Origin of the sequence: Neosynechococcus sphagnicola sy1 (assembly GCF_000775285.1) — a bacterium.
Lineage (GTDB): Bacteria > Cyanobacteriota > Cyanobacteriia > Neosynechococcales > Neosynechococcaceae > Neosynechococcus > Neosynechococcus sphagnicola.
This window is the reverse complement of the sequence record NZ_JJML01000025.1, coordinates 1-57671: the sequence shown is the minus strand read 5'-3', so window position 1 is coordinate 57671 and position 57671 is coordinate 1. Positions and strand designations below refer to the sequence as shown.

Here is a 57671-nt window from a genome sequence, read left to right as displayed (position 1 = left end):
CGCTGAAGTTTCTGTTGCAGGCCAATTACACCATTGATCTGATCGCCTCCAAATCCAGTTTCATGGTCTGGCAAGCGGAACAACAGACACGCCTGCCGACGGAACCCCGGCAGCAAGAACTTTTCTGGCGGCAACAGGCAGGGGTAGAGTTGGCTGGACAATTGACCTGTCATCCCTGGGGGGATGTGGGGGCAACCATTGCCAGTGGCTCCTTCCGCACCCTGGGAATGATGGTGATCCCCTGTAGCATGAGCACCGTTGCTAAGTTGGCGGCGGGCTTGAGTTCTGACCTGTTGGAGCGCGCCGCCGATGTGCAATTAAAGGAGGGGCGACGACTGGTGTTGGTGCCCCGAGAAACGCCCCTGAGTTTGATTCATCTGCGGAACTTAACCACCCTCGCAGAGGCAGGGGCGCGGATTGTCCCGGCCATTCCTGCTTGGTATCACCATCCTCAAACCATTGAAGATCTCGTGGATTTCGTCATTGCTCGGGCCCTGGATCAACTGGATATTGACTGTGTCCCCCTGGCGCGCTGGCAAGGCCACAGCACCGAGTAGGGAAAACGGAGCTATCCCAGATAGCGGCGGAGAATAGCGGCGGTTGCCTCCCCTGTTTTCGCCCAACTAAATTCTGCTGCCCGTTGGAGACCCGCCCCTCGTAAGTGTTGGTGCAGTTGGGTATCTGTAGCTACCATTTCCATGGCCTGGGCGATCGCCCCCACCTCGTAGGGATTCACCAGTAAAGCCGCATCCCTGGTCACTTCTGGCAGCGACGACAGATTGGAGGTAATCACAGGGGTACCGCAGGCCATGGCCTCTAGGGCGGGTAGACCAAACCCTTCCCAAAGGCTGGGAAACACCAAGGCGATCGCTTGGTTGATCAGAACGGGCAAATTTTCGTAGGCAACATACCCTAAAAACTTCACCCGTGCTGCTAACCCCAGGTTGACAATTTGTTGATTCAGACGGGGGAGATAGCGGGGATCGGGGGGACCCGCGACCCAAAGTTGAGCATCCGAGTGGGGGATCGCTGACAAGGCGGCAATCACCCGCTGCAAATTCTTGTAGGGAACCGTACGTCCCAAATAGAGAAAATAATTCTGGGTTGGCAGGTCTAAAAATCGGAAATGTTGGGGGTCGTGGGCGAGGGGAATTGGGGTGATTTGGCGGGCAGGAATGCCATAGAAATCTACCAGATCACGGGCGCTGGCTTCAGAATTACAGACAATGTGTAGCGACTGCCGCAAGACTTGGGGGATGTAATACCGGAAGTAGGGTGTCAGGGGCGAGAAGCGGCGCGGGAACCTTAGGGGAATCAGGTCATGGAACATCACTACCGTGCGGCAACTAACGGACAAAGGAGCCTCGGTAATGGGAGAAAACAGCAGTCGTGCTGCCAAGTTTCGATACAGTTTGGGGAGCTGAAATTGTGTCCAGAGCAACCGATTAAAATGGCCTCGCGTTCCTTTATCAGCGGTTAAGTTGCCAGCAACGGGATAACAAGCATAGTCGGGGAACGAACGAGAGGTTAATAGGATGGGATCGAGGGATTTAAAATACGGTAAAAGATTGCTCGCATAGGTTGACAATCCCGTCGGTTGGGGAATCAGAAACGATAAATTAATTAATAAAGAGTTTGCCAAGATCGCCATACCCGTTGCCAATAGAGACCGATGCCATGCAACTTCCCCAGTGCTACATCTGGCTGCAAGGGGGCGATCGCTAACCCATAGATTAAGACCCGTCCCAGCCGCAGGATCAAGATCCACCAGGTACTATACTGCTCCAGCATCAGCAAATAGCTATAGGTACTATATTTGAATTTGTGATAGCGATCACGATTGGTAATGGAAGAGGGTTGATGGATGACACCAATCTTGGGGGCGATCGCCACAATATGACCCTGGTTGGCATAGCGTTGGCAGAAATCAAAGTCTTCATAATAAAGAAAATACTCCGGTGAAAATTGGGGACACTCCGGAAAATTCTGGAGCTGAACCAACAAACTACAACCTGAAACCCAAGCCGTGGTCACATATTCTTGTTCCTGAAGATGGGTGCAGGGGGGTTGTCTGGCTGAGAATCGTTCCTGTGCGGGGGGTGAACTGCCCCCCAGCGAACCAGAGGCGGCCATCGGGCTGATAAATAACGGTGCCGAGAATGGAAATCTCGGGGTGGTGGTGAAACAACTGCTGTGCCTGATCCAGAGATCCTATGTGCAAGCCAGCATCGGGATTAATCAGCCAAACGATCGCCGTGGGATCTCGCTGGTACACCCAACGTAAGCCGAGGTTGCAAGCTCGTCCAAACCCGAGATTAGCCCCTGCCTCAATCACCTTCACCGGGGGACGCTGGAACTGCTGCACCGAGGGATCATCCGGAGAATTATTGACAATGATCACTGGGGTATCGGGCTGACCCTGAACGGCAATGGAATCCAGTAACTGGGCAATCAGCGACGTGGACTCATAGTTGACCGTCAGGAAATAGATCACCCCTCACACCAAGTCAACCTGTGAGTCATCCCCAATCATAAAGCGCAGGGCTTTGGGACGACGAGGTGCTTGACCCAGGTGAGCACGCTGCCCAATCACACTGTCTACAATCCGCTGATGCACCCCAATCACCTTCGCCCCTTGGAGAATGACGCTATGTTCCAGATCGGCATCAATTAAGGTCACCCCATCGGCAATGCTGCTATAAGGCCCAATGAAGCAATTTTCTAAATAGCAATCTTTGCCAATGATCACAGGGCCGCGAATGGTGCAGTTGATCACCTGGGTTCCTGGGTCAATCTGTACCCGACCAATCACCTGGCTGCGCTCATCCACCGTTCCCTGGAGGTTAGAGGTGAGACAGGTATCCAGAATAATGCGATTGGCTTCCAGGAGATCGTCTTTTTTGCCCGTATCCAACCACCAACCCTGGAGTTGGGAAGCTTCCACATGCTTTTTCTGGTCAATTAAGTTTTGAATCGCATCGGTAATTTCCAGTTCTCCCCGAGCCGAGGGCTGGATTTGAGCGATCGCCCGATGAATGCTGTTGGCAAAAAAGTAAATCCCCACGAGAGCCAAATTCGAGGGGGGATTTCTGGGTTTCTCAATTAACTGCAAGACCCGGCCATTGGCATCGACCTTGGCAACCCCAAAAGCGCTGGGATTGGACACCGGACGTAACAAAATCAGGGCATCCAGCTGTTGGGATTGGAAGGCTTCTAGAAACTGAATCAGATCACTCTGAATCAGGTTATCCCCTAGGTACATGACAAAGGGGGAGTCTTGGAGAAACGGCTGAGCTACTTTGACAGCATGGGCCAAGCCAGCAGCTTCTTCTTGGAGAATATAGGTGATCTTGGCACCAAAGCGACTGCCGTCCCCGGTTTTGCTTTTGACTTCTTCGCCGGTTTCCGGACTAATGACAATGCCAATGTCCCGAATGCCCGTGGCGACAATGCTGATAATTCCGTACCAGAGAATCGGCTGATTGGCGACCGGAACCAGTTGCTTGGCACCGGTGTAGGTCAATGGTCGCAGGCGCGTCCCTTTACCACCAGAGAGAATCAGGGCTTTCATAGATACTCAGAACTGCTCAGGATCAGGTTTTAAGACGGTGCCTTTAGATCTTGCAACATCTGCCGCAGTCCCAGCCGCCAATGGGGGGGATAGGTTCCCAACACTGCAGATATTTTGGCACAGGAGAGGACGGAGTAAGCGGGTCGGCGGGCAGGGGTGGGATACTCTGCAGTTGTGATCGGGATCACTCGTTGCAGTTTCAGGGGAAACCCCAAGACCGCCGCTTCTTCAAAAATAGCCACTGCAAAGTCATACCAACTGGCAACACCGCTGTTCGTGAACTGGTAAGTGCCAGCGAGATCACGGCTGAAGTGGGGAATCAATTGGGCGATCGCCGTTGCTAGGTGATAGCTCCAGGTTGGCGATCCCACCTGATCGGCCACCACCCGAATTTCCTCACGCTCGGCTCCCAGACGCAACATAGTTTTGACAAAATTGCCCTTGCCACGGGCTCCATAGACCCAAGCGGTTCTGAGAATGCAATAGTGATCGCAGTGGTTGCGAACCGCCACCTCGCCCCTCAACTTGGAACCGCCATAGACCCCCAAGGGATGAGTGGCATCGGTTTCTTGGTAGGGATGACTTTGGCTGCCATCAAAGACGTAGTCGGTGGAAACATGGATCAACCCGATGCCTAGTTGTCGAGCGGCGATCGCCAACACCCCCGGAGCAATGGCATTGATTAACTCTGCCCGTTCAGCATCGGATTCTGCTTTGTCAACGGCGGTATAGGCCGCTGCATTGACAATCAAATCGGGTGCAAGTCCTTGCACCACTGCTGGTAGGCGGTCAGGCTGCTCTAAATCAACTAACTCACGGCCTGCGGCCACCACCTCTCCCAAACTAGGCAGGAGTCGCTGCAATTCTTCCCCAAGTTGTCCGGTTGCCCCCGTAATTAAAATTCGCATCATTTACTGATAGACCGCCGCTGCTTGCAAGCATACCCCAGCTTCATCCTTCCCTGAGAGCGTTGGTGGGGCGCTCAACGGCCAAGCGATCGCCAAATCGGGGTCATTCCACAACAAACTGCGCTCATACTGCGGTGCATAGTACTCAGTTGCTTTGTAGAGTACCTCTGCCGCTGTTGAAATCACCAGGAAACCATGGGCAAAACCCGGAGGAATCCAGAGTTGGCGCTTATTTTCAGCACTGAGCAAAACACCTATCCATTTGCCAAAGGTAGGCGCACTTTGACGCAAGTCAACTGCAACATCAAAAACCTCGCCAACGACCACCCGCACCAGTTTTCCCTGGGGTTGCTGAATTTGGTAGTGTAATCCCCGCAAAACATGTTGAGCAGACCGAGAATGGTTATCCTGAACGAAGGTCACAGCTTGGGCTGTTTGCTCTTGAAAGACCCGCTGGTTATAGCTTTCGTAGAAAAAGCCCCGGTCATCGCCAAATACCCGTGGCTCAATGATCAAGACTTCCGGAATTTCTGTTGGCAGAATATTCATGCAGGGTTATCCAGTGTGGACTTTGCAACTTGTTAATCTTACTTCAGAAACCACCTGATCTGACTGGAAAGCAAGGTTCAGTATACACTTCAAGAAAATTTAGGCTTTGTCCGGAGAAGCAGATTTGGCAGCTGAATCTACCACGGAACCGAAAAGGTTGATCACATTGGTATGCTCTGTACATTGACAAGAGCAATCAGGTATTGGTACAACCAAGGAAAGATATTCAGCCCATGCTGTCTTAAAATTCTCTGCAAGAGGCAGTATTCAAATTCTCAGTAGAGTAGTATACTCTGAGATTTTCATAAGGTTCGCGCCCATTGAGATTGGTGGATAGGTTAGTACATTCAGTCACATAAAGTAAGGATGGTTGTCAGGTGTCAGAATTTCTAATTACAGAATCAGGGACAACAAATGCCTTTGGCATTAGGCTGTCCACTGGTAGCGATGGGGCGGTAATTGTTACGTTTGGGGCAGGTCAGCCAATCACCGTGGTTGGCACCTCCGGCGATGACTCCATTCGGGGTGGGGTCGATACTGGGGAAGACAACCCTGATTCCTCCAACACTCCCTACGTCTTTTACGGCGGTCAGGGTAAGGATTCTTTGCGCGGTGCCAATGGCGATGACTCAATGGTGGGCGGCGTTGGTTCCGATACCCTGCTTGGTAACAACGGCAACGACTCCCTCGTCGGAGGTAACAGTCCTTTTGAAACCAATAACGGTGGTTGGGCCGATAACGACAGTTTGGTTGGCGGTGCGGGCGATGATAGTCTCTTTGCTGGTGTGGGTAATGACACCGTTTATGGGGACGATGTTGAAGGAACCCTCACGGGCAATGACCTGATCTCCGGTGGCATTGGTAATGACACCATTTTTGCTGGGGCAGGCAACGACACCCTATTGGGTGGCGACAGCGGCCTTGACTTTGTCCGCGCTGGCAGCGGCAATGACTCCGTAGAAGGGGGAACCGGCAACGACTCTCTGCGCGGTGACTCGGGAGATGACACCTTACTGGGTGGCACTGGCAACGACTCTATCCGTGGCGACGATGGCAACGACTCCATTCTCGGGGGTGCTGGCAACGATACCCTGCGCGGTGGGTCTGGCAACGACACCCTCTACGGTGATGACGGCAATGACTCGCTCTCTGGCGAAGATAATAACGACCTTCTCAATGGTGGCCTTGGTATTGACACCCTGACGGGTGGTAGTGGGAGAGATACCTTTGTCTTTGACGATCTGCCGACCTCTGCCTCCACCCTAGATAAGGTCACTGACTTTGCCAGAGGCGATGACTTCCTCGCCCTCAGTCAGAGTGGTCTGAGTCTGTCTCGTCTCAGCACCGGAACCGTAGCAGCGTCTGACTATATCCAGGTGAATGGCCTTGATCCAGAGGTTCCAGGCTTAAGTCAAGCCCTGATCTACGACAGATCCACGGGTCTGCTCTATTACAACTCTGATGCAAGTGGAAATACTGCCCTGACGCCCCTGTTTGAAATCACCAACAAGGGTAATGTTGATGCCGCCAACTTTGAAATCTTCTAGATTTCACTGTCATCAGTTGTAGTTATCTGTTGGTATTCCTAACCCTCCTGTGAAGGAGGGTTCTTTAGTCTTTTCCTGTGGTAGCTGTGCAATTAGACGAATTGGTTGGGGGGCAGGGATCAGGCTCGTTGAGTCTGCCAGAGCTACACTACAACCTGGGCTGTGTGCAATTGGAACAAGACGATCTGGGAGCTGCCGTTGATAGTTTTCAGCAGGCGATCGCCCTCTACCCTGCCTATGCAGATGCCCATTACAGTTTGGGGTTAGTCCTGGATCGACTGGGCCAAGCCGAACGAGCAATTACCCATTATCAACAGGCGATCGCCCTCCAACCTAAGAATGCCAATGCCTTCAATAATCTAGGCGGGGTGTTGCTGAAGCAGAGCCACATTCTAGAAGCTATAGAAAGCTTCCAACAAGCGATTGCCCTCCAACCCAACTGTGCCAGCTTCTATTGCAATCTGGGTCATGCCCTGCGCCATCAGGAGATGGGAGAGGCAATCTTGGCCTATGACCGGGCGCTGCAACTAGACCCCCAGTTGGTGGTCGCCCACTATAGCTTGGGCAAAACCCTGCAATATTTAGGGAACCACGCGCAAGCTGCCATTAGCTTCCAGAAGGCTATCCATCTGAACCCAGATTTCACCACCGCCTATACTGACTGCGGATTTTCATTGCAAGCCCAAAATCAGTTGGACGAGGCGATGATCTGCTTCCAGCGGGCGCTCGCAGCGGATGCTCATTTTGTAGCCGGCTTTTGCCAGTGGGCAACCCAGCTAGAGGGAAGTGATCCCCTCACCCAAGCCCGGAAAGCCTGTGCTCGATTTCTGATCGCCCTCCAGCAAAAGCCCACGGCTCCGGATGTCCGCATGGCTCTGGCTCAAACCTACAGCCAGTTTGCCAGTATTTTTACTGAATATGGTGGTTATAAGCAATACAAGCAAGCAGAAGCCTATTACCACCGCGCCCTGCAAATCCAACCCCATGATGTCGAGCTGTACCTGCATCTGGGGGCTTGCTTACTCAAGCAGGGTCGTTTTCAGGCTGCCACCGGGATCTATCACCTCGCCCTGACCCTTCAACCCCAAAATCCCCAAACCTACTTCCAATTGGGTTATGCCCTGGAAGTCCAGCAGCAGTTACCCCAAGCCGTCGAATATTACCGAGCCGTCATTGAGGGCCAATTCCAGACAGCCATTGAGGTGAATTATCCCACTGGTACCGGAACTCCAGTGCAACTCCGGGGTATTTATCTCCATACCCTGGCCTGGATCAAGGCATTTTCCCTCGATCCCCAGCACTATCTGGAGGTCAGCGGTGCGGTGAATCTGGAGGGAAGGGAACCCATTCAAGCGGCGGCGGATGCCCGTCAGGGCAAGGTGGGCTGTGATGGACTCAACTGTGATCCCTGCCTGCAGCGAATCTTTGCAGACTTTCAAGTCTGGCATCTGGGCCAAAATCTCTACTCCCCAACTGCTAGCCAGCCACCGACTCCAGAGCCTCTGCCGCTCTTTGTGGCGCGGATTCCCCAAGGACGTACCTGGATTGACCCCCCACGAAAACGCCTGGATGGTGTGTAATGCCATCGCCACCATCAGCCCTGATGACTATCTCTTAGCCGATCTCTCCCGAGATTACCCTGGGCAATTACCGGGATGTCAGGGGCAAACCCCAGGGCACCATCGTTTGTATAGCCTTGACTCCCTCCCGCCCTTAGAGCAGCTATCCGGCTCGGTGGTGGTGTTAGCCGGGTTGTCTGGCAATGTCTACTTTCACTGGATGGTGGATATTCTGCCGCGCTTAGAGATTCTACGTCGCAGCGGGGTTGATCTCGATCAGGTGGACTGGTTTTTGGTTAACAGCGATCGCCAACCCTTTCAACAAGCAACCCTGAAGCACCTGGGTATCCCTGACCATAAGATGATTGAGAGCGATCGCCATCCCCACCTGCAAGCTCAAGAGCTGATTGTGCCTTCTTTCCCTGGCTACTTAGGCTGGTTGCAACCCTGGGCGTTAGAGTTTCTGCGGCGAGAGTTTCTCCCCCTAGGGGATGGGCTATCCCAGGACTACCCTGAACGGATTTATATCAGTCGCACCCAAGCCAGCTATCGGCGGATTTTAAACGAAGCAGCAGTAACGGAACTCTTGAGTCACCATGGGTTTGTCTCGGTTCAGTTGGAGCTGCTACCCCTCGCCCAACAAATTGCCCTTTTTGCCAATGCCAGCCTGATTGTAACGGCCCACGGGAGCGGCCTGACAAACACCATCTTTTGTCGTTCTGGCGCAACCGTGGTTGAACTCGTGTCTCCCCATTATGTGAGGCATTATTATTGGGTTATTAGCAAGTACCTTGGACTTCAGCACTACTATCTCCCTGGAGAGCGCTTTGGCTGCACACCCATTCGTCAAATTATGTATCCCAACCCCCTGATCGAAGATATTTGGGTCAACCTGGAGGCACTCAAAAATATGCTGAAAGTTGTGGGTGTTGCCGATCAGCAGCAGCGGAAGGAACGCCAGAGATGACATCGATTGCCGATCCAGAGGTGACCGTTCAGCTTCTCACCGAGCAGGCAGAGCAGGCCATTGCCTCAGGGAATATTGCCGATGCCGTTGCCAAGTGTGAGCAGGCTTTAGCCATCAATGCCCACCATGCCCCGGCCTGTAAGATCATGGGCGTTGCCCTGCATCTGGCGGGTCAAGTCGATGAGGCCATTACCTGGTATATCCGAGCCTTACAGTATCAGCCCAGCTTGGTTGAAGTTTATTTCAACTTGGGGAGTCTCTACACCCAACAGCAGCAGCTGACCCAAGCCATCTCCTACTATGAAACGGCTCTGAAGCTCAAGCCAGATTTTGCGGAAGCTTATGGGAGTTTAGCCCAGATTTTCTCGAAACTCCAGCGACAACCTGAGGCAAATCGCTATTGGTACCAAGCCCTGACTCGACAACCTAACCCAGCGCCGATTGCAGACTATCTACGGCTGGGCAGTGCCCTGGGAGAGCAGGGAGATCTAGACCTAGCCGTGGATTGTTATCACCGGGTGCTTCAGCAGGTTCCTGACCATGAAGCGGCCCATGCTGGTTTGGGTGAAACCCTAGTGCGTCAAGGGCTGTGGGAATCAGCGATCATCTGCTATCAGCAGCAACTGAGACTTCGTCCTGACTCTGCCCTGGCCTACTTTCACCTCGGTGATATTTATCTGCAGCTCGAACAGTTTGACGCCGCCATCACCGCCCTGCAACGCAGCCTGGAACTCAACCCTGACCTTATCTGGGCTTATCACCATCTCGGCCAGGTTTATCTAAAGCGGCAACAATGGGAAACCGCGATCACCTTCTGTCGGAGCGTTCTGGAAAAATATCCCCAGGCTCCTTGGGCTTACACTCATCTCGGACGAGCCTTGGCAGCGCAGGGTGAGTCTGCGGCAGCGATCGCCTGTAATCAGCAAGCCAGTCAATTACGAGGATGGCCCACCTGTAGCAGCCATAATTACCAGTTCAGTCAAGACTGGTTCACCCACAATATTGTTGTGTGGGAAGCCCACCTGAGTGCTTTTGCCAACTTAGCCAATCTCAACTTTCTAGAAATTGGTAGTTTTGAGGGCATGTCAGCCTGCTGGTTTCTGGATCGCATCCTCACCCATCCGTCGTCCACGATCACCTGCATTGACCTTGAGTTTAAGGAATTCTTTGACCTCAACATTGCCAGAACGGATCAGGCTCACAAGGTGCGCAAACTCTCTGGCAAGTCCCAGGAATGGCTCCCCACCTTAGAGAAAAATTTCTTTCATCTGGCCTATATTGACGGCTGTCACTTGGCCCAATCAGTCTATCAGGATGCATTAATCTCGTGGGGGCTGCTGAAATTGGGGGGCATGATGATTTTTGATGATTATGAGTGGGTGGAAGACCGCAACAACCCTGAGCGTAATCCCAAGCTCGGAGTTGATCGGTTCCTGGGGCAATTTGTCGGTCAGTATCAAATCTTGCACAAAGCCTATCAGTTAATTCTGAAAAAAAACAGGCTAATCCTGTCAACATCTGTGGCCTAGATCGGTCATGGGGAGTCTGCTCTTGCCAGAGTCTCATCCATCAAGTGGGAGTGTGTCACCTTTTGGAGATAAGAATTCAGGGCTCTTCCGCTTAGAGTATGCCTAGCTAATAGTGAAATGCCAACGAATTAAGCATCGTAAACGAAAATTGGCAAAATTTCTAAACCCATAGCCTGAACACTTGATGAGCTTCAATCGATTGTTTATCCCTTCCACTGCACCACTCGTTGTTCGAGATTCAAAATAATAGGCAATCGACCGATTTGTGATGTGGCGTTCACTGACCGTGGAACGGTAGTTCACCTCAAAGACTATGGGTTTGTCCGAGTATTCAAGATAGTCGCCCTAGAGGGTGACATTGACTACTGGGCAACCGATGATGTGCAGTTGAGTCCCTTAAAACGTCAACATTGGGCAGAGTTTGAGTGGTTGATGGAGGCATATCACCGCGGTCACAAGCAGTGCTGTGGGGTTGAAAAAGCCCAGGTGCGTTCTGCTCGCGCTCAACACAATCACATTCGGTTGGCTATTCGAGCGTTTCTGCGCCGGTCAATCCATTGGTTTAACACAGGCATCAGTTGCTATGAGTCCAAACTCAGCATTGTTCGGGGGCTGTGCGCTCCCACTTAGCTGCTCCTTTGTTCTCTCTTTTACCAACTGCGTAAGTCATGAAATCTCTTCATTGTTTCTCGCTAAAACATGTTCGTAGAGTCCTAGATACTGCTTTACAACGACTTCGGGTGACCAGAGTCTGACTGCTCGATCACGGGATTGAGTTGATAGGCGAGCATAGCGATCAGGATCATTAAGCACCCATGCAATTCCATTAGCTAGATCGTGAGAATCAAAAGGATTTGCAAGATAACCAGTTTGTTGATGCACAACAACATCTGTCAAACCAGTACAGTTAAATGCCACTACTGGACACCCGCAAGACTGTGCCTCAGTGCCAGACTGAGGTAGATTTTCCTGCCGTGAGGGGACTACCGTTACATCAGCTGCGCTGTAAAGCATGGATAGGCTGATTTCATCGTACATATGCCCCATCCAATAAAGAGGCAGACCTAATTGTGGTGGATTGAGCGGTTCAGATTGCCCAAAAATGACAGCAGCTACATCTGGTATCAAGGTGGCGAGTTCAGTGAGAGCTTGTTGCAAGAGATCAAAGCCTTTGCGTGGATCCCGTCCTCCTCCTATAGCCCCAAAAAGTACTATAGGAATTTCTTGAGGTAATCCGAGCACCTTCCGAGCTAAAAATCTAGGCCAGGGTTGAAAACGCAGGATATCAAGGGTATTGGGAATGACCAATACTGGCCAATCTTGCATCAATGCACTTTTTTTAGGCGCAGTCAGCCAGCCACTGACTGGGAGTAACGAGGTGGATTGGACTTTGCCAGGCACGGCGCTTGCGAATCCATGTCCAGCGGTCTAGGTCAATGCCTTTGTGATTTGGAGATCGATTCTGAGAATGATAGCCCAGTCGCCAGCGAGCATTTGGACTATCGTCGTTGTAATGTTCAGCCCCGCAGAAAGGCCACATATCATGCATCGTCCAAATCAGGGGTTTTGTCAGTCGGCCAATGTCTTCAACGGATAGAAATTCTCCGCAGATCCAGTGGAGGTTTATTACATCTGCATCATCAGCATTGAACTTTTTAACTAGACCGGAGGATAACCAGGCAGGAGAATGCAAAACCGGGTTGGGGGATTTCTGAAGGCGCATCAGTTGTATCCCAACCTGAGATCTTAATAAACTAGCTAACTTTTGTTGCTTATTTTCAGAACCGTAAATTGTATGTAGATCACTGTGCTTAGTGGCTACGTGCATGCGGCTGGGAATTCCAGTTTTAAGTAACGATTCGTGCAAGCGAAAGGCGGCACGTGCTGCACCACCATTAATATCTCCGTGGGAGAGTAGCAACGGTTTCATTTTGTGGCTTCAATATACATTGATCCTTCACCCTTTCTTGGAATATTCTCATTATCTATATCTAAAGGAATTAGTGGAAATCCTAAGATATGAGTAGTATTAAAATTCAAACGTTCTATATTCTTAAATCCAGCATTTTCAAGCTGACAAGATAGCGTATAGAAATCCCACATCCATGCATGTTTTTCCCCTATTGATGCAAAACTAATATTTTGCTCACGGAAGGCTGATGGCATTAGAAGTGAAACAACTCTAATCCATACTGAACTTAGCTTTCTTTCTATACTCATCACTAAATCAATCGGATCTTTTAACTTCTTAAGAATTTTGCTAGATAGAGAATTATTTGTATCGAAAGTGTCTAATTTTAGATTTTCTCCAGTACGAAACCTTACATATTCAATCATAGGAGCATGTTTCTCAGGGTTGCTCTTCAGGTATCCATAATACGAATCTAGGAAACCTCCTGCTTGAGTTCGAACGCATTGATCAATCAGTTCAAGTATGAGAAAATCTGCTTGATCATGATTCTTTATTTCTCGCTGACTTATATATTCCTTACAAAGCTTTTCTAAATCAGGTAAAACCAGCCTTATTGTACCTCTTGGCTTCAAGATGCGCCGACATTCATTCAGGAATTTAGGCAATTTATGTCGTGGGATATGTTCTATGAAGTGTGAGGAATAAATAACATCAATTGAATCATCTTCAAAGGGTAGTTTACTTAGCAAATTAGCCTTTTTTAACTCTCGAATTGATAGGTGAATAATCTAAATTTACCCATCCATCATCCTCAACAAATGAACCGCCACAAGCAATGTTTACAAACTTATAATTTCTGCGTATCTTGGTCATAGATATAGTTGGATAGTTGAGAAATTTAGAGGAAGCTACAATCGGGATATTTATAATCTGGATGATGAATAAAACAGATCTCGATACTTAATATATTTTAAACTTTGATTCCAATTCGCCCAGTCCCATCGATCCGATTTAGCAGAATATTCTGTTTAGTTGATTCGAAATACTCATCAACTGCTTTTCGACATCCACGCCAATGCCCATAATCATCAATGATTAATACTCCTCCTTGTGCCAGTCTTGGATAAAGATGAGTTAACTCATGCAGAGTTGACTCATACCAATCTGTATCTAGTCTAAGAAGGGAGATCCGTTCGGGAATATTTCTTGGAATGCTGTCTTCTACTTTACCTTTGACAAGTTTAACTAATCTTTCTGGATATAAAGTTTGCCTGAGGGCTTGACTCACCTCTTCTAATGTGGCGATACACCAGACTGAGTCAGAATGCTTCTTATTTGATTGTTCCAGAAGAGATTTTGCATGGTAACCATTAATATCAACATCTTTAGAAGTTGGTGTAGACATACCTTCAAAGGTATCATACAGAAACAACTCCCTTGTACAGTCATTTAGTGTCTTAAGCGTATAAGCAACTGCCATCATTGATCCGCCTCGCCATACTCCACATTCAACAATGCTCCCAGAAATATTTTTTTGGTGTATGTAGCGTACAGCTTGTATTAGTGCATAAATCCTTTCAGGAGATGTCATTGTGTGACTTTTTACGTTTTGAATTATGTCTATTGAATCTCTATCAAAATCAGGATAACTTAATGAAAGATCAAGATTATATCGAGTAATATTAAACCCGATTTTCCTGGCAATATTCTTAATTAGGCTTTTCAGATCTCTCACCAATGCAACTCCTTAGGATTTTGTTCAGGAAACTCGTTTAATACAGACATTTGATCTGATTTAATTTTCTGTTCTAAGAGGATGTTTTAAAAGGGTCGTCTTGAGCCTCAAATACGACTCAGTGGTGCAATCTAAAATCCATAAACCCTGATTCTGTCGTAGCGGTCTCTAGGTGGTCTGAGTGGTTGGATACACCCAGGAAGACTTTTAAAACATCCTCTAATAAGAAGTTATTCATTGCTCTCTCGTCGTGTTATATTTTTAGCATAAATGAACTTAGTATTTTTGTCTAAATTAGGATTTCTATAGTGTGATAGACTCCTTTGACTCGCTCAATGGCACGAAATTCCATGCCATGCAAACAAGTATAATTGTCGATGAATTGGCGATCGCAATCAACGCAGATGTGATGTTGTTTACCTTTGCGATGACTGTTCTTGCGAATATGCCTAGACTAGCACTCAGGACATTGCATTCAAAGTTATGACCAAGTGTGTGTTTGTTACTGGAGGCACCGGATTTATTGGGGCAAATTTGGTGCGATTGCTGGTTGAGAAAGGCTATCAAGTGAAAGCCTTGGCGAGGGCAACCAGACCCCCTTGAGCATTTGCAGTCACTGCCGCTTGAAATTGTTCACGGGGACTTAAATGATCCCGATCTGTGGCAGCCGATGCAGGGCTGTGAGTTACTCTTTCATGTGGCAGCCCACTATTCCCTCTGGCAGGCCGATCGAGAACGCCTCTACCACAGTAATGTCTTGGGCACCCGGAACATTCTGGCAGCGGCGCGGCGGGCGGGCATTGAACGCACTGTCTACACCAGTTCTGTGGCGGCGATCGGCGTCGGCCCCGCTGCAACCCCAGTGGATGAGACTTACCAGAGTCCGATGGAAAAACTCGTGGGCTACTACAAACAATCTAAAGTTTTTAGCGGAACAGGAGGCGCAACAAGCAGCTCTCACCGGGCAGGAAGTGGTAATTGTCAACCCGAGTACCCCCATTGGTGCCTGGGATATTAAACCCACCCCAACGGGCGAGATTATTCTGCGGTTTCTGCGGCGGCAAATGCCGGCCTATCTGAACACGGGGTTAAATTTCATTGATGTTCGCGATGTAGCAGCGGGGCATCTCCTGGCCGCCGAGCACGGCAAGTCCGGTGATCGCTACATTTTGGGGCATCAAAACCTCACCCTGAAGACTCTGTTAGATCAACTGGCGACCCTAACCGGATTGCCAGCCCCACAACAAACGGTCCCCTACTGGCTACCCCTGAGTGTGGCTTGGGTGGATGAGCAGATCTTAGCTCGCCTAGGCAAAACTCCGACTGTCCCCGTCGATGGGGTGCGGATGGCGCGGCAATTCATGTACTATGATGCCTCCAAAGCCGTGCAGCAGTTAGGCCTGCCCCAAACCCCAATTCAGCAGTCTCTTGAGATGGCGGTGGACTGGTTTGTGGAGCAAGGGTATGTCAATTTCGCAGCTGGGAGCAACCCTCGTTAAGATATCGTTAGGATCAGTCAAAATTGGAGCATGGAATTTCATTAGGATCTTGAACTTCTAACTATCACTGCGTCTACTGCCAGTTCCCAACGGGTAGTGCTACATTGGTCGTCGTTTATTTGGTGAGGAGTAGATTTGTGGCCGTTCTCTTACAGCAAGCAATTGAAATTGGTAAGTACTTGGTAACCCAACGGCTCAAAGGACGTAAGCGATTTCCGCTGACCTTAATGTTAGAGCCCCTGTTTCGTTGCAATCTGGCCTGCCCTGGCTGTGGGAAGATTCAACACCCCACCGATATTCTCAAGCGCAATCTGACCCCGGAAGAATGCTTTACCGCTGTAGAAGAGTGCGGTGCCCCCGTCGTGGCAATTCCGGGAGGAGAACCCCTGCTCCACCCTCAGATTGACGAGATTGTTCGCGGATTGGTGGAGCGGAAGAAATTTGTTTACCTCTGCACCAATGGCATTTTGCTGGAAAAAAGTCTGGACAAGTTTCAGCCTTCCTCCTACCTCACCTTTAGTGTGCACCTAGACGGTCTCCGAGAACACCATGACCACTGTGTTGACCGCAAGGGGGTGTTTGATACCGCCGTCAAGGCCATCAAGGCGGCAAAGGCGAAGGGCTTTCGGGTGACCACCAACACCACCGTGTTTGAGGGCACTGATCCCCAAGCAATGCAGGCCTTCTTTGACTTCATCAGCACCCTGGGCACCGATGGCATGATGGTTTCCCCCGGTTACAGCTATGAGTGGGCACCGGATCAAGACCACTTCTTGCAACGCGAACAAACCCGTGCCCTCTTCCGAGAAATTCTGGCTCCCTTCAAGTCCGGACAGAAAAACTGGAATTTCAATCACAATCCCCTGTTCCTTGACTTTCTCACTGGGGAAAAAGACTACGAATGTACACCCTGGGGAATGCCTAGCTACAGCGTTTTAGGGTGGCAAAAGCCTTGCTACTTGCTAAATGAAGGGCACTATGCCACCTTCCAGGAATTGCTCGATAACACGGATTGGGATCAGTATGGTCGCGCCAGCGGCAATCCCAAGTGTGCAGATTGCATGGTGCATTGTGGCTACGAACCCACCGCTGCCATGGATGCCATGGAACCCGTCAACATTGCCCGGTCGCTGGGCAGTGTGTTTGGCTTTGCCCGTTAGTCTCACCACCACATGTGATGCCTGAAGCAACTTGGGATCTGGGTCGAGTTTTTCAAGACGCTCTGCTATTTCGGAGCCGTCCCCCTGTTGAGCAACTGGGACTGGTTTCAACCAGGATGGGGCAATCGACCCAGGACTCAGTTCCCTGGCCTGGAACCCCTTGATCCGGGGGTGTTTTTAGTTGTTGGAGCCACCAGTGAGGTGGGTCAGCGGATCCTGCGCCAACTCTTGGATCGGGGCATGAAGGTGCGATCGCTGGTGCAGGATGCAGCCCAGGCCAGGGATCTTTTAGGAGCCGATACGGAGATCATTGCCGTTGATCTGCGTCGTCCTGAGACCCTCACTGCCCAAGTCACAGCCCACCTCCGAGCTGTGATCTGTTGCCTAGACACCCTAGATATTGAAGATATCTCCAATTTGTTACAAGCCTGTGTGCCGACGTTGCAATCCACCCCACTCCAACCGATTTTTCAGTTTTCCTCACCCGTGGCGGTGGATCTGCAAGCCCTCTGGGGTGCCGTGGATGACGTGGTGATGGGAGGGGTGAGCGAAAGTAGCTTCCGGGTTGAACAGGGTCTGGCTTGGTTTACAGGTACGGTGTCTACGGCCAACTCCGGTGGGTTTGCCTCCGTCCGCACCCGCAACCTGGAACCCCCGCTGAGTCTAGAGAATTATGATGGTCTGAAGTTACGGGTGCGAGGCAATGGCGATCGCTACAAATTTCTTGTTCGTACCGAAAGTGGCTGGGACAGCATTGCCTACAGTTACTCCTTTGATACGGTGACCGATACCTGGATTGATGTCTGGATGCCCTTCCGCGAGTTTGTCCCCGTCTTTCGAGCCAAAACCGTGCCCACCGCAGCCCCCCTGGACACCCGTTGCATTCGTGCCTTACAACTGATTCTCAGCAAGTTTGAGTACGATGGGGCGCTGAATCCCAAATTTACGCCAGGGGAGTTTCAACTCTGTATTGAGTCGATTGCAGCTTATCCAAAACCGCCAACTGACCCGTCATCCATTCTGCGATCGCCCCAAGTGATCCTGGTGAGTGAGACTGTGACCACAGGGTCGGCACCCTCCCCTGCCATGGTCGCCTGGCAACCCCAACACCAAGAATTCCTGCACCACCATGGAATTTGCTTTACTCTCATCGAACCCACTGGGGAAATTGCTCCAACGCCAGCGCCAACTGTCATCCCCCAGGGTTGCAAAGGTCTGGATGATCTTGCCCATCGCTGTGTAGCAGCCCTATTGCCATCTGAGTAGTTTTTCCCAGTCCTGATCCCCAGAACCCTTGAGGCGTGTCAGCAGTCTACTGCATGCGATCAAGAGTACGGTACTGAATTGCTTCTGCTAAATGGCTGACCTGCAACGACGGAGCTCCCGCCAAATCAGCGATGGTACGAGCCACTTTCAAGATCCGGTCGGTGGCTCGGGCGGACAATCCCAGTTTGCGAATTGCCCCTTCTAAAATCAGGCGGCAGCTATCATCCACTGGGCACCACTGCTTTAAGTGCCGGCTCTGCATCTGGGCATTGCAGTGGAGGGTTGGTTCGTGCTGAAACCGGACTTGGGCACGATCGCGAGCCCGCAGCACCCGTTCCCTGACCACTGCCGAGGTTTCTCCCGTGGGTTGTTGGGTAATTTCCTCGGGTTTAAGGCGATTCACCGCCACCTGTAAATCAATCCGATCCATCAAGGGGCCGGACAGCCGTGCCCAATACTGCTCCCGTTGGCGGGGGCTACAGGTACAGGGCTGAATGTTATCCCCAAAATACCCACAGGGACAGGGATTGGTACTGGCAATTAATGTAAACTGTGCCGGAAACTGAACGGACTGACGTGTGCGAGAAATGGTAACGCAGCCATCTTCTAAGGGTTGCCGCAACACTTCCAAGACCTCCCGGCGAAACTCTGCAAGTTCATCCAAAAATAAAATTCCCCGGTGGGCTAGGGAAATTTCCCCCGGTCGCGGAAAACTCCCTCCACCCACTAGGGATGGCCCGGATGCCGAATGGTGGGGACTGCGGAAGGGGCGGGTACGCACCAAGGTGCCCTTCTGTTTCAATAACCCAGCAACGGAGTGAATTTGCGTCACTTCCAGGGCTTCTGGAAAGGATAAGGGGGGTAACACTCCCGGCAGTCGCCGGGCCAACATGGTCTTACCACTGCCCGGTGGCCCGACAAAGATCAGGTTGTGTCCCCCCGCAGCTGCGATTTCTAAAGCTCGCCGCGCCAGGTTTTGACCTTTAACATCCTGTAAATCAAGGGCTAGGGAGTGGATAGCTGAAGTTTCAAGAGTATCTTCCCTGGGGCACGGAGTGTAATGTTCGGGCGCCCTCAGAAAGGCAACCACCTCGGAGAGATGCTGAAACCCATAGACTGCCAGACCCTGAACAACGGCTGCTTCCCGCATATTATCCACGGGGAGAACCAGTCCGGTAATGCCCATCTGTCGCGCTGCTGCTGCGATCGCCAGCACCCCGGCTACGGGCCTTAAGCTGCCATCAAGGGACATTTCACCTACAAACAGAAAATCCCCTAAGAGTTGGGCACTCACTTGCTCTGAGGCGGCTAGAATCCCTACACCGATGGGCAGATCAAAACTCGGCCCTTCCTTGCGTAGGTCGGCAGGGGTGAGATTAATCACAATGCGTCGCATGGGGAAAGCATAGCCAGCATTTTTCAGGGCTGCCTTTACCCGCTCCTTGGCCTCCTGTACCGCAGTATCCGGGAGTCCGACAACGACAATACCAGGAAGTCCGCCTGAGACATCCACTTCTACCCCGACTTTCACAGCCTGGATACCCAGGAGGGAGGCACTCCAAATTCTCGCTAGCATTGAAGATCCACGTTGTATTTACTAGCCAGTATAGGATGGGTACATATTCTCTCAGCGCCCTAGAGAACCCATTTGGGATCTATGAGGGCTCAGGATTAAAGTAGACCGTAATCATCCTCAGACAATGCCGCCAGCAGTTCTAGTAATTTATTCCCAGATCATGCCAAAAATTGGGTTTGAACGGTCTCCCAAGCCCTGAAAAGCCGAAAACTATGCTCTGGGAAAATCCCGATTTGTTCCTGGCGCAATCTCAAGGGTCATTCAACACACGAGTGATTGGATGAAACCTTGCAGGAATCTGGTAAAAAAAACCTTTAATTGGACTATAGACAATATCAGGGAAATACAACCTATATTTTATTCAATGACTGCTTATGCACTTAGCCACTTCGGCCTCAGAAAATGTCAAATGGATTCTATAGCTATCAAGAACTGGCAGGCTAGAGCAAAGGGCAAATATTTTTATGTCTGATTTTTTCAACAGGAAAAAATATCTCAAAAAATATGACGGTATAAAACCACTTGTTAAGCGATGGCGGCAATTTTTATTAGAAGCTTTGATGCCTGGTTTAGTATGCATACTGGTTGTTACAGTAGGGATGCAAATCAACCAGAAGGCCATAGCATATAAAGTATCAGTAGCGAGTTTCTCAGGAATCAACCCTGCTCTAGAGCATTTTAAGCAAGATGACGTCAGGATGGATACTAAGGCAGAGCAACGACTTTTGCAAATTAGTAAAAGTCGTCAGAGAGTTGCTCTAATTCCAGATGACCCAACCCAGCGCTATATTCTCGGTCAGTGGTCAGATGTATACGATTGGCCAGTCGTTACCATCCACGCTACTTTGATGAAGAATGGTAAAGTACTGGCCTGGGATTCAGCGACTGGCATTCCAAACACAACACGGGCTACCGTCTGGGATCCCATCACTAATCAACATACGAATGTCAACAAAAAAACCGAGGATGGGAACCTGTTTTGCGGTGGCCATGCTAACTTGCCAAACGGCATAGTATTTGGCGCTGGCGGCACTCTGAACAGTAATTTAGATGGGATCAAAGCAACTCACTTTTTCGATCCAACTACGAATACTTGGACGCTTGGACCATCCATGCAATATCAACGGTGGTACCCCTCCGTAACTGCTTTGGCCAGCGGCGATATGTTAATCACATCGGGCAGGCAAATCTCTGCACCAACGACATGGGCGACAATTCCTGAAATTCTCTCACTTTCAAGAACACTGCGCACTTTGACCGCAGCCAATCTTACTTTACCTACCTATCCCTGGCTCCAAGCAGCTCCGAATGGCCAAGCGTTTTATGCTGGCCCTAATAATGCTCTGCGCTACCTCAACACAAGTGGAACTGGCGCTTGGCAAAATCTCGGTGGGCGCGACGGTATCAACCGTACCTACGGTAGCTATGCCATGTATGACATCGGTAAAATTCTAGTGGCTGGTGGGGCAGGGGGAGATGCGGTCAGTTTTCCAGAAGCCAGTGCGAGGGTTCTTAACATTAATAATTCTCCTGTACAGATCTCTACGACTGGCTCCATGCAGTATGGTCGGAGACAGCACAACCTCACTGTTTTGGCCGATGGCACCGTTTTGGTAACGGGTGGTCTTAACAGCAAAACTCAACGTCTGGTTGATTTAAATGCAGCAATTTATGCTGCTGAATTATGGAATCCTGCAACAGGGAAGTGGCGAACATTAGCAAGTATGCAGATACCCCGTCAGTATCATTCGACTGCCCTGTTGCTGCCAGATGGGAGAGTACTCTCTGCAGGGGGAGGCATTTGCGGTGACTGTACAACGGCAAACTATTTGGAAATGAATGCCGAAATTTATTCCCCCCCTTATCTTTTTAAGAATGATGGTTCTGGAGATATAGCCCTCCGTCCTACCATTGAATATGCCCCAGAAATAGTAGCTTATGGGCAAAATTTTACAATTAGTACCTCTCAGGCAAATAGTATTGAAAAGGTAGCAATGGTTCGTCTTGGCTCTGTCACCCACTCGACCAACATGGAGCAACGCTATGTACCAATTTCATTTACACCTGGCAATAACAGCCTATCAGTTACTGCGCCTGCAAACGCCAATATTATGCCACCTGGCTACTATATGCTGTTTATTATTAATAACAACGGAGTCCCTTCAATTGCAAAAATAATGGAAGTGGGTAAATCCAAGTTTTGGGTTGAGGCAGAATCAGGTAGCTTAGTAGCACCAATGCAAAACCTATCCAGTAGCACAGCCTCTGGTGGTCACTATATTACTATTGGATCAGGCAATAACGCCTTGAATCAACCTCCAGAAAATGGCACTGACACCTATACCCTTAAGGTTAACTTGCCAGGAACTTATAAAATCTGGGGCCGGACGATCGCACCAACAACGAGTCATAATTCTTTCTGGGTTCAGGTAGATAGCGGCCCATGGTACAAATGGGACAATATCCCGTTGTCTTCAAATTGGGCGTGGAATGATGTCCGGGATGCAAATGTCGGCAATACTGAAGTCAACTGGAAATTATCACTGGGTTCGCACAAACTGACGGTTGCCTATCGTGAAGATGGCACCAGTCTTGATCGGTTATTGATCACCAGTGACTTGAATTATGTACCTAGCGGATTAGGGGATAACTAAGAGGATGTTTTAAAAGTCTTTCAGGGTGTGTTTCACCACCCTAGCTACCTAGAAGCTAATACGAGAGAATCAGGGTTCCAGGGTTTGCGATCGCGCCTCTGAGTTGTATTTAAGGCTAAAGCCTACCCTTTTAAAACATCCTCTAAGAAGATCCATCACCAAGGTTGCTTGAATGGGCTTCCCCATGGCTCGGAGGTTAGGATTCAGAAGTTTGAACATTTGCCTGGAAAAAATTCTTTTCTATCGTCTTAACTACGATGTAAAGTACCGGGGCCAGCCCTAGGCTTAAAATCGTGGCAATCAGATATCCTCCAAAACTGACAGTACCGATCGACCAGCGACTCATAGCCCCCGCTCCCACCGCCGTCATCAGCGGGATGTACCCCACCAAACCAGAGACAGCGGTCATTATAATCGGGCGAAACCGGGATTTCGCCGAGGTAATCGCCGCCTGGGTAATGCTCATGCCTTCGGCCTTCGACTGGTTAGCAAATTCCACAATTAAAATCGTGTTTTTCGCCGACATCCCAATCAGCATCAACAGCCCCACCTGGGCATAAATATCATTGTTAATGATCGGCCAGATGCCCCCTACCTGCAAGAAATTAGCTCGGAACCAAATGGCGAGCAGCGCTCCCAGAGTGGAGAGGGGAACCGTCAGCATAATGATCGTCGGATCAATGTAACTTTCGTATTGGGCAGCCAGAACCAGAAATACCAGTACAAATCCCAGGCCAAACAGAATCAAGGTAGCTCCCCCCGCTGCTTTTTCTTCTAAGGCAGCGCCTGTCCATTCGTAACCAAAACCCGTTGGCAGGACTGCCGCCGCCACCTCATCCATGGCTTGAATCGCCTGTCCTGAACTGTAACCGGGAGCCGGGCCACCCTGGATTTTGATCGACGTATAGACGTTGTAATGGGTCAGGGTCGGCGGTGAAACAAAGGAATTGATCGTCAGCAAATTCCCCAATAGCACCAGATTGTCATCCCGCGATCGCACCGAGAGCTGTTGCAACACCTTGGGATCGGTGCGGTAATCGCCTTCTGCCTGCACATAAACCCGATATTGGCGATTCCCAAGCACGAAGTCATTGACATAGTTCCCCCCCAGATAGGTTTGCAGGGTTTTGAAAACTTCCGCCACATCTACATTTAAGGAATTAGCCAGGGAACGGTTGACATTCACTTCCAGTTGAGACGTCCCAGCGGTAAAACCGGTATACACGTTTTGCAGTTCGGGTCGTTGATTCGCCGCAGCAATCACCTGGTTGGCCGTATCAATCAGGGCTTCAACGGGCAGCCCCCCCGATTCTGCAACTGAAACTCAAATCCCCCCGTAGTACTTAGCCCATCCACCGGAGGAGCATTCACCGCCACGGGGCGAGAGCCGGTAATCTCCTTTCTGAGTCGGGCATTCAGGCGTCTCAGCACACCAAAGGCCGTTTGACCAGGAGCGGGACGATCCTCCCAGGGTTGGAAGTTGAGAAACACCAGATACTGGTTATAGCCATTGCCATCAAAACCATAGCCAGCGATGCCCAGATTGGATTTAATTTCGGGAAAGTCCTGGAGAATTTGATTCACCTTTGCCACTTCATTGCGGGTATAGCTCAGGGAAACATCCGGGGGCGACTGCCCAATCACAAAGGCATAGCCCTGATCTTCTTCTGGAATAAAACCGGAGGGCACCTGTTGGTACATAAACACCGTCGCCAGCAACCCCCCGATAAAAATTACCATCACCAGCAGGCGCATCTGGGTGAGTTTTTCGATCAGCCAGCCATAGAATCCCTCGATCGCCCCAAAGACGACATTAAAACCGCGAAACAACCAACCAAACAGGAAGTTAACCCCCCGGTCAATGATGGTATTCGCCTGTCCCGGAGGGCGTAGCAGCAAGGCCCCCAGGGTGGGAGAAAGGGTGAGGGCATTAAAGGTCGAAAAGACAATGGCCGCAGACAAGGTGACGGCAAACTGACGGTAGACAATGCCCGTCGTTCCTGGAAAGAAACACACCGGCAGAAACACCGCCAGTTGGGTCAACGCCGAGGCAATCGTCGCCCCACTGAGTTCCCGCATCGAATCCAGGGCCGCTTGCAAGGGTCTTGCCCCCTCCTCTAGCTTGACCTTAATCGATTCCACAATCACCACGGCATCATCGGTGACCGTCCCAATCGCCAGAATGATGCCAAACAAGGTCAGCAGGTTGAGTTCAAACCCCAGACCGAGAATCACCGACAGGGAACCCAACATTGCAATCGGCATCGACAGGGTGGGAATCAGGGTGGAGCGCCAGTCCTGAAGGAAAATCAAGATGGTCAAAACCGCCATGGCGATCGCTTGAAAGGTGTTGGAAACCACATCTTGAATCGCCACCTCGACAAACAGGCTGGTATCAAAGGCAATCTCCGCCTTGAGGCCGGGGGAAAGCTCTGCTCCAGTTCCGCCATTTTGTCTTTGATGTTATTGGCGGTATCCAGGGCATTGGTACCGGGCAATTGATAGATCGTAAGACCCGCCGTTGGTTCACCATTAAAGGTGGCATTCAGGTCATAGTTTTCGGCTCCCAGTTCCGCCCGCCCCACATCTTTAATCCGAATCAGGGTGCCATCCTCTCCCACCCGCAGGACTAGATTGGCGGCTTCGGCCGCTGTTTTAAATCGTCCGGCGGCTCGGAGGGGAATGGCAAACTGGATGTCCGGCGAAATGGGTTCCTGACCAATCCGACCCGCTCCCACCTGAATATTTTGTTGCTGGAGGGCGGTCACCACATCGCTGGTGGTCAGATTTCGCGCCGCTAGTTGATTGGGATCAAGCCAGATTCGCATCGCATACTTGCGTTCCCCTAACAGCAGCGCATCCCCAACCCCGTAAATCCGTTTGATTTCATCCAGGACAAACAGGTCAATGTAATTGCTGATAAAGGAGGTGTCATAAATCGGCTGTCCCTTGGCATTTTTCTCGGAATAGACGGCGTAGGCCAGCAGAATATTGGGAGAGGCCGCCTTGACTGATACCCCGGTTTGATTCACCACCTCCGGCAGTTTGGGCGTTGCCTGGGAGACTCGGTTTTGGACATTGACCTGAGCCTCGTTGCGATTGATCGCGGTGGGGAAGGCCACACTAATATTGCTCACCCCATTGTTGCTGGTGTTCGAGGACATATATTGCATGTTCTCGACCCCATTGATTTCCCGCTCCACGATCGTCGTTACCGTGTCTTCAGCGGTTTTGGCATCCGCCCCACTGTAGGTGGCGACCACATTCACCCGCGACGGGGCAATCTGGGGCAATTTGGCGATCGGCAGCAGGGGTAAGGCAATCAAACCCGCCAGGAGAATCACCAGGGAACAAACCGTGGTTAAGACGGGGCGCTTGATGAAGGTATCTGAAATGCTCATTCACTCACTCACCATTGACTTAGTTCCTGCCCTGTAACCGCTGTCAGCCTCAAGGAGTGGAGGCGATTCGTCATCCAACAAAAGCTAGGTTTGGGGCTGAATAGGGGTGCCCTCTTTGAGCTTGAGGATATTGGACACGGCAATGCGATCGCCCGGACTTAATCCTTCCAGCACCTGGTACTTTCCGGCTTGGATCGTACCCAACCGCACAGGTCGTTGGCGTACAATCTGTTGGGATTTCCCTGGGGTCGTTCCGGCTTGGGCGACATAAACAAAAGCCTGGTCTGCCAGTCGCTTGACCGCATTGGTCGGAATTAAAATTCCGGGGCGTTGACTCCAGATCACCCATGCTTCCACAAACTGCCCATCCTTGAGTCGATGGCCGTTGTTGGGAAACCGAGCTTTGACCAGAATCACCTGATTGGCCGCATCCACTCTGGGGGCAATGAAATTAATACGGCCAGTTGTGAGCTGTTCCTTGGTGTTGGGATTAACCAACTGGACTGGCAACCCCAACCGCAACTGATTCAGCCGATTGGAGGGAATGGAGAGGCGCAAATCCAAGGCATTGTTTTGGGTCAGGGTGGTGACCACCTGTCCCGTCGTCACATAGTCCCCTACCCGCTCGGGTAAATCCCCCACAATCCCAGGAATCGCAGCGACGATTTGCTTAAATCCGACACTGACCTTGGCTGCTTTTACCTCAGCTTGAGCCTGGTGAACATTGGCGGTGGCTTGCAAAATAGCAATATCTGCTGCCTGAAATTGCTCTTTAGCAGCAGTGAGTCGATTGCGGGCCGCATCCAGCTGGTTTTTGGCCTCGTCGTAGCGCAGGGTCGCGATCGCCCCTTCATTCAGGAGATAATGGGCGCGCTTAAAATTGGTCTGAGCCAGGTCTAAGTCCGACTGAGCCGTTAACAGCCGAGCTTGAGAAACTTGACGATCTTTAAATGCGGTTGCCCGTGCCAAGATAGCGCCATTGGCCGCAGCCTGAGCACTTTGGAGCTGGGGCACCGTTTGATCGGGCTGGAGTTTGATCAATGTCGTTCCGGCAGCCACGGGATCGCCTTCACGCACCAAAATCTCTTGGATGGTGCCTTGAATTTCCGATCGCACCTGCACCTGGGCGATCGCTTCTAGCTTGCCCACAAACTCAGTGGTATCTTGAACCGAGGCGGGTTGCAGCTCTAGGAGTTGCACAGGGAAAGCGGCTGGCGGAGCAATTGCTGCTTGTTTACTACAGCCAGTGGCGAAAGCCAAGACAGTACCCATCAGAGCACTGAGCACGCATCCCGAATACTGGAGCCGACCCCTAAGCATAGTCTTTCTTGAAGTTAATACAAGCTAAATATTTTTTAAATCATGCGCTGCGATCGCAATAGAATACGTAGTTTAAAGAAGTTGGATGTATCTCCAGATAACCCGAAGTAGGTTAGCACATTTTTCAAAACTTGGTTCAGATAGCGGTTCAACAGTAATTCTCATTTTGGTGCTTTTGTACTTCTTTTTAAGTTTTGAAGGCGAATGACCATTTCAGCCCTAGCAATTAGGCAAAAAAACGAGAATTATTCTCATGCTGAGCATCGCTGGCGGTTAAAAATCCCTATGGCAGTAGGAAGTTACCTCGCAGCAGTCATCTGGCGTTGCTGATGAGTGGTATGAATCTACCCTTTCTGGCAATCACACAATTTACCTGTACCTAGCTTGTGACAAACAGCTTATTACCCATGGTGGAGATACCAGAGCTTGCCAGGAATGTGGACATGATATTAGTCTATGATTTTTCGCTGGTCGAGAATATTTAGCTTCCTTATCTGTTAGGAAACTTGCAACATTTAATGGTAGTTTACTCATAACTTATCGGAACTTATCGGAGAATTGCTGTCTGTCCAAACTAGCAATTGTCATTTCAATTTATTTGTACTATTTATAGGCTTTCGAGGCCTTGCCTCGGTTCACGAGTGAAGGATCATCACGGTTTTCTAACTTTATAAGGTACGAGAATCATGCTCGCTATAGGACATCTATATCAACCCTGATCAAGGGGAGAAATAGCAGATTTCAGTCCTAAAACAGGTTGAATATGGGTGGCTAGGTCTCTGATACCTCCTATGGGTGGTGAACTAGGTCATTCAACTTTTAATACTTGAATCGGCGAAAACTTAGAATTCGGAGATTTGCGCTATGCTCCCACCGAGTTTGCCCCAAGATGATACTCCTGATCAGCAGCTACAGCGAAATCAGGCGATCGCGCAACAGCGAGAAGACTATCAATATAGCCAGACTGCGGGAATACTACTAATTAAAACGTTGCCTCAATCGGAAATGTTTTCATTCAAATATTTGCTAGAGCGCGATAAGGGGCTGGTTTCCTTAATTGTGAATACCCTAGCAAGCAAAATCGAGAATATCTTCGATCCCTTCGAGAAATTAGAAGATTATCAGGAGATGTTTCCACTGTTGCCCAAACCCTCAGTTCTAGAAACCTTCCGACATGATGCTGTCTTTGCCCGTCAACGCATTGCGGGTGCAAACCCGATGGTCATTGAGCGCGTAATTAGCAAATTACCGGATAACTTCCCGGTCACAGATGCCATGTTTCAAAAAATTATGTCAACCAAAAAGACGTTGGCAGAGGCGATCGCTGAAGGGAGACTCTTCCTCACGAACTATAAGGGGCTGGATGGACTGACCCCAGGACACTACGAAAGAGGAACAAAAACCATTGCAGCTCCCTTAGTCTTGTACTGCTGGAAACCAACAGGTTATGGTGATTATCGCGGGAATTTAGCACCGATCGCCATTCAAATTAATCAGAAACCTGACCCGATAATCAATCCAATATATACCCCAAGGGATGGGATGCATTGGTTTATGGCAAAAATCTTTGCCCAGATGGCAGATGGCAACTATCACGAAGCGATCAGTCATCTAGGTCGAACGCATCTAGTTTTAGAACCATTTGTGCTGGCCACCGCCAATGAGCTAGCCCCCAATCATCCTCTTTCCATTCTCCTCAAGCCCCATTTTCAATTCACTCTGGCAATCAATGAACTAGCACGAGAACAATTGATCAGCAAAGGTGGCTATGCAGATACGCTGCTCGCGGGCACACTGGAAGCCTCCATCAGCGTCATTAAAGCAGCCATCCAGGAATACTTCGAAAACTTTACAGAGTTTGCAGTACCGAAAGAGCTAACCCGGCGAGGCATTGGGGAAACCGATTTAGATGCACAGGGCGAGAATTTCTTACCCGACTACCCCTACCGAGATGATGCACTGTTATTGTGGGATGCAATTAAAAACTACGTAAGGGATTATCTGAATCTCTACTATACGTCCCAAGACAAAATCCTCAAGGATACCGAACTAAAGAATTGGGTGAGTAAGCTTATTTCTCCTGAGGGGGGAAATGTCAAAGGATTGGTTCCCAATGGTGAGCTTACCACCCTAGATCAGTTAGTTGAGATAGCAACGCAGCTAATTTTTGTCAGTGGCCCACAACACGCTGCGGTGAATTATCCCCAATACGACTACATGGCCTTTGTCCCTAACATGCCCCTAGCTACCTATGCCCCTCCGAGTAGCGATCCGACGATCGATGAAACCACGATTCTGAAAATTCTTCCTCCACAAAAACTAGCCGCAAAGCAATTAGAGCTAATGAAAACTCTTTCTGTTTTTCGGGCAAATCGCTTAGGCTATCCAGACAATGAATTTGTTGATGTTCGGGCTCAGAATGTATTAATTAAATTTCAGGGAAATTTGAAAAAAGTCGAGGATAAAATTACCGCACGGAATGAGACTCGACTTGAGCCGTATGTATTTCTCTTGCCCTCCAACGTACCTAATAGTACAAATATTTAGGGAATCACAAAATTTACCTGTACTTGGCTTGTGATATTGTCAAGATCTTCAATTTATACTTGGATTAAGCAACACCCGAATTTAATGATTGCATAGTTATCGATCGATTTATAGACTCCTAATAGCAAGTTAAAAGCTGCCGTCCGGAGTTAATAAACCTCCATTTTTTCTTGGGAGTTAAGGTCATATGTCAAACGATCTCAGCCGTATTCCTGGCCCCGAACCTAAATTTTTAATTGGCAATTCTTTAGACTTTGTAGACACGCCCTCTCATATTAGATTGTATGAGTATGGATTGGCTTATGGCGATATAATGTGTTTTTGGTTGTTCAATCAAGCCAATATTTTGATTAATGATTCAGGCTTAATTGAAAAAGTGTTAGTTAGCGATCGCGATCACTATTACAAAAATGCTCCTCGCAGTGCAGCTGAACCAGTGATGGGGGACAGCCTTTTCTTGAGCAATGGAAAAGACTGGGAATTCAAACGCCAAAATCACCCTTTTTCAGCCGCTCATATTGACAATTATTTTGAGCGGATCTTGCCAACTATTCAGCAAAAAACCACGAATTATTTAGAAATTTTACAGCCCAGCTCAATACCTAAATCAGTAGAGCTATTTAGTGGATTGGTGAACTTATCCTTTCAGATCTTTGGTCTCACCATCCTAGGAACTGAGATGGATAGTAGCTACTTCGATGCTTTTAACATGTTAATGCAGGAAATGAATAATCGGGGAGGACAAGCTTTTTTGCCTTATCCTTTATCTCTAAACCCAGTATTTTGGCTGCAACGACAGCGATGGAATTCCTTCATTGAAGATCAAATTCATCAACACCAACAGCAGACCGATTCCCAGGGAATTGACCTGTTATCTTTTGTGATTAAGGATACCAAACTATCGGTAACACAATTACGAGAGGAACTATCAACAACTTTTACCGCAGGGACAAGAAATGTTGCCGAAGCCGTAGCTGCCGCTATATTTTTTATGTGCTAAAAACCCAGCAGTCATGCAAAAATTGCAGGCTGAGCTGAGTGAATTACTCGTAGATTATGAGGGTGAATTCCATCTCGCAGATATTAATCAACTCCATTATCTTGATCTTGTTATCAAGGAAACATTGAGGTTATATCCTGCTGTACCCTTATTTATTCGGGAAGTTATTGCAGGAAAATCTCCAACATTGGGGGACTACAAAATTCCGGAAAAAACCCAAATCTTTATCAGTAGCTGGGCATTCCACCGTAATCCTAATCATTGGCAGAATCCTAATGAATTTATACCTGAACGCTTTATAGATGCGCCTCCTCCTTTCCACTATTTTCCCTTTGGTGCTGGCCCTCGACAGTGCATTGGAATGGCGTTTACCTTATTCTGTACAAAAGTTAAGTTAGTGAGTATCCTTTCGCAATACTTAATAGAGCTTGAGCCTGGGACTACTTATGACACACAATATTTTTCAGGTACGATTATGCCCCGTGATGGTGTCAAGGTTAAACTCAGTAAGAAATAATACGTTAGGAGCAGATCGGATCTTGGCCATTCGCCATAGGGATTATTCGCCAGATTACTCCAAGCTTCTGCTGCTGAGCACACATATCCAGACATGCAACTATTATCCTTAATGGATTCTGATTTTTAGGTTTAGTATGCCTCAGGTCAAGATTTCGATGATGGACTGAAGTTAGCGCCAAAGCCAGTAGACTACTAGTTAACCCTTTAACCTGACTCGGCCGGGATATGTCTCATTCCCACGGTTCCCATGACCACGGTACTGCTAATTATAACCGCGCATTTATTATTGGTATCACTCTAAACTTAGCACTGGTGGTGTTTCAGGCCATATCGGGAGTGCTGGCCCACTCCCTGGCACTCCTCACCGATGCTGGACACAATTTGAGTGATGTCCTAGGGTTGCTCTTAGCTTGGGGGGCTAACTTGCTGGCAAGTCGGCCTCCAACCCAGCGGTTTACCTACGGTTTACGACGTACCTCCATTCTGGCAGCGCTGGCCAATGCCATTTTTTTGTTGGTAGCCGTAGGGGCGATCGCCTGGGAAGCCCTGCAACGATTCCATGAACCAGCTCAAGTATCGGGGGGGGTGGTGATTGGAGTCGCCATCGTGGGAATTTTGGTCAATACAGGAACGGCACTGCTATTCCTGTCGGGACGCAAACAAGACCTGAATATTCGGGGAGCTTTCTTACATCTCGCCTCTGATGCCATCGTATCTCTAGGAGTGGTGTTAGCGGGTATTGTTATTGTCGTCACTGGCTGGAATTGGATCGATCCAGTGGTCAGTTTGGTGATTAGCGGAGTGATTATTTTTGGTACTTGGGAACTCCTGCTCGACTCGGTTAAATTAGCTCTGGATGCAGTGCCAGAGGGGCTAGAACCCCTGGCAGTCCGTACTTACCTGACAGAATTACCGGGTGTTACCCAGATCCACGACCTGCACATTTGGGGAATGAGTACCAGCGAAACCGCTCTTACGGTTCATCTCGTCATTCCCGGCAACCATCCGGGGGATGACTTTCTCTGTCGTGTTAGCAAGGAACTCCACGACCAGTTTGGGATTGAGCATGCCACTATTCAGGTGGAACAGGGCGATCCCAACCATCCCTGTGGGTTAGAAGCAGAGGATAAGGTTTGACACCTCTGATGATTTGTTTGCCGCGAACATTGGTCATAGAGGGAGAGAAGTAATTGTTCCGCTTTGAACTGGATAGTTCAATTGCCTTCCCCTTGTGGCACCTCATCAACCCGGATGCTTGAGCAGGGGACAGTTCAACTGCAAGATAGCTAGGAATCCTGATGCAATCCCTGGTGGCGAAAGCATTTGCAGCTCAGAGATGCTCAACAAAGCAGGCATAAATGGCCATCTGGGAGAGCTGCCGCCAGGAAAATGTAACGAATTTGTAATATTTTGGCTCATAAGGGAGTAAAATAACATCCGTTTCTCCCTTGCATTCTGTATCGCTAACGGGCAGGTTCAATTTCTAGAAGGGCAGCGGCTCTTACAGGAGTGGTTCGAGGTTCTGTGGGTTAATCAGCGAACCTGGTTAAAAGTTTCAGATAGGCAACGGAGGTGTGTCTTAGCTCTTTTCCCTTGTCGATCAAGCGCTCTGTGCCCTAGCAAATACTGAATGCAGGTCTAAAATCCTGGTCAAATTGGAACGTCTGTGCAATCAAACACTGTTGTCAATCTATCGGCTACTCCAGCCTCATCTGCTCGTGGGTCAGAGCTACCCTTTAGACTCCAAGATTTAAAGGCTGCTATTCCTGCTTCTTGTTTTGAACCATCGATTGGCCGATCGCTGGCTTACTTCTTTTTAGATGTTTCAATCATTACCGGACTCTATGCGATCGCCTATCGGCTGGATTCTTGGTTCTTTTTCCCAGTTTTTTGGTTGATCCAAGGAACGATGTTCTGGGCATTGTTCGTTGTCGGGCATGACTGTGGTCATGGATCTTTTTCTAAACTCAAATGGCTGAATAACTTGATTGGGCATCTTGCTCATACCCCCATCTTGGTGCCCTATCATGGGTGGCGCATTAGTCATCGGATCCATCATGCCAACACGGGCAACATTGATACGGATGAGAGCTGGTATCCCGTAACCGAGACAAAATATGGGCAAATGCCCTGGTATGAAAAGCTTTTCCGCTTTTATTTACCGCTGCTGGCTTACCCGGTTTATCTGTTTCAGCGATCGCCCGGTAAGCAAGGGTCTCATTTTCTCCCTCAAAGTTCTCTCTTTCGTCCCTCGGAAAAATGGGATGTGCTGACCAGTTCTGCCTTCTGGTTGCTGATGATTGGTTGCTTAGGTGCTTTAACCTACCAGTATGGCTGGCTATTTCTGGTGAAGTATTATCTGGGGCCTTACGTGGTGTTTGTCATGTGGCTAGATTTGGTCACCTTTTTGCACCACACCGAAGCAGATATTCCCTGGTATCGCGGGGATGATTGGTATTTTCTCAAAGGTGCTTTATCGACGATCGATCGCGACTATGGCTGGATCAACCCGATTCACCATGATATTGGCACCCATGTAGCGCACCATATTTTCTTGAATATGCCCCATTATCATTTGAAAACTGCAACCGAGGCCATTAAGCCAATTTTGGGCGATTATTACCGCCAGTCCAGTGAACCCATTTGGCAGAGCTTTTTCCGTTCGTATTGGGCCTGCCATTTCGTCTCTGATCAGGGTTCTGAGGTTTACTATCAGCCCCAGACCACCTATCAACGACAGCGCTAAATCTGGATGATGTCCGGCTGGCTGCATCTTGCAGTCCAGCCACTCTGAACAGCTCAGGACAGGGATAATTAACGCTACAATACAAAACTCTGAGCTGGCACAAATACCTTTATGGGCAATACCTTTGGTCATTTCTTCCGGATTACAACCTTCGGCGAGTCCCATGGGGGCGGCATTGGGGTTGTGATTGATGGTTGCCCTCCCCGTTTGGAGATTTCTGCGACTGAAATTCAGGCTGAGTTAGATCGTCGCCGTCCGGGGCAAAGTAAAATCACCACTCCCCGGAAGGAAGCTGATAGCTGTGAAATTTTGTCGGGGGTGTTTGAAGGCAAAACCCTGGGAACTCCGATTGCCCTGTTGGTTCGCAATCAAGATACTCGTTCTCAAGACTACGACGAAATGGCTGAGAAGTTTCGTCCCTCCCATGCCGATGCCACCTATGAAGCCAAGTATGGCATTCGCAATTGGCAAGGTGGGGGGCGATCTTCAGCGCGAGAAACCATTGGTCGGGTTGCTGCTGGGGCGATCGCCAAAAAGATTTTATCCCAGGTCGCTGGGGTGGAAATTGTCGGCTATGTCAAACGCATCAAGGACTTAGAAGGTGTTGTCGATCCTGCAACCGTGACCCTAGAGCAGGTCGAGGCCAACATCGTTCGTTGCCCTGACCCGGACTGTGCCCATCGCATGATTGAGTTGATCGATCAGGTGCGCCGGGAGGGGGATTCCATTGGCGGGGTGGTGGAGTGTGTCGCCCGGAATGTGCCTAAAGGCTTGGGAGTCCCTGTTTTTGACAAATTGGAAGCTGACCTTGCGAAGGGAGTGATGTCATTACCCGCCAGTAAGGGATTTGAAATTGGCTCAGGATTTGCCGGTACCTTGCTCACGGGCAGCGAACACAACGATGAGTTTTATATCGATGATGCCGGCGAGATTCGCACTGTCACCAATCGTTCGGGGGGGATTCAGGGGGGTATTGCCAACGGCGAAGCAATTATCATTCGGGTTGCCTTTAAGCCCACGGCCACCATTCGTAAAGAACAACGAACGGTCACCGCAACGGGAGAAGAGACTACCTTAGCCGCCAAAGGGCGTCATGACCCCTGTGTCTTGCCGAGAGCCGTACCCATGGTGGAAGCGATGATGGCATTGGTGTTGTGTGATCACCTACTGCGCCATCAAGGCCAATGTCGGGTGTTGTAGCGGCGGCATCGTCATGATTCTTAGGGTCGCGCCGTCACCCCAAGTGCTGGTTCTACAGGTTCTACAATAGATATCTGTTTAGATATCTGTGATCTTCAAGAGGTTTGCCTGTGCCCCAGACCAACTTAGACTTGCTAGCCGAAACAGATCCGGTCGTTGCGGGTTTCATTCAGCAGGAACTCCAACGCCAGCGGGATCACCTTGAGTTGATTGCCAGCGAAAACTTCACCTCCGCAGCCGTTCTGGCGGCCCAAGGCTCTGTCCTCACCAATAAGTATGCTGAAGGTCTGCCGGGTAAGCGCTATTACGGCGGTTGTGAATATATCGATGAAATTGAACAACTGGCCATTGAGCGAGCCAAGCAACTCTTTGGTGCCGTCCATGCCAATGTCCAACCCCATTCCGGTGCTCAGGCGAACTTTGCCGTATTTCTCGCTTTATTGGAACCGGGGGATAAGATTCTCGGTATGGATCTGTCCCATGGCGGTCACCTCACCCACGGTTCACCGGTGAATGTGTCAGGAAAATGGTTCCAGGTTTGTCACTACGGCGTTAGCCCTGAAACAGAGCAGCTGGACTACGATCAGATCCGGGATCTGGCGTTGCAACATCGTCCGAAGCTAATCATCTGTGGATATTCAGCCTATCCTCGGGTGATTCAGTTCGATAAATTTCGGGCGATCGCCGACGAAGTGGGAGCCTACTTAATGGCGGACATTGCCCACATTGCGGGGTTGGTTGCCACAGGGCATCACCCCAATCCGATTCCCTATTGTGATGTGGTCACCACCACCACTCACAAAACCCTGCGGGGACCACGGGGCGGTCTGATTCTCACCCATGATATCGAGTTGGGCAAGAAGTTTGACAAGAGTGTCTTTCCCGGGTCCCAAGGTGGGCCACTGGAGCATGTAATTGCGGCGAAAGCAGTTGCCTTTGGCGAAGCCTTAAAACCTGAATTTAAGCACTATTCGGCTCAAGTGATTGCCAATGCCCGTGCCCTTGCAAGTCAGTTACAGCAGCGGGGGTTGAAAATTGTTTCCGATGGCACCGATAACCACTTAATGCTGGTTGATTTGCGTTCAATTGGCATGACGGGGAAGCAGGCAGACCAATTGGTGAGTGCGGTGAATATTACCGCCAACAAGAATACGGTTCCCTTTGATCCAGCATCGCCCTTTGTCACCAGTGGACTGCGTCTGGGTTCACCTGCCATGACCACCCGTGGACTCGGGACGGAGGAATTTACGGAGATTGGGAATATCCTGGGCGATCGCCTCTTGCACCCCGATGCCGAGGCAATCGCCCAAGACTGCCGTCAGCGGGTTGCAAATCTGTGTGAGCGGTTTCCGCTGTATCCCCACCTGAGAATCCCAGTGCCAGCAATGGTTTAGAAACAATTTCTGGATCGGGGATCGGAGCCATTCGCTCTGAAACTTCTCAGCCTCTCCTAGGGTGGGTTTCCTGGTAGGAGGGGCTAAGGGTTTGGGCTTGTAACTTAACCAAGAAAAAACAGCATGGGTGAGCCTGATCTGGCAAATGTACGCATTATTTTGGTGGAACCAGCAGGTCCCCGTAACGTAGGGGCGATCGCCCGCGTCATGAAGAATATGGGACTCCAGCAGTTGGTGTTGGTGAATCCCCAATGTGATCCTCTGGGGGATGAAGCTCGGCAGATGGCCGTCCATGCGGGGGATATTCTAGAAGCCGCGCAACGGGTGGCAACCTTACCTGATGGGTTACAGGGATGTTACCGGGCGATCGCCACCACAGCGCGGAGTCGTACCCTGACAGTGGATTTAGAGTCCCCCCAGGTTGCTTTACCCTGGTTGCTGGAAGTCCCCTCAGCCCTGATTTTTGGTCGAGAAGATCATGGACTCACCAACCTAGAATTAAACTATGCCCAACGCTATGTCACCATTCCCGCCCATCCCCAATACTTGTCGCTAAATTTGGCTCAGTCTGTTGGTATTTGCTGCTACGAACTCTATCAATCTGTTCACAGGCAAGCCGCATCGATTCATCAACTTCCCGATGGAGTGATAGGGACGGAGATTGCTCCCCTAGACGAGCTAGAGCGCTACTTTCAACACCTAGAAAACCTCTTATTAAAAATTGGGTATCTTTACCCCCACACCGCTGCCAGTCGCATGGGAAAATTCCGCCAACTGTATAAGCGGTCTGGCCTTACCAAGCAAGAGGTGGCATTGTTACAGGGAGTGCTCAGTCAGGTGGAATGGGCTTTACAACAACCACCGAGTAGATCAGCCATCGATCAATCAGCCGTAGATTAGCAGGAGGCAACATGGAGACATGGGAAAAGCTCACCATTCACATCACTGAAGTTGATCAGTGGCATGGTAAGCCACTCCATACCGCGATCGTTGAAGCAGCCCAAAAGCATCATCTCTCGGGTGCCTCAGTTTTTAGGGGGATGGAGGGCTACGGACTTCGAGATCACCATACTATCCATACCGCCCGAATGTTTGAAATGGCTTCAGCCTTACCCATTCTTGTGATTCTTATTGATCAGGCTGAGGCGATCGCTGCTTTTCTCCCCATTGTGCAAGAGATGGTCACTGCAGGCTTAGTGATTCAAGAAACCGTCAATGTGGTGCATCGGGTACCAAAGAGTACCGCCACCGCTTAGATTACCCCTTGAGCTGGAACACACCTGCTAACACGCCAGCGGGGGCATAGGAGGCAGTTCGCAGCGGATCGGGAGCATCGTATACCACAGTAAGATATCGGGACAACCCAAAAACGGGAACATGGTAATTCCCTCAGGGTGATCCGTTACCTTTCTTCCAAAGTAGGATGCATTGGGAGCCTCCTACTTTAAGATCGGCGGTTGACAATAAAGTCTGCCAGAGAGAGTAAGGGTAACGCCTGATCTCCAAACAGCTCTAACTCATCCTTTGCTGCTGTGATCAACTGCTTAGCTTGGTACCGAGACTCCTCCAATCCCCAGAGACTGGGATAGGTGGCTTTTTGTACTTTGAGATCTTTGCCTGCGGTTTTACCCAGTTCTTGATCCGTTGCCGTAATATCCAGAATGTCATCCATAATCTGGAAGGCGAGACCAATGTTTTGAGCATATCGGGAGAGGTGTTCTAATTGGATCTCCGATGCTGCCGCTAGGATGGCTCCGCTGACCACAGACGCTTCTAGAAGTGCACCTGTTTTATGGGTATGGATGAAGTGCAGCGCTTCCACAGAGGTATCGGTTTTCCCTTCAGCCTCCAGATCAGCCACCTGCCCTCCCACGAGACCAGCGGCACCAATGGCTCGACCCACTTGGGCAACCACAGGCAAAATTTGTTCGGCAGGGACACCCTGGGTTTGGCTGGCAATCCATTCAAAGGCATAGGCCCAGAGAGCATCTCCCGCTAGGATTGCAATCCGTTCCCCAAAGACCTTGTGATTGGTAAGCTTGCCTCGGCGGTAGTCGTCGTTGTCCATGGCGGGCAGATCGTCATGGATCAACGACATCGTATGGATCATCTCCAGGGCACAGGCTGTGGGCATTGCCATCTCCAGCGTCCCACCGACCAGTTCACAACTGGCAATACACAAAATTGGGCGCAGGCGCTTACCCCCAGCCAACAAAGAGTAGCGCATGGCCTCGTAAAGCTTCTCAGGGTAGAGAATTGGCATTGAAGTATCGAGGGCAGCCTCTACCAGCTCCTGTCGTTGCCTGAGGTAGGTGGCAAGATCAAACAGAGTAGACTTTAGCGAGGTGGGTTGCAGTTGAACTGGCTTCATGGCAGGTTGCCGGGATCTGGAGAGAGACTGAGTAATATCTCCTAGTAGGAGAAGTTTCCATCAGGATAGCCTATTTCATTACCTGAGATACTTGACAAGATGAAAGCATCGTGAAAGGGATCTGGAAGCAAGGAATTTTTAGCCATCTGAGAAAGCAATGTCCGCTTTGATTGATTTGATTTTGGTTCCACAGGGCGCAGAGTATCAATCGGTTACTCAGGGAGCACGCGCCGTTGAAATGCCCAACGTGAAAGTGCTGGCAGTCCCGGTGGGTCTTCAACCTCTTCGCAACTACTTATACCACTGGATTCATCAGGATGATTTTCAGAAATTACACCAACCTCGCATTGTGATCATGGGTCTATGTGGCAGTTTGCAACCTGTCTATGGTGTGGGAGATGGAGTGATCTACCGAGGATGTTTGAGCAGCCAACCTTCAGAGAAATTCCAAGTCTGTGACTCCGATTTCACAGCTCGATTGCAAACAAGGTTCCCCACGCTACCATTGGTAACCGCTTGGAGTAGCGATCGCCTAATGGTTACCGCCCAAGAAAAGCGTCACCTCGGGCAAACCACCGGGGCTGCTGTCGTCGATATGGAAGGCGCTGCGGCGCTAGAGGTTCTCGCAGACACCGGAGCATCTCTGGCAATGGTGCGCGTGGTGAGCGATGACTGCCACCATGACCTGCCGGATATCACGGCAGCCTTGAGTCTGGATGGCAGCCTCTTACCCCTGCCATTAGCTCTGGGGCTAATCCGTCAACCCTTGGCCGCCGCCCGACTGATTCAGGGATCATGGCGGGGGCTGACGATACTGCGCCACCTCACGACTCAATTGTTGACCCCTGATCTGGAGCCGTCGTAAACAAGGAGTGTCGTGGCAAGCATTTTTGGGTCTGGGGCTTACCGCCGGAGGATGCGGACACCTCCGGCAGGAGCCATGGTGACTCCCCGGCGGGTTGGTCGCACGGGGCGTTGATCGACTCTCTCTAGTTGACAGGATCGCAAAATTCTGGACAAAACTAACTTCATCTCAAACAAGGCAAAGGCTGCGCCGATGCAACGACGATTGCTGCCGCCAAATGGCAAATACTCATAGGGAGAAAACTGCTGTTCTAGGAACCGTTCTGGGCGGAATTGCTGAGGCTCAGGATAGAGATCTGGTCGCCGATGGGTGAGATAAATGCAAGGTGCCAGCACCGTTCCTGGCGGCAGCTGATAACCCATGAGTTCCATGGAAGATTTGACGATTCGCGGCAGCGTGATCAGGGCAATAGGATAAATTCGCAGGGTTTCGCAGCAGACAGCATGGAGATAGGGAAGACGGGCGATCGCGCTCGTATCGGTGTCATCCTCCAGGGAATTCAGTTCTGCCAGTAAGATCGCTTTCACTGTTGGCAAGGTATGAATCCAATACAGTGCCCAGGTCATGGCAGTCGCAGTGGTCTCATGGCCTGCGAGCAGCAACGTCATCAGTTCATCCCGCAATTCTTCATCGCTCATCGGCTCTCCGGCATCATCGCGGGCTGCCAACAACAAGCTGAGAATATCGATTCCGGTGTCGGGGGATTGACGATGCTGGGCAATCTCGGCATAAATCAACTGATCAATTTGCTGCCGCAGTCGAAAAAAGCGTCCTTGGGGACTCCACGCGCCTAAGTCCCTTTGCAGCCCTGGGAAAAACGCTAAGGCATTTCCCAAGGGCGAAGTCGTCAACGCTAAAAAGGCATTCAGCATCTGCCGTAGTTGTTCACAGCGTTCTCTGGTGTGTAACCCAAACACGACTTGCAAAATCACCCCCAGGGAAATTTCCTGCATCCTGGGTCGCAGGGTAAACGGCTGATTGATTCCCCATTGCTGGACGACCTGCTCCGTAATCTCGCTGATTAGTTGACCATAGGCTCGCATCCGCTCTCCATGGAAAGGGGGCATTAGCAGTTGCCGCTGGCGTTGATGGCGGTTGCCATCAAGCAACAGAATCGATCCATCCCCGAGGGTGGGCCGCAGAATTTGATTGCCCTGACCGGAGTCAAATTGCTGGGCATCGGCGGTGAAAATAGCCGCGATCGCCTGGGGATTGCTGATAAACCAAAATTTTGGCAATCCGGCAAAGTGACCGATAAAACAATCTCCATAACGGCTGGCATTGGTATCCAGATAGGTCAGTGGCTGCCGAATCCACTGGAGGAGTTGCCATAGGGGGGGTGTCTTGGGACCATCGGGGACTGCCATTTTGTGATCAATTACCCTGAATACAGCCATCTCTAGGAAGCGATGGTCATTGGTGTCGCCGCGCCTCTGGAGCTATAGCAACTCCCCCATGAATTCAGTAACAGCTCCTTGGGTAGAATTCTGAAGCCAGAAGCCAGAATATACTACACCTGAGTGAGAATCATCATGGGTGGAATCAGATCGCCCCTTCAAGACGCTGATTGATCACAGGCCAGTTAACCAGATTCCACCAGGCTTTTAGGTAATCACCGCGCCGATTCTGGTAACTCAGATAGTAGGCATGTTCCCAAACATCATTGCCTAGGATTGGAAATAGACCTTCCATGATCGGACTATCTTGATTGGGGGTACTGATTACTGCCAGTTTGCCCTCCGGGGTGCGGACTAACCAGACCCAACCACTGCCAAAGCGCTTCGCACCTGCTTCATTAAATTGTTGTTGAAAGGCGGCGAAGCTACCAAAGTTTTTCACCAATGCCACGGCGATCGCCCCAGTAGGTTCTCCGCCGACCCTTGGCCCCATACTTTCCCAAAACAGCGTGTGGTTGAGGTGACCGCCGCCATTATTGCGCACCGTGGTTCGAACGCTTGCTGGTAAATCATTGAGATGGCGGAGCAAATCTTCAACCCCCTTCCCGGACAACTCAGGATGCTGGGCGATGGCGGCGTTGAGATTATCGACATAAGCTTGATGATGCTTGTCATGGTGGAACCGCATGGTGCGCTCATCAATATAGGGCTCAAGGGCGTTATAAGCGTAGGGCAGGGGAGGGAGTGTAAACGGTTGTGAGACGGGGATTACATCAACAGCAGCAGCGGGGGCTGGCCACAGTTCAGCGGTAGCCAAGGTACCAGCTCCAACTCCCAACAACGTTAATAATTGGCGACGGTTGAGGGGCATAGATCCCAAAAACTTTCCCGGAGGTGTGCATTACTATCCTCGCTTAATTCAGCAACGGTTCAGCAGAGATTCAGCTTGGGTTCAGCACCAGCCGAGACACTGAAAACTATGGAACTAAAGCCACTCCACGCCTTCTCATCCCAATGGATGACTCATACAGGTGAAGCCTGAGGGCTGAGTTTGATCTATGTTCTTTACAAAGCGCAATCTATCCGTAATGCTTAGGTGGACACAGACTAATCATTGTCTAGTGTCCGAGACCCTAGCTGGAGTGACACTAGATTCAGCCAAGCCAGTCTCACAACTGACACAGGCTGGCAACAGCAAGATCATCCCCCCACCCTAGGATGGTACGAGTGTCGAAATGTAACTAAATGCTTCCCAAGTCTAAAGGCTGAATCCCATGAATTCTGCGATCACGCAACCGCATTTGTTCGAGGCAGTAACTGGGCTGCAACGGGGTGGCTCTCTTCGTTCCCAAAAACGAGTTGCCCTCAGTAGTACCGCCTTGATCAATTCAGGAGCCGCGATTGAAGCCCAAGGCGTGGAGTTGGTGCTTCAGTCTCGGCAGCAGCGCCTGCCGATTCTCAGAGGCATTGATCTGAGGATTCCCCAGGGAGTGATACAGCTGCTGATGGGGCCTTCTGGATCTGGGAAAACCACCCTCCTATCGGTTCTAGCCGGACTGCTGACTCCCACCTCTGGGCAGGTTTATTTGCTTGGGGAAGAAATTACCCACATGTCATCCTCGCGGCTGGCTCAATTTCGGCTGCAACACCTGGGTTTTATCTTCCAAGACTTCAATCTCTTCTCAGCGTTAACGGCGGCAGAAAACGTTGAAATTACCTTGAACCTCAAAGGCATTCATGGGCGACAGGCACGGGAGCAAGTGCAACAACTCTTGGAGCAGGTCGGGCTAGCGGATAAAGCCGATCACAAACCCCAGGATTTATCCGGGGGACAGCAGCAACGGGTCGCCATTGCCCGTGCCCTTGCAGGGTCTCCCCAACTGATTATGGCGGACGAACCGACGGCTTCCCTCGACTCCCAAAGTGGCTATAGTGTGATGGAACTACTGCGCCAACTGGCCAAGGAACGGAACTGCACCGTGTTGATGGTCACCCATGATCCTCGGATTCTCGATCTGGCCGACCGTATTCTCCATCTGGAAGATGGCATGTTGCTGGCTTCCTGAGTCGCGAAAGCCCCAGTCTTGGTTACAGCGGTTGGGGCATCTCTGATCTTTGGATTGTTGAGCAGTGCTACACTAGGCCAGATTCCCGATCCAGTGGGCTAATACATGGCGAAGACACCGATGGTGGGATTGCGCATTCCCCGTGAATTAGTGGCCCGATTGGATGCCATTGTTGAGCAGCAAAATCAGCAAAATCAGCGGAGTAATCGCTCCCAGATTATCCTGAGTGCGATCGCCGCCTATCTAGAGCAGTTAGAAGCAGCAACCAGCGACGCCCCCACAACCGCAGAACTCACCCAAACGGTGAAGATTCTGGAAACTCAGCTGAACCAACTGACCCATTTAGTCCACACTGATCTACTGAAGCGGCTCACCTGGCTGGAAATTGAAACGAGTAAACTCCATGGGGTGCTGCTGTCACATCAGGGCAGTTTTCCCTTAGGGGCACCGATCCATCCCCCTCGACCCGAGTTTGATCCCACGGAGGATGAACCCGATGAAATTCTTTGGGATTTCTTGCAGTCCTAAGCCCTGAAACCATCATGTCTCGCACCCTCAAGTTTCCCTATCTCGTCGGCTCTAAATGGACCGCCCATCGCAAAGTGGACGGCTGGCGACATTTTCGGGTCGTCAATCGCAAGAACCTGGAGAACTGGGTATTTGCGGAGATAGTTGCCGCGTGCGATCCCAAGGTACGTTTCTGGCTAAATGCGCAACTGCTCAAAGAACCTACCCTCTGGCAAACGGGCTGGCGATCGCTCCAGGAAGCAGCAGCAACGGAGATCCCAGTACCAGAGGCAGCTCCAATTATCAGCCCCCAGCCCCAGCTAGCAGATTCTTGGAGTGTCCCCTCGTGCCAAGGGCGATAGGTGCCCCTTGAGCCAGCGTCTTCAGGTTGTCGTTATTCGGGGGGGGAGCTGCCGGTTTTTTTGGGGCGATTACCTGCGCCCAGACCTATCCCCAGGCAAAGGTGCTGCTCTTAGAGGCGGGTCGTCAACTGTTAACAAAGGTGCGAATTTCCGGCGGCGGGCGGTGTAATGTTACCCATGCCTGCTTCGATCCAGCGTTGCTGGTACAGTACTACCCGAGGGGGGGCAAAAGCCCTGCGGGGTGCCTTTAGCCACTTTCAACCCCGTGACACCATTGCCTGGTTTGAGACCCATGGCGTCGCGCTCAAATCAGAGGCTGATGGCCGGATGTTTCCGGTGACCGATGATGCCACGACCATCACCCAGTGCTTGATGCACACAGCGCGGGATCTCGGCATCGATATTCGCACGGGGACGGCGGTGACGACCGTCGTCCGAGATGCAGTAGGGTTTCGGGTTGGGATCAAAGGAGAGGGCTATTTCCCCTGCGATCGCCTGCTGTTGGCAACGGGGGGCAGTCCCCAAGGGTATGCCATTGCCACAGCCCTTGGGCATGAGGTGATCCCACCCATTCCCTCTCTGTTTACCTTCCGGATCGCGGATCCGCGATTGCAAGGCTTGGCCGGGGTGGCGGTTGATCCGGTGCGCCTGCGGCTACACCTACCTACCTCGCCTCGCCTCGAACAAATGGGCGCTTGTTTGGTAACCCATTGGGGCTTAAGTGGGCCTGCGGTGCTCAAACTTTCAGCCTGGGGTGCCCGGTGGCTTCACTGCCATCATTATCAAGGTCAGTTAACCGTGAACTGGCTCCCTGGATCGAATCTAGAGACATTGCGGCAGCAGTTCCTGGGGGTGAAATCCCAACTGCCTCGGCGAGCGATCGCCGCTAGCTGTCCAGTGCCCATTCCTCGTCGCCTGTGGGAACGCCTGACGGAACACGTGGGCATTGGCAGTGCAGACCGTTGGGCTCAACTCTCCACCCCTACCCTGAATCGGCTGCTGCAAGAACTAACTCAGGGCAGCTACTCCCTGCAAGGCAAGAGCACCTTCAAGGAAGAATTTGTCACCTGTGGGGGCGTCACCCTCAAAGAAGTCAACTTTAAAAACCATGGAGAGCCGCTGTTGTCCGGGACTCTACTTGGCAGGGGAAGTGCTGGATATTGATGGCATCACCGGTGGGTTTAATTTCCAGAGTGCCTGGACAACCGCCTGGTTGGCAGGCCGCGCCATGGGGCAGCAACGTAGCTAATCCTAATCCTGGGGCGGCTTGCTACTCGCCTCCGGCGGCGGGCTGGTCAATACGGTAGTCATTTGGGTCGCCCAGGTAGCCGCATCATCCAGGGTGAGAATGATCCGTTTGAAGAATTCTTCCTGTAACTCTAGGGTTAAGTAGTCCTGGTCACGGGTGACATACCAAAACTCCGGCCCTTCGCGGGTGTAGTAAGTTCCGGCTTTAATCACGCCGGGTACAAACGTCCCAGGGGCCCGAATCTCTCCCCAGTTGCTCTGGGGGGAGGCGGTGCTGACTTGCAGAATATGGGTAAGGGGAATTGTGAAGGTGTTATTGAGGTTGAAGGCCCAGAGTTGCTCAAACCATTCGAGTTGAATGCACAGGCGATCGCTATCTAAACGGAGTTGCATGGAAATTCACCAAATACAGATTACAGCGTGATCACAAATTGGCAGGATACTGGATGCGGTCACCTTACAAAAAACCCTCCTGCTCCAACTCAGCAATCAGTTGTAAAGCACGGGGATCCCCCACCTTTAACAAGGCTGCCTTGGCATCTTCCCGCACTCCCAGGTCTGTATCCTCCACAAAGGTCTCGATCAGGGCATCGATCGCGGTGGCATAGACCACATTCGAGGGGAGTTCGCGACACAGTTGCCCCAAGGACCAGGCACAATTACTGCGAACGGCGGGGATGGCATCCTGTCGCAGAGCCTCAATCAGCGGTGGCAGGACTGCGACCACCGATTCATAGCCCACCGCAACCATCTGCGCTAGGGAACTCGCCGCCCATAACCGCACGGCTGAAATATCCAATTTCAGGGTTTGGACGAGGGGGAGCAACGCTCTGCGATCGTGGCAGTTACCCAACGCCCAGACAATGCCCTTGCGAACATAACCATTCCAATCCCGGTTGAGCTGATGAATCAGGGCTTCGACGGCCTCCACACTGGGGTTGCGTCCTAGGGCATAGGCTGCACTCACCCGTACGAGGGGACACCCATCCGTCAACAAGTGCGTCAAATGAGGAATCGCTCTCTGATCTTGCAAGTCACAGAAAGCTCGCGCCGCCAGCATACGTTGCTGCACGTCCGCCGACTCAAGCAGTACCAGCATCAGATCTGGATCAGGCTGAACCTGATCTGATGCAGTTTCAACTACTTCTAGGTGATCGAGAGGACTCTCCAGATCACCTCCAACATCCAAGAACGTTAAATCGTCATTATCATACATAGAAATTCTACCGAGGCAGAATACGATTATCCTGTCCCGTCTGCAAAATCGAACCGGGTTGATCCAGGGTTATTTAATCTCCTTCTCATTATCAGTCCGATTTCGGCAAATACACTCACCGATTAGCTAAGGGAAACAGGGAGTACTGGCAGATCAACCGTTTCAGCATCGGCGACAACCCGCTGGATTCTAGCTCCGAGTTGTTTGAGCTTGGACTCCAAGTTCTCATACCCCCGATCCAGATGCTGTAATCCCTGAATCGTGGTCTTCCCTTCCGCGGCCAAGCCTGCCAGTACGAGCGCTGCCGATGCCCTTAAATCCGTTGCTACCACCGGGGCACCTGATAGAAAAGGGACACCTCTGACAATGGCATGATTACCTTTGACCCGGACATCCGCCCCCATACGATTTAATTCTGCTACGTGGCGCAGGCGATTCTCAAATACGGTTTCCGTGATCACACTGTCCCCATCACTGAGGGTCAACAGCGCCATAAATTGAGCCTGCATATCGGTGGGGAATCCGGGGTAGGGGAGGGTTTCAATATCTGTGCCCAGACATGTCTGCATTGGCAGAATTCTCAGGTGGTTGGGTGACTCCGCGACAATTTCAGCTCCAATTTCTCGTAATTTCGCCAGTACTGCTGTTAAATGGTCAGGGATAACGGGAGAGAGACTAATTTCAGACCGGGTAATTGCTCCTGCAACCAAGAAGGTTCCGGCCTCAACCCGATCGGGAATAATGCTGTAGTCGGTGGTATGTAAGCTAGGAACCCCTAGAATCACAATGGTATTGGTACCTGCACCCCGAATCCGTGCCCCCATCGCCCGACAGAAGTTGGCAAGATCCACAACCTCTGGCTCTTGGGCTGCATTCTCAATAATGGTTTCACCCTCTGCAAGGGTGGCAGCCATCATTAAGGTTTCTGTCGCTCCGACACTGGGATAGTCAAGGTAAATTCTCGCTCCCTGCAGTCGACGGCTGCTTCCCGTGACACAGGCTTGGACAATCCCATGTTCAATCTGAACATCCGCCCCCATTGCTTGCAACCCACGAACATGCAAATCCACGGGTCTGGCTCCAATAGCACATCCCCCCGGCAAGGGTACCCTAGCAATGCCTAGGCGAGCCAACAGCGGCCCGACGACAAAGAAGCTGGCTCGCAGCTGACTTACAAGTTCGTAGGGTGCGTGAGACTGTCCAATGTGCTGGGCATTAATGGTGAGGCTGTCATCCTGCTGTTGCACACTAATACCCAATGCCATCAGAATCTCAGCCATCCGCCGTACATCTGCTAAGGACGGAACATTACGAATCCGGCATTCTTGGGGGCAGAGCAAGGCTCCGGCCATAATGACAAGGGCTGCATTCTTGGCCCCGCTGATTTTTACATGGCCGTTCAGGGGCGATCGCCCCCAAATATGCAGCACAGATTGCTCGTGGCTACCCTCAGCGGCAGACTGGGACTCTAGGGAATTGCAAGGGGTAAAAATAGTACTATCCTCCAAGATGATTCATTAATAATTTTTACAATTTCGAATGTTGGTTTTGATTACACTCTAGAGACGTAGGGCTTGTCAAGTAAGTTTCCAAATCTAAAAGTGAGAAATATCAAGGGTAACCCAGGCACTGCTTGCTAGTTTTTTATCTTTCCTGCTATGGTTGATAATCGTGGACAAAAAGGGTCGGTGCCCGAGCGGTTAATGGGGGCGGACTGTAAATCCGCTGGCTACGCCTACGCTAGTTCGAATCTAGCCCGGCCCACCACGATCAACTAAATTGCCCGTGTGGCTCAGTGGTAGAGCACACCCTTGGTAAGGGTGAGGTCACGAGTTCAATCCTCGTCACGGGCTCTGGTTGGGGAACCTATAACTATTAAGGCTTTTGGGAGTTCCAGGCAACTCTTGAAGGCCCCTTTGCGTTGTCAACAAGACACCATACATAGGCTTATTAGGGTGTCTGGGGTTGTAGATCTACCCCGGAAATTACCCCGCTATGAAATGCACAATTGAAACCCACGATGGACGGCTGAGGCTACGGTGGCTCTACCAGGGCAAGCGGTACACATAAGTTGTGGAGTAGCTGATAAACCCCACGGGGCGAGCTGTAGCTCGTCAGAAAGCCAGCCAGATTGAGTTAAATATCCAAGCCGGATATTTTGACCCTACGCTGCTGAAGTACCGACCTCGAACCCTTGGTAAGACTGCGACTGAGCTTACTGTTTATGAACTGTTCGATCACTATGCCCTAGCGATGAAGTGAGAGAAAGCTCTCTCCAGGAGTGGGTATCAGAAGTACAAGTCGCTGCTCTCTCATCTGAAGCGGTTCTTTGAGGTAGCAATGGCCCAGCATATCAGCGATCACCAGGCGGGTGACTTCACAGCTTATTTGCTAGAACACACTGCCGGACAGACGGCAAAACAGTATTTATTCACTTTAGTGGGTTTCTGTAATGAGAAAGGGCGATCGTCAAAGACCGCCCTTTTAGTCCCGTTTAATCAATGGTTGCAACCAGCTCATAGAAGAGAGCTTTAACCGCCTTGGCACAGGTTTTAGAACGTGCCAGCTTAATGGGCATCCTACCCTTAAGCCAGTCAAAGTAATCAGCCAGAGTGCCAGAGTCTAGCCGATGCAGATCGTGATCTATCTCCCAATTGACCACAGGCAGATTCACAGGTCGGCACCGTTTGACCTCAACACGAGTAAACAACCACTGCCACATCGCGGTTCTGCACAGCTCCGAACCGGACTTTTTGGTCTTCTTGCCATCGCCTGACCATTCCCGTTCAGGAGACATCCCCAGAGCCTTGGTAAACTTGCGTTCACTGATATGTTTGGTGGTCTGCTTCCCCGGTTTGGTCTTGGAACGACTGAGAATCATGATCGGTTCGTTATTCTCCAGATAATTTTGCAAGGGGTAAATCTGCGAGATGATCAGGGCTTGCACCCGCTCCCCCATGCCGAACTTTGCCATGATCTGGCGGTAGCTGTTGAACCGGGCATCATGGAGACATTCTCGGAGCTGACGGTCAATTTCCAGCTCCTGGCGCATCACCTTGTTCAGGACTTGGGCCGATTCCCTGGTGAAATCCGTCAGCCCCAACCCGCAGGTATTGGCATACTCCAGGTCATACTTTCCTGACTTACCCTCCCCTGCCAACCACCGCCAGAAAATGATGGCATCCAGCGATCTCTTTGCACCCTCTGGATATTGCCAGATCAGGTCTTGCCTGAGACGGTTGATGATGGGCGACTGTACCCGCGCCTGGTGATGAAGTCTCAGCACCAGGTCACGCATTTGAGCCACCAACGGGTCACGCATTCTGACAAAGCGTGTGGGGTCATGGCAGTAGGACTGATAGTAATCAGCCAGCGCTAGACTATCTGCCTCATCATCCTTATCTGGCAGCCCGATCGCTACCCGATGGATTTTGAGCTGCTTGTGCCCCACCAACACCACCTCTACCCCAGCTTCAATGAGTTTGGTGACCCATATCTTGGTGTAGTTCATTCCGGTGGGTTCCAGCACTGCCACATTCGGCTTCAGGGACAGCAGCCCTTTAATGCCGATGGTATTGGCATAGAGCCTGGGGAATTCATGGTCTAGATATAATTTTCGAGGTTCAACCCTGGTGGTCAAAAGACAACAGGTAACGTTGTCCTTGGACACATCCAATCCGAGGACTCTAAGAGGATGTTTTAAAAGTCTTTCAGGGTGTGTTTCACCACCCTAGCTACCTAGAAGCTAATACGAGAGAATCAGGGTTCCAGGGTTTGCGATCGCGCCTCTGAGTTGTATTTGAGGCTAAAGCCTACCCTTTTAAAACATCCTCTAAGCATGATTTAGCTGAGTAGGTGAGCAATCGCTATTAACAATCCCGGTGGTGCTTATGAATCACCCATAGGCCGTAGCCTCATTCACTTTCAAAGCGATTTGGGATTGTAAAGGGTATAAGCCTATGAATACATATGAGCCCTAGCTCACTTCCTTCTCTAGGCACCCTACGGACAGGGAGCGACCCCGCACCGCGACATCCCAGGGCGGGATGTTTCGTCCTGTTTCAAGGACTCATCAGGCGGTTTTGTCGAGCCAGTCTGCCGTATTTCGCAGTCGATCGATAGCGTCGCGCGATGAAAATGTTGATTCGTGAGTTAGTCGGAGAAGGATTTCGACCAACTCCTTTATCAGCAGTGTTTTCCAGTTGGTTGTAGTCATTGTTTTGGTTGGCTAACAGCTAAAAGGGATGGTCATCTGACTGGTCAAAGGGGAAGTCGGGGAATTGAGCCGGCTGCTCGCGTGCGATCGCATTCAGAACCGCCGTGCGATCGCCGCCACTGAGCATGAGAGTGTACTCATGCCACTTGAGGCAGAGGCCATCCAGCTCATCAATGATTTTGATTTCCCTCAACCCCTCCAGATTGATGATCCGACTGCTCTCAGGCAACCTAACGAAGAATGTCATGATGCCCCCCTATGTTGACGGCGGTGATGTTTGCGAAATAAACAGCCCAGTTCGTGGGATTTGGTTTTGTAGTGGACAGGTAGCCAGCGGTTACCTGCATCCCGATACCACCCCACCAGAGAACTACAGCCCATGCACCCCTTACGGTATGTGTTGGTGGTCATGATGACCCCTTGTCTGGACGACGGCGGGGTCTGCGAAAACGAGAAGCCTGGGGACAGCTAACAAAATGGGCTTCTCCTGAGATATCAACAGGAATCCAGCGTTTGTGTTTCGTCTCGACCCACCAGATCAGGGCATTGCAACCCCGGCATTCCCTGGGGATGGTGCCCTTGGGAATTTTGTAAATAGCCATAGCAGAGCTAGCGATCGCCCGGTTATTAGCCGCGATCGCAGGTGAGAATGTGAACAAATGTGAAAAATTGCGTAAGAACCCTCAAATCCACTGATACCAGGCAATGCGGACGCGACGACTTACAGGCTCATGGAGTCTGGGAAACTAGGGTATGAAAAGCACTAAAACTCAGTGGCGGATGGGGCAACCCCGTCCGTCTCTTTGTTTATGCCTATAAGCGTAAATCCAATTGACGCTAACCGTCAACCTAAATTACGGTAAAATGTACAAACGAGTTCAGTCACCACTTATGCGGCTACGCTCACTAGCTGAGTTGACACAACAACAACTAGCTGATGTTGTTGGGGTTTCAGAAACAACTGTCCGAAACTGGGAGAAAGGAAGAAGTACGCCAACACTGGCGATCGACCAGTTGAGAAGGTTTTGTTATGCGCTAGGAGTCAAGCCGAAGAATCTACCGCTCGACATCGTTATCACTGGGAAAATCAGCGAGGTGGTAGGTGTTCTAGATGAGTTCGATCGCCTGCCAGATGACCTCAGTCCCCAACCCATCCAGGGTCATGAGTAATGGCAATGGGCAGCAGCTCCCCCCAACGCATCCAGTTAGGGTTAATCCCTGGCCTAGACCACACCCTGGTAGATGGTGAGTGGGTAGCCAGTGAAGCTGTACGTCATCAGGCCACCAAAAATGACATACAGGTGGCAGCTGCAGCTGGTGCATTTGTCCCCGGAGATCGGGTGATAGTGGTGCTTCCTGGTGGCTGGGTTGAACAGGCTTATGCTCCCCCTGGGGCGATCGGCACGATCCAGGAGCGCAAGAGCAGCCGCAAGGTGCTTAACCACTACCCAGTGGTTCTGGATCAGCCACCGGCTACTGGCAAGCGTCAGGATGTCTGGATCCATCAGCAACGGTTGATGAAGCTTCCGGCGCTGGAAAGGCAGCCAGAACCCTTGCCGGATAAGCCCTCTGAGACTGACACAGCTGTGTCAAGGCCTGCGGCCAGGGGCAGCATCGATGCTGCTGATAGCGACGATGACGACCGGGGTTTTAAATCCTATCCGGCATCCCGGCAATGCATCTATCGGTCGCCATTTTCCGCGATCGCTGTTGACGCGATCGCCCTGGGGGAGAGGATGGGCCTGATTCGCATTGAGTATGTCCACCGGGGGGCAATGGCCGAGTCAGATGTCCCGCCGGCGACGGTGGAATTTACTGCTCCAAGTCTGTCTTGTGTAACAGATAAAGAAGAGCCTGTTACACAAGAGCTTGTTACACAAGACATCAGCTACCAGCAACAGTACCGACGGTGCGGGAAACCCACATGCGGCACCTGTCCCCATGGCCCGTACTGGTATGCCTACTGGCGTGACGGCGCGAAGGTCAAATCTCGGTATATCGGTAAAGAGCTTCACAAAGAGCTTCACAAGAGTGCTACAGCCGATTCTTTCTGTTCCTCGGACACGTCAATATAGCGGCCAAGAGTCGCCAGAGAGCTATGACCCGTAAGGGCTTGGATGACCTTGGGATGTGTCCCCCTGGCCGCCAATAAAGTAATGCCGCCCCGGCGGGTGCTGTGGGTCGAGAAACCCTGGTTTGCCAGCCCACATCTGACCAGCGCCCGTCGAAGGGCTCTATCTGCCGCCCTAAAACTCAACGGCATCCCAGGCCGCAGCAAGGACGGAAACAGATATCCCGCGATCGGCGGGTGATAGGCTCTGAGTTCCAGAGCTAGAGATTTTGAGATCGGGACTTCCCTCGTCTTTCTATCCTTGCGAGTCGGCGCTGGGAACAGAATCGTTTTCCGGGGGGTTCGCCGCCTAGAGTCCAAATAAACGTCATCGACCTGGAGCTGGAGAATAGCTCCCCAACGCTCCAGCGAATACCAGGCGATCGCAAACAACAGCCGATGGGTTTCGTTTGGGAAATTATCCCGCACCTTTGCAAAACTTTTCTCATCAAACGGAGTCGCCTGACCGAATCCACAAAGCTTCATGTTCCACTTTTATGTTCTAGCAAATCAAAACCAGAACATTCTCCATTTCTCCTAATTAAAGATACCCCTGAAACTCTTATGCATCAATCAGTTTGAGCATTTATTTAGGGTTCCACTTTTGTATAGAAGTGGGCAATTCCCATCATTGATAGGTCTATCTAGGCTGAGATTGATGAGTTTAAATCACCACCATGACAGCCTTTTCCACCAGCGATATTCCAAGCTCGATTAACAGCCTAGAAAAACTTGCAGTTTGGGTCACGACAATTTTGAACGAGCTGTACCCCGGCACTACTGCGATTGAGGCTAGTGGTCAAGCTGCACGGGTTGCGGAAGCTGGCCCCTTCCTAATCACCGCCGTAGACCCGCAACAATGGCGGCATATTGCACGGATCTCAATCCCCCTTAATGACCCCTGGCGTAGAGGTAACGCCAAGATTTGGACATTTGCCCAAGATATCGGCTCGGCTTCAATTCCCACCGAATATAAGAGCTAATGGCGCTGCCAGCTCCTCCCCCAGTTCGTCTGCCCCCTGGTCTTCCGGGTCAGGGGGTAAATCGCATTGTCCCGTTTAAGCGACCGTTGCCCGTGCCACCACCAGAACCCCCTGGGCGGCTACCTGGTAAAAAAGTCCCTGGCATCCCTGGAACAACTGCGTCATTTCTTGACCCTGACCTCGCCTGTCAATTGGGTTTAGGTAGTTGCGTTGACCAACCCCCTCAGCAGCTCCCACCGGGTAGCTCAGAGGGCATCGTTTTTATCGTCTGGTCAACGAATGACTACAACAATTTCTTCTATCCAGACCGTTATGGGGTTCGGCCCTGGGAAGCTGTCAACAGCTTCAACGGCCCCTTTTCCTCCATCACTGTTGAGGAGGAGGGAGGATTTCCCTTTCCGGGGCCAAATACCGTAAATCTCCGGGTGAAGTTTCCCCCGTTGGAGGATGGCACTAACCTTCCCGATGCAGTGATTGGCATAGCTGGGTACTACGGCGCGGGGTTTGGTGGCTATGTGATTTCCTACCAATGGAACCTCAGACGGGTCACGGGTGAGCCAATACCCCTAGAACCAACAGACGTTAAACCACAAGGCAGTGGCCTCCCAGGTGCAAACGTTGGCGGCTATGTTGGCTTTGCACCCCCGGCAACTATCCCGGATGTAATCCCCGGCAATTTGCCAGACCTTTACCCCGGACTTCCTGACCCCATCTATCCCGACCCTGACCCTGAAGACCCGCCGCCGGTGCCGCCGCCGTTACCACCGCCTCCAGACCCAGACCCACCTCCAGACCCACCGCCAGACGATGATCCGCCGCCGCCCCCTGACCCTGGCCCTGGCCCTGAACCCAATGCGCCCGACCAACCGGAGCTAGACCCCGACTTCGACCCGCCCCCGGTACGTCTGCCGCCGCCGTTGCCTGACCCCAATCCTCCCGACCCGTTGCTTGACCCGTGGCCGGAGTTTGACCCATGGCCGTTGTTTGACCCGTTGCCAGAGTTTGACCCGTTTCCATTTCTTGACCCGCCGCCTGAATATGATCCGTTTGTAGATCCAATTCCAGAGCTATTCCCTGGGACGATGCCTGGTGGTGACCCCGTTCCAACAGGTGACCCCGGCACTAAACCGGGTGATTTTCCCACAGGTGACCCTGGCCCTGGTGGTAACCCTGGCACTGGCCCCGGTATGTTTCCGGGTAGCATTCCCGGTGGAATGCCACAAGACCAAACATCCACGAGTACCTCACCGGGCGATCGCCCGGGTGGAATGCCGGGAACGGAAACTGGTAGTGGCCCTGGTATCCCACCTGGTGGTAGTGGCCCTGGTGATGGTTCAGGTGGTGGTGGTGGTGTTCCCCCTAGTGGTAGCGGTGGTGTTCCTCCGGGTGACGGAGTCCCTCCTAATGTGCCGGACTTTCCGCCTCCTCAGAAAGACCCCTGTGATTGCTATGAGAAAAAGTTGGAGGAAGAAGTGTTTTGGATCGATGTCTCCGTTAAGACCGTGACTTGCTCTCTGAATGCCGATAGTGGACTTTATGAGGCGACAATTAGCAATCAGGTAGTGCAGGCTCTAGCAACCAAGAACGGCAATCAGGCTTATACGATTGAGCAACAGTTTGAACGACTGGCAGAAATTGAGAAGGAACAATGTGAAGCCAAGAATCAAGAGTCAGTTGCCTATGCTGCAATACCTGAACAATGGGATATCAAAGTTGGGAATAATCGACCTCAACTGATTATTCAATTCGGTGAAAAACTGCAAGGTAATAAAGTTGATTCACCAAAGTACTCAATCGTTATTCCTTGGGCTAACACAACCACCGCAATAAAAAACTCTCCAATAGGGCAATGGGATAAAGGAAAAATTCGCTGTTCCTATGAAATGCCTGATAACAGCAAAATTATCGTGTTTGCAAAAACAGAAAATGAAGGTAAGCGAGTTATCAACCAAGCGTTGACCGTTGTTCAGGGAAATAAAAAACGGTCAGACAATCTAATAATTTGCACAAGAATAGATAGTACTCGGTTTAAGGAAATTACTGTAGTCCCTCGCATATTGCGGTTCTTTTCAACTGGTCAAGGGAAGGCTATCCCAGACTGGGAGGTCACACTGTAATGCGGAAAATCAAGGTAGGTAATAGATTTGTTTACAAGGGGCTGAATCAAAATATTAGGTGGAAAAGATGCAGAATGTCACCGTGGATTGAACTTAAAAAGGAGTTGAAAGCCAGAAATCTAGAGGCAATGTCAGTCAAGCAATACGCAGAAAAACACAATTTTCACCCCAGAACTGTGAGAGGATGTTTTAAAAGTCTTTCAGGGTGTGTTTCACCACCCTAGCTACCTAGAAGCTAATACGAGAGAATCAGGGTTCCAGGGTTTGCGATCGCGCCTCTGAGTTGTATTTGAGGCTAAAGCCTACCCTTTTAAAACATCCTCTGAGGCGGCATATTGCCAAAGGTAAATTACGGGCAATATATCGGGGTCAATGGTGGATTATACCTACCTGAAGAAAAGTTATTTTCGTGTGTGGATGGAACCGTCGTACATTAATATCCGACGGACAGCTTTGTCTTGCTGTGGTTGAATTTCAGCGTTTTTGATTTACCGTTGAATTGACTACTAACCACAGGAAAATATGGCTGCTTCACTCACCTCCTTCAACCCCGGAACCTCTGATTTAAAATCCACTTCCCTCGAAGCTGCGGTGATCGAGCTGGCAAGTAAACTTCAGGGGCATGAAAACTCAGCAATTTCTGATGACCCCGCTTCCCCCAGCAACCTCAATGTGAGTTTCGACACTGAACCTGCCGAATGCTCAATTACTGCAACCATTCCGATCACGGTGACGATTAACCCGACTGCTGGTAGACCTACCATGGTTGCTGGTAAGTGGATTTTATCGAGTGGCACAGCGGCATATACCACGTTTACTAAGGGCGATGGTGATTTAGATGCTCCTAACCTCGAATCTGCGTTTGTTGAAGCTTTGGTCAGGTTGCAGATTGCGGAACAAGAGGCAATCGAATCGAATCCAGACAGCCCTAACAATGTCTCAATCACGTTCGATACTGATGCCCTAGAAATGAGCGTTACCGCAACGTTGCCGATGACGTTTAGCGTTGATGGGACGACTGGCGCACCTGTCTTTGTGGCTGCTGCCTATATTGACGAGTCTACCCCACCGGGCTAATCGCTCACGTCATTCACCAACTTACCCGTATACACGTTATTGAGACTGGAGATTAAATCATGGCTGATTCAGTTACTACTGTCTGGTATTGCGACCTCGGGGGCAGTCTTGCAAATGCTGGTTCTATTCGCTTTGCCTGGAGAGCTAAAGAGGACAAATACAAGGACATCGCCAAGGGCTTAGGGGTCACCAAGTCAAAGGACACCGATAAGGGGCTGGTATTTGGTGCCAACTCGCCCAGGCCCGCAAGAGTGAGGATCAACTTAGGTGGCTCTACTAAAAAGAGTTCGATTATCCGATTCGCTCAGATTGATAACTTGAATGACCTGGTTACGGGTGGAAGTTTAAACGGCAAGAAGTATCAGGGAATCAACATTGATTCTGTCAGCCTGATTGGCTCAAGTCGTTAATGGTCTGGTTCACCATTGGGTCTATTAAGGTCAGTAGCGACTGGCGTTATTCAGTCCCTCTAGGTACTGGAGATGAAATCGTTAGGCTCTCTCTCAGACCTAACAGCAATCCCAACATCCTACCGGGACTGATTTGTCAGTCTTTTGATGGCGCTAACCAGGGCATC

General features: G+C 50.7%; 54 protein-coding genes, 2 tRNA genes and 5 pseudogenes (1 of these 61 running past the window's edge). 33 read left to right on the top strand and 28 right to left on the bottom strand.

The annotated features are described in order from the left end of the window. On the top strand, window positions 1–557 hold the 3' portion of the coding sequence (locus DO97_RS11815; RefSeq protein WP_036533609.1) for a flavin prenyltransferase UbiX. The gene continues 73 nt to the left of window position 1, outside the view; 557 of the gene's 630 nt are visible here — the last part of the coding sequence; its start codon lies beyond the left edge, outside the window; its stop codon occupies window positions 555–557. Window positions 558–568: 11 nt separating this feature from the next. On the opposite strand, the gene DO97_RS11810 is transcribed toward DO97_RS11815, so the two are convergent. From DO97_RS11810 to rfbC, 6 genes are read right to left on the bottom strand one after another with little or no spacing between them, the layout of a single operon-like run. After that, window positions 569–1642, bottom strand: a complete 1074-nt coding sequence (locus DO97_RS11810) for a glycosyltransferase family 4 protein (RefSeq protein WP_036533644.1) — start codon at window positions 1640–1642, stop codon at window positions 569–571. Further along, complete coding sequence (locus DO97_RS25140; protein ID WP_204368602.1) at window positions 1624–2034, bottom strand: glycosyltransferase family 2 protein; 411 nt, start codon at window positions 2032–2034, stop codon at window positions 1624–1626. The genes DO97_RS11810 and DO97_RS25140 overlap by 19 nt, the downstream gene beginning before the upstream one ends. Then, entirely contained in the window at window positions 2006–2494 is a 489-nt protein-coding gene (locus DO97_RS25135; protein WP_204368601.1) for a glycosyltransferase, read from the bottom strand. The genes DO97_RS25140 and DO97_RS25135 overlap by 29 nt, the downstream gene beginning before the upstream one ends. 3 nt (window positions 2495–2497) lie before the next feature. Then, complete coding sequence (locus DO97_RS11800) at window positions 2498–3571, bottom strand: glucose-1-phosphate thymidylyltransferase (RefSeq protein WP_036533607.1); 1074 nt, start codon at window positions 3569–3571, stop codon at window positions 2498–2500. 29 nt (window positions 3572–3600) lie between these two features. After that, complete coding sequence (rfbD, locus tag DO97_RS11795) at window positions 3601–4479, bottom strand: dTDP-4-dehydrorhamnose reductase (protein WP_036533641.1); 879 nt, start codon at window positions 4477–4479, stop codon at window positions 3601–3603. A 3-nt stretch (window positions 4480–4482) separates the two neighbouring features. Next, complete coding sequence (rfbC, locus tag DO97_RS11790) at window positions 4483–5028, bottom strand: dTDP-4-dehydrorhamnose 3,5-epimerase (RefSeq protein WP_036533605.1); 546 nt, start codon at window positions 5026–5028, stop codon at window positions 4483–4485. Window positions 5029–5405: 377 nt separating this feature from the next. Here rfbC and DO97_RS11785 point away from each other — a divergent pair, with 377 nt between their 5' ends. The 4 genes from DO97_RS11785 to DO97_RS11775 all read left to right on the top strand — a co-directional run bounded on the left by DO97_RS11785 (window position 5406) and on the right by DO97_RS11775 (window position 10630). Next, window positions 5406–6575 (top strand): calcium-binding protein, encoded by a 1170-nt coding sequence (locus tag DO97_RS11785; protein WP_052128664.1) that lies wholly within the window; start codon window positions 5406–5408, stop codon window positions 6573–6575. A 77-nt stretch (window positions 6576–6652) separates the two neighbouring features. After that, window positions 6653–8155 carry a tetratricopeptide repeat protein gene (locus DO97_RS21045; RefSeq protein WP_052128663.1) on the top strand — a complete coding sequence of 501 codons (1503 nt, stop codon included), beginning with the start codon at window positions 6653–6655 and terminating at the stop codon, window positions 8153–8155. Next, window positions 8121–9101, top strand: coding sequence for a glycosyltransferase family 61 protein (locus DO97_RS21040; protein ID WP_162182990.1), 981 nt, complete (start codon window positions 8121–8123; stop codon window positions 9099–9101). Before DO97_RS21045 ends, DO97_RS21040 begins: the two co-directional genes overlap by 35 nt. Further along, complete coding sequence (locus tag DO97_RS11775; protein WP_036533603.1) at window positions 9098–10630, top strand: tetratricopeptide repeat protein; 1533 nt, start codon at window positions 9098–9100, stop codon at window positions 10628–10630. Before DO97_RS21040 ends, DO97_RS11775 begins: the two co-directional genes overlap by 4 nt. Window positions 10631–10732: 102 nt before the next feature. On the opposite strand, the pseudogene DO97_RS22220 reads toward DO97_RS11775, so the two are convergent. Next, window positions 10733–10885: pseudogene (locus DO97_RS22220) on the bottom strand (transposase); the annotation flags it as partial. Window positions 10886–10900: 15 nt separating this feature from the next. Here DO97_RS22220 and DO97_RS24410 point away from each other — a divergent pair. After that, on the top strand, window positions 10901–11260 hold the full coding sequence (locus DO97_RS24410) for a hypothetical protein (protein WP_052128661.1): 360 nt from the start codon (window positions 10901–10903) through the stop codon (window positions 11258–11260). A gap of 36 nt (window positions 11261–11296) precedes the next feature. Here DO97_RS24410 and DO97_RS26555 read toward each other — a convergent pair whose 3' ends face one another. From DO97_RS26555 to DO97_RS24640, 5 genes and pseudogenes are all read right to left on the bottom strand, one after another. Beyond that, window positions 11297–12031, bottom strand: coding sequence for a glycosyltransferase (locus DO97_RS26555; RefSeq protein WP_239651678.1), 735 nt, complete (start codon window positions 12029–12031; stop codon window positions 11297–11299). Next, the gene (locus tag DO97_RS26550; RefSeq protein ID WP_239651677.1) at window positions 11970–12560 is read right to left on the bottom strand and encodes a glycosyltransferase family protein; all 591 of its coding nucleotides are present in this window, start codon (window positions 12558–12560) and stop codon (window positions 11970–11972) included. Before DO97_RS26550 ends, DO97_RS26555 begins: the two co-directional genes overlap by 62 nt. Next, on the bottom strand, window positions 12557–13291 hold the full coding sequence (locus DO97_RS11760) for a class I SAM-dependent methyltransferase (RefSeq protein WP_072016430.1): 735 nt from the start codon (window positions 13289–13291) through the stop codon (window positions 12557–12559). Before DO97_RS11760 ends, DO97_RS26550 begins: the two co-directional genes overlap by 4 nt. A 221-nt stretch (window positions 13292–13512) precedes the next feature. Then, the gene (locus DO97_RS11755) at window positions 13513–14277 is read right to left on the bottom strand and encodes a TylF/MycF/NovP-related O-methyltransferase (protein WP_239651676.1); all 765 of its coding nucleotides are present in this window, start codon (window positions 14275–14277) and stop codon (window positions 13513–13515) included. Between the two features lie 307 nt (window positions 14278–14584). Next, a pseudogene (locus DO97_RS24640) lies at window positions 14585–14722 on the bottom strand (IS1/IS1595 family N-terminal zinc-binding domain-containing protein); the annotation flags it as partial. 38 nt (window positions 14723–14760) lie between these two features. On the opposite strand from DO97_RS24640, the pseudogene hpnA reads away from it, so the two are divergent. The 3 genes and pseudogenes from hpnA (at window position 14761) to DO97_RS11740 (ending at window position 18202) form a co-directional block, all read left to right on the top strand. After that, window positions 14761–15776, top strand: a pseudogene (hpnA, locus tag DO97_RS31155) (hopanoid-associated sugar epimerase). Window positions 15777–15913: 137 nt separating this feature from the next. Then, the gene (gene hpnH / locus DO97_RS11745) at window positions 15914–16936 is read left to right on the top strand and encodes an adenosyl-hopene transferase HpnH (RefSeq protein WP_036533597.1); all 1023 of its coding nucleotides are present in this window, start codon (window positions 15914–15916) and stop codon (window positions 16934–16936) included. Window positions 16937–17023: 87 nt separating this feature from the next. After that, window positions 17024–18202 (top strand): CIA30 family protein, encoded by a 1179-nt coding sequence (locus tag DO97_RS11740; protein ID WP_052128660.1) that lies wholly within the window; start codon window positions 17024–17026, stop codon window positions 18200–18202. Window positions 18203–18248: 46 nt separating this feature from the next. On the opposite strand, the gene DO97_RS11735 is transcribed toward DO97_RS11740, so the two are convergent. Continuing rightward, window positions 18249–19778, bottom strand: a complete 1530-nt coding sequence (locus DO97_RS11735) for a YifB family Mg chelatase-like AAA ATPase (RefSeq protein ID WP_036533595.1) — start codon at window positions 19776–19778, stop codon at window positions 18249–18251. 464 nt (window positions 19779–20242) lie between these two features. On the opposite strand from DO97_RS11735, the gene DO97_RS23165 reads away from it, so the two are divergent. Next, window positions 20243–22432 (top strand): galactose oxidase-like domain-containing protein, encoded by a 2190-nt coding sequence (locus DO97_RS23165; protein WP_081980729.1) that lies wholly within the window; start codon window positions 20243–20245, stop codon window positions 22430–22432. 196 nt (window positions 22433–22628) lie between these two features. Here DO97_RS23165 and DO97_RS27645 read toward each other — a convergent pair whose 3' ends face one another. The 3 genes and pseudogenes from DO97_RS27645 to DO97_RS11720 all read right to left on the bottom strand — a co-directional run bounded on the left by DO97_RS27645 (window position 22629) and on the right by DO97_RS11720 (window position 27105). Then, window positions 22629–23696, bottom strand: a complete 1068-nt coding sequence (locus tag DO97_RS27645; protein ID WP_204368599.1) for an efflux RND transporter permease subunit — start codon at window positions 23694–23696, stop codon at window positions 22629–22631. A gap of 17 nt (window positions 23697–23713) precedes the next feature. After that, window positions 23714–25833: pseudogene (locus tag DO97_RS26535) on the bottom strand (efflux RND transporter permease subunit). Window positions 25834–25917: 84 nt separating this feature from the next. Next, window positions 25918–27105: an efflux RND transporter periplasmic adaptor subunit gene (locus DO97_RS11720; protein WP_162182989.1), complete on the bottom strand. Its 1188-nt coding sequence runs from the start codon at window positions 27103–27105 to the stop codon at window positions 25918–25920. A 912-nt stretch (window positions 27106–28017) separates the two neighbouring features. Between DO97_RS11720 and DO97_RS11715 the strand changes: the two genes are divergently transcribed. The 9 genes from DO97_RS11715 (at window position 28018) to DO97_RS11680 (ending at window position 37815) form a co-directional block, all read left to right on the top strand. Then, complete coding sequence (locus DO97_RS11715; RefSeq protein WP_036533591.1) at window positions 28018–29700, top strand: lipoxygenase family protein; 1683 nt, start codon at window positions 28018–28020, stop codon at window positions 29698–29700. Window positions 29701–29887: 187 nt separating this feature from the next. Continuing rightward, entirely contained in the window at window positions 29888–30700 is an 813-nt protein-coding gene (locus DO97_RS25115) for a cytochrome P450 (protein WP_204368597.1), read from the top strand. A 13-nt stretch (window positions 30701–30713) separates the two neighbouring features. After that, on the top strand, window positions 30714–31217 hold the full coding sequence (locus tag DO97_RS25110) for a cytochrome P450 (protein ID WP_204368596.1): 504 nt from the start codon (window positions 30714–30716) through the stop codon (window positions 31215–31217). Window positions 31218–31444: 227 nt separating this feature from the next. Next, a complete protein-coding gene (locus tag DO97_RS11705; RefSeq protein WP_036533589.1) occupies window positions 31445–32356 on the top strand; it encodes a cation diffusion facilitator family transporter in 912 nt (303 codons plus the stop codon). 529 nt (window positions 32357–32885) lie between these two features. Then, entirely contained in the window at window positions 32886–33965 is a 1080-nt protein-coding gene (locus DO97_RS11700) for a fatty acid desaturase (protein ID WP_036533587.1), read from the top strand. Between the two features lie 111 nt (window positions 33966–34076). After that, window positions 34077–35165 carry a chorismate synthase gene (gene aroC / locus DO97_RS11695; protein WP_036533584.1) on the top strand — a complete coding sequence of 363 codons (1089 nt, stop codon included), beginning with the start codon at window positions 34077–34079 and terminating at the stop codon, window positions 35163–35165. A gap of 110 nt (window positions 35166–35275) precedes the next feature. After that, window positions 35276–36559 carry a serine hydroxymethyltransferase gene (glyA, locus tag DO97_RS11690; protein ID WP_036533581.1) on the top strand — a complete coding sequence of 428 codons (1284 nt, stop codon included), beginning with the start codon at window positions 35276–35278 and terminating at the stop codon, window positions 36557–36559. Window positions 36560–36682: 123 nt separating this feature from the next. Next, window positions 36683–37459 (top strand): RNA methyltransferase, encoded by a 777-nt coding sequence (locus DO97_RS11685; RefSeq protein ID WP_036533579.1) that lies wholly within the window; start codon window positions 36683–36685, stop codon window positions 37457–37459. Between the two features lie 11 nt (window positions 37460–37470). Beyond that, a complete protein-coding gene (locus DO97_RS11680) occupies window positions 37471–37815 on the top strand; it encodes a DUF190 domain-containing protein (protein ID WP_036533577.1) in 345 nt (114 codons plus the stop codon). 188 nt (window positions 37816–38003) lie between these two features. Here DO97_RS11680 and crtE read toward each other — a convergent pair whose 3' ends face one another. Next, window positions 38004–38930: a geranylgeranyl diphosphate synthase CrtE gene (gene crtE, locus DO97_RS11675; RefSeq protein WP_036533574.1), complete on the bottom strand. Its 927-nt coding sequence runs from the start codon at window positions 38928–38930 to the stop codon at window positions 38004–38006. A gap of 238 nt (window positions 38931–39168) precedes the next feature. Between crtE and DO97_RS11670 the strand changes: the two genes are divergently transcribed. Beyond that, window positions 39169–39795 carry a phosphorylase family protein gene (locus tag DO97_RS11670; RefSeq protein ID WP_204368595.1) on the top strand — a complete coding sequence of 209 codons (627 nt, stop codon included), beginning with the start codon at window positions 39169–39171 and terminating at the stop codon, window positions 39793–39795. A gap of 38 nt (window positions 39796–39833) precedes the next feature. Here the strand turns inward: DO97_RS11670 and DO97_RS11665 are convergent, their stop codons facing one another. After that, window positions 39834–41162, bottom strand: a complete 1329-nt coding sequence (locus DO97_RS11665; RefSeq protein ID WP_036533570.1) for a cytochrome P450 — start codon at window positions 41160–41162, stop codon at window positions 39834–39836. A gap of 175 nt (window positions 41163–41337) precedes the next feature. Further along, window positions 41338–42063, bottom strand: a complete 726-nt coding sequence (locus DO97_RS11660) for a superoxide dismutase (protein WP_036533568.1) — start codon at window positions 42061–42063, stop codon at window positions 41338–41340. Window positions 42064–42466: 403 nt separating this feature from the next. On the opposite strand from DO97_RS11660, the gene DO97_RS11655 reads away from it, so the two are divergent. The 4 genes and pseudogenes from DO97_RS11655 (at window position 42467) to DO97_RS11640 (ending at window position 45376) form a co-directional block, all read left to right on the top strand. Beyond that, complete coding sequence (locus tag DO97_RS11655) at window positions 42467–43258, top strand: ABC transporter ATP-binding protein (protein ID WP_081980728.1); 792 nt, start codon at window positions 42467–42469, stop codon at window positions 43256–43258. A 105-nt stretch (window positions 43259–43363) separates the two neighbouring features. Continuing rightward, entirely contained in the window at window positions 43364–43786 is a 423-nt protein-coding gene (locus DO97_RS11650) for a hypothetical protein (protein WP_156120549.1), read from the top strand. 14 nt (window positions 43787–43800) lie between these two features. Then, window positions 43801–44127, top strand: a complete 327-nt coding sequence (locus DO97_RS11645) for a TIGR02450 family Trp-rich protein (protein ID WP_081980727.1) — start codon at window positions 43801–43803, stop codon at window positions 44125–44127. A gap of 26 nt (window positions 44128–44153) precedes the next feature. Beyond that, window positions 44154–45376: pseudogene (locus tag DO97_RS11640) on the top strand (BaiN/RdsA family NAD(P)/FAD-dependent oxidoreductase). Between the two features lie 2 nt (window positions 45377–45378). On the opposite strand, the gene DO97_RS11635 reads toward DO97_RS11640, so the two are convergent. The 3 genes from DO97_RS11635 to murA all read right to left on the bottom strand — a co-directional run bounded on the left by DO97_RS11635 (window position 45379) and on the right by murA (window position 48099). After that, on the bottom strand, window positions 45379–45768 hold the full coding sequence (locus DO97_RS11635) for a hypothetical protein (protein ID WP_052128657.1): 390 nt from the start codon (window positions 45766–45768) through the stop codon (window positions 45379–45381). A 64-nt stretch (window positions 45769–45832) separates the two neighbouring features. Next, the gene (locus DO97_RS11630) at window positions 45833–46591 is read right to left on the bottom strand and encodes a HEAT repeat domain-containing protein (RefSeq protein ID WP_036533564.1); all 759 of its coding nucleotides are present in this window, start codon (window positions 46589–46591) and stop codon (window positions 45833–45835) included. 122 nt (window positions 46592–46713) lie between these two features. After that, window positions 46714–48099, bottom strand: a complete 1386-nt coding sequence (murA, locus tag DO97_RS11625) for a UDP-N-acetylglucosamine 1-carboxyvinyltransferase (RefSeq protein WP_204368594.1) — start codon at window positions 48097–48099, stop codon at window positions 46714–46716. A 174-nt stretch (window positions 48100–48273) separates the two neighbouring features. Between murA and DO97_RS11620 the strand changes: the two genes are divergently transcribed. Then, a tRNA-Tyr gene (locus DO97_RS11620) sits at window positions 48274–48358 on the top strand. A gap of 14 nt (window positions 48359–48372) precedes the next feature. Further along, a tRNA-Thr gene (locus tag DO97_RS11615) sits at window positions 48373–48444 on the top strand. 641 nt (window positions 48445–49085) lie between these two features. Here DO97_RS11615 and DO97_RS11610 read toward each other — a convergent pair. The 4 genes from DO97_RS11610 to DO97_RS23925 form a co-directional block, all read right to left on the bottom strand. Continuing rightward, window positions 49086–50267, bottom strand: coding sequence for an IS110 family transposase (locus DO97_RS11610; protein ID WP_036533562.1), 1182 nt, complete (start codon window positions 50265–50267; stop codon window positions 49086–49088). Between the two features lie 559 nt (window positions 50268–50826). After that, entirely contained in the window at window positions 50827–51054 is a 228-nt protein-coding gene (locus tag DO97_RS11605) for a hypothetical protein (RefSeq protein ID WP_036533559.1), read from the bottom strand. Continuing rightward, window positions 51051–51218 (bottom strand): hypothetical protein, encoded by a 168-nt coding sequence (locus tag DO97_RS23930; RefSeq protein WP_156120548.1) that lies wholly within the window; start codon window positions 51216–51218, stop codon window positions 51051–51053. Before DO97_RS23930 ends, DO97_RS11605 begins: the two co-directional genes overlap by 4 nt. Then, window positions 51215–51466: a hypothetical protein gene (locus DO97_RS23925; protein WP_156120547.1), complete on the bottom strand. Its 252-nt coding sequence runs from the start codon at window positions 51464–51466 to the stop codon at window positions 51215–51217. Before DO97_RS23925 ends, DO97_RS23930 begins: the two co-directional genes overlap by 4 nt. Before the next feature lie 205 nt (window positions 51467–51671). Here DO97_RS23925 and DO97_RS30250 point away from each other — a divergent pair, with 205 nt between their 5' ends. Continuing rightward, complete coding sequence (locus DO97_RS30250; RefSeq protein ID WP_420805868.1) at window positions 51672–51977, top strand: helix-turn-helix transcriptional regulator; 306 nt, start codon at window positions 51672–51674, stop codon at window positions 51975–51977. A gap of 5 nt (window positions 51978–51982) precedes the next feature. Beyond that, window positions 51983–52882 carry a DUF6788 family protein gene (locus DO97_RS11595; protein ID WP_156120546.1) on the top strand — a complete coding sequence of 300 codons (900 nt, stop codon included), beginning with the start codon at window positions 51983–51985 and terminating at the stop codon, window positions 52880–52882. Here the strand turns inward: DO97_RS11595 and DO97_RS11590 are convergent. Then, window positions 52831–53403: a tyrosine-type recombinase/integrase gene (locus tag DO97_RS11590; RefSeq protein WP_036533555.1), complete on the bottom strand. Its 573-nt coding sequence runs from the start codon at window positions 53401–53403 to the stop codon at window positions 52831–52833. The genes DO97_RS11595 and DO97_RS11590 overlap by 52 nt on opposite strands. Window positions 53404–53594: 191 nt before the next feature. On the opposite strand from DO97_RS11590, the gene DO97_RS11585 reads away from it, so the two are divergent. Next, the gene (locus DO97_RS11585; RefSeq protein ID WP_036533553.1) at window positions 53595–53900 is read left to right on the top strand and encodes a hypothetical protein; all 306 of its coding nucleotides are present in this window, start codon (window positions 53595–53597) and stop codon (window positions 53898–53900) included. Between the two features lie 651 nt (window positions 53901–54551). On the opposite strand, the gene DO97_RS11575 is transcribed toward DO97_RS11585, so the two are convergent. Beyond that, entirely contained in the window at window positions 54552–55007 is a 456-nt protein-coding gene (locus DO97_RS11575; RefSeq protein ID WP_156120545.1) for a hypothetical protein, read from the bottom strand. Between DO97_RS11575 and DO97_RS11570 the strand changes: the two genes are divergently transcribed. The 4 genes from DO97_RS11570 (at window position 54990) to DO97_RS11555 (ending at window position 57504) form a co-directional block, all read left to right on the top strand. Beyond that, window positions 54990–55406: a hypothetical protein gene (locus tag DO97_RS11570; RefSeq protein WP_052128653.1), complete on the top strand. Its 417-nt coding sequence runs from the start codon at window positions 54990–54992 to the stop codon at window positions 55404–55406. The two genes, DO97_RS11575 and DO97_RS11570, sit on opposite strands and share 18 nt — an antisense overlap. Further along, window positions 55361–56017: a hypothetical protein gene (locus DO97_RS11565; protein ID WP_162182986.1), complete on the top strand. Its 657-nt coding sequence runs from the start codon at window positions 55361–55363 to the stop codon at window positions 56015–56017. Before DO97_RS11570 ends, DO97_RS11565 begins: the two co-directional genes overlap by 46 nt. A 522-nt stretch (window positions 56018–56539) precedes the next feature. Beyond that, window positions 56540–57094, top strand: a complete 555-nt coding sequence (locus DO97_RS11560) for a hypothetical protein (RefSeq protein WP_036533543.1) — start codon at window positions 56540–56542, stop codon at window positions 57092–57094. 59 nt (window positions 57095–57153) lie between these two features. Continuing rightward, window positions 57154–57504, top strand: coding sequence for a hypothetical protein (locus DO97_RS11555; protein WP_036533540.1), 351 nt, complete (start codon window positions 57154–57156; stop codon window positions 57502–57504). The last annotated feature ends 167 nt before the right edge of the window (window positions 57505–57671 follow it).

Coding starts and splice junctions, on each gene's coding strand:
- DO97_RS11800 (WP_036533607.1), bottom strand. CDS start 3,571: ATGAAAGCCCTGATTCTCTCTGGTGGTAAAGGGACGCGCCTGCGACCA.
- rfbD (WP_036533641.1), bottom strand. CDS start 4,479: ATGCGAATTTTAATTACGGGGGCAACCGGACAACTTGGGGAAGAATTG.
- rfbC (WP_036533605.1), bottom strand. CDS start 5,028: ATGAATATTCTGCCAACAGAAATTCCGGAAGTCTTGATCATTGAGCCA.
- DO97_RS11775 (WP_036533603.1), top strand. CDS start 9,098: ATGACATCGATTGCCGATCCAGAGGTGACCGTTCAGCTTCTCACCGAG.
- DO97_RS26550 (WP_239651677.1), bottom strand. CDS start 12,560: ATGAAACCGTTGCTACTCTCCCACGGAGATATTAATGGTGGTGCAGCA.
- DO97_RS11735 (WP_036533595.1), bottom strand. CDS start 19,778: ATGCTAGCGAGAATTTGGAGTGCCTCCCTCCTGGGTATCCAGGCTGTG.
- DO97_RS23165 (WP_081980729.1), top strand. CDS start 20,243: ATGTCTGATTTTTTCAACAGGAAAAAATATCTCAAAAAATATGACGGT.
- DO97_RS11720 (WP_162182989.1), bottom strand. CDS start 27,105: ATGGGTACTGTCTTGGCTTTCGCCACTGGCTGTAGTAAACAAGCAGCA.
- DO97_RS11715 (WP_036533591.1), top strand. CDS start 28,018: ATGCTCCCACCGAGTTTGCCCCAAGATGATACTCCTGATCAGCAGCTA.
- DO97_RS25115 (WP_204368597.1), top strand. CDS start 29,888: ATGTCAAACGATCTCAGCCGTATTCCTGGCCCCGAACCTAAATTTTTA.
- DO97_RS25110 (WP_204368596.1), top strand. CDS start 30,714: ATGCAAAAATTGCAGGCTGAGCTGAGTGAATTACTCGTAGATTATGAG.
- DO97_RS11705 (WP_036533589.1), top strand. CDS start 31,445: ATGTCTCATTCCCACGGTTCCCATGACCACGGTACTGCTAATTATAAC.
- aroC (WP_036533584.1), top strand. CDS start 34,077: ATGGGCAATACCTTTGGTCATTTCTTCCGGATTACAACCTTCGGCGAG.
- DO97_RS11685 (WP_036533579.1), top strand. CDS start 36,683: ATGGGTGAGCCTGATCTGGCAAATGTACGCATTATTTTGGTGGAACCA.
- DO97_RS11680 (WP_036533577.1), top strand. CDS start 37,471: ATGGAGACATGGGAAAAGCTCACCATTCACATCACTGAAGTTGATCAG.
- crtE (WP_036533574.1), bottom strand. CDS start 38,930: ATGAAGCCAGTTCAACTGCAACCCACCTCGCTAAAGTCTACTCTGTTT.
- DO97_RS11670 (WP_204368595.1), top strand. CDS start 39,169: ATGCCCAACGTGAAAGTGCTGGCAGTCCCGGTGGGTCTTCAACCTCTT.
- DO97_RS11665 (WP_036533570.1), bottom strand. CDS start 41,162: ATGGCAGTCCCCGATGGTCCCAAGACACCCCCCCTATGGCAACTCCTC.
- DO97_RS11660 (WP_036533568.1), bottom strand. CDS start 42,063: ATGCCCCTCAACCGTCGCCAATTATTAACGTTGTTGGGAGTTGGAGCT.
- DO97_RS11655 (WP_081980728.1), top strand. CDS start 42,467: ATGAATTCTGCGATCACGCAACCGCATTTGTTCGAGGCAGTAACTGGG.
- DO97_RS11650 (WP_156120549.1), top strand. CDS start 43,364: ATGGCGAAGACACCGATGGTGGGATTGCGCATTCCCCGTGAATTAGTG.
- DO97_RS11645 (WP_081980727.1), top strand. CDS start 43,801: ATGTCTCGCACCCTCAAGTTTCCCTATCTCGTCGGCTCTAAATGGACC.
- DO97_RS11635 (WP_052128657.1), bottom strand. CDS start 45,768: ATGCAACTCCGTTTAGATAGCGATCGCCTGTGCATTCAACTCGAATGG.
- DO97_RS11630 (WP_036533564.1), bottom strand. CDS start 46,591: ATGTATGATAATGACGATTTAACGTTCTTGGATGTTGGAGGTGATCTG.
- DO97_RS11605 (WP_036533559.1), bottom strand. CDS start 51,054: ATGACATTCTTCGTTAGGTTGCCTGAGAGCAGTCGGATCATCAATCTG.
- DO97_RS23930 (WP_156120548.1), bottom strand. CDS start 51,218: ATGACCACCAACACATACCGTAAGGGGTGCATGGGCTGTAGTTCTCTG.
- DO97_RS30250 (WP_420805868.1), top strand. CDS start 51,672: ATGTACAAACGAGTTCAGTCACCACTTATGCGGCTACGCTCACTAGCT.
- DO97_RS11595 (WP_156120546.1), top strand. CDS start 51,983: ATGGGCAGCAGCTCCCCCCAACGCATCCAGTTAGGGTTAATCCCTGGC.
- DO97_RS11590 (WP_036533555.1), bottom strand. CDS start 53,403: ATGAAGCTTTGTGGATTCGGTCAGGCGACTCCGTTTGATGAGAAAAGT.
- DO97_RS11585 (WP_036533553.1), top strand. CDS start 53,595: ATGACAGCCTTTTCCACCAGCGATATTCCAAGCTCGATTAACAGCCTA.
- DO97_RS11560 (WP_036533543.1), top strand. CDS start 56,540: ATGGCTGCTTCACTCACCTCCTTCAACCCCGGAACCTCTGATTTAAAA.
- DO97_RS11555 (WP_036533540.1), top strand. CDS start 57,154: ATGGCTGATTCAGTTACTACTGTCTGGTATTGCGACCTCGGGGGCAGT.